The 57509-nt window shown below is 57.4% G+C and carries 55 protein-coding genes and 1 tRNA gene (2 of these 56 cut by a window edge); 27 read left to right on the top strand and 29 right to left on the bottom strand.

Features of this window, described 5'->3' with window-relative positions:
- Positions 1-277, top strand: the end of a protein-coding gene (locus AAGD24_RS08320) for a 3-hydroxyacyl-CoA dehydrogenase NAD-binding domain-containing protein (RefSeq protein WP_036206475.1). Its footprint begins 1874 nt before the window's first position; 277 of the gene's 2151 nt are visible here — the last part of the coding sequence; its start codon lies beyond the left edge, outside the window; it ends in the stop codon at positions 275-277.
- Positions 278-570: 293 nt separating this feature from the next.
- Positions 571-2763 carry a carboxy terminal-processing peptidase gene (locus AAGD24_RS08315; protein WP_379867077.1) on the top strand — a complete coding sequence of 731 codons (2193 nt, stop codon included), beginning with the start codon at positions 571-573 and terminating at the stop codon, positions 2761-2763.
- Positions 2764-2769: 6 nt separating this feature from the next.
- On the opposite strand, the gene mtnA is transcribed toward AAGD24_RS08315, so the two are convergent.
- Complete coding sequence (gene mtnA, locus AAGD24_RS08310; RefSeq protein ID WP_075194582.1) at positions 2770-3834, bottom strand: S-methyl-5-thioribose-1-phosphate isomerase; 1065 nt, start codon at positions 3832-3834, stop codon at positions 2770-2772.
- Positions 3835-3993: 159 nt separating this feature from the next.
- On the opposite strand from mtnA, the gene AAGD24_RS08305 reads away from it, so the two are divergent.
- From AAGD24_RS08305 to rdgC, 8 genes are all read left to right on the top strand, one after another.
- Positions 3994-5334: a TRZ/ATZ family hydrolase gene (locus AAGD24_RS08305; protein ID WP_379867075.1), complete on the top strand. Its 1341-nt coding sequence runs from the start codon at positions 3994-3996 to the stop codon at positions 5332-5334.
- 34 nt (positions 5335-5368) lie between these two features.
- Positions 5369-6097 carry a bifunctional 2-polyprenyl-6-hydroxyphenol methylase/3-demethylubiquinol 3-O-methyltransferase UbiG gene (gene ubiG, locus AAGD24_RS08300; RefSeq protein WP_036206458.1) on the top strand — a complete coding sequence of 243 codons (729 nt, stop codon included), beginning with the start codon at positions 5369-5371 and terminating at the stop codon, positions 6095-6097.
- Positions 6098-6120: 23 nt separating this feature from the next.
- Positions 6121-6780, top strand: a complete 660-nt coding sequence (locus AAGD24_RS08295; protein ID WP_036206455.1) for an HAD-IA family hydrolase — start codon at positions 6121-6123, stop codon at positions 6778-6780.
- Positions 6781-6827: 47 nt separating this feature from the next.
- Positions 6828-7577, top strand: coding sequence for a YciK family oxidoreductase (locus AAGD24_RS08290; protein WP_036206452.1), 750 nt, complete (start codon positions 6828-6830; stop codon positions 7575-7577).
- Positions 7577-7810 (top strand): glutaredoxin family protein, encoded by a 234-nt coding sequence (locus tag AAGD24_RS08285; protein ID WP_007151668.1) that lies wholly within the window; start codon positions 7577-7579, stop codon positions 7808-7810. The genes AAGD24_RS08290 and AAGD24_RS08285 overlap by 1 nt, the downstream gene beginning before the upstream one ends.
- A 12-nt stretch (positions 7811-7822) precedes the next feature.
- Positions 7823-8593: a peroxide stress protein YaaA gene (gene yaaA / locus AAGD24_RS08280; RefSeq protein WP_379867072.1), complete on the top strand. Its 771-nt coding sequence runs from the start codon at positions 7823-7825 to the stop codon at positions 8591-8593.
- A gap of 26 nt (positions 8594-8619) precedes the next feature.
- Positions 8620-8820, top strand: a complete 201-nt coding sequence (locus AAGD24_RS08275; protein ID WP_199480788.1) for a DUF2788 domain-containing protein — start codon at positions 8620-8622, stop codon at positions 8818-8820.
- A gap of 115 nt (positions 8821-8935) precedes the next feature.
- Entirely contained in the window at positions 8936-9865 is a 930-nt protein-coding gene (rdgC, locus tag AAGD24_RS08270) for a recombination-associated protein RdgC (protein WP_379867070.1), read from the top strand.
- Between the two features lie 10 nt (positions 9866-9875).
- On the opposite strand, the gene AAGD24_RS08265 is transcribed toward rdgC, so the two are convergent.
- Positions 9876-12620: a GNAT family N-acetyltransferase gene (locus tag AAGD24_RS08265; protein WP_379867068.1), complete on the bottom strand. Its 2745-nt coding sequence runs from the start codon at positions 12618-12620 to the stop codon at positions 9876-9878.
- A gap of 172 nt (positions 12621-12792) precedes the next feature.
- Between AAGD24_RS08265 and AAGD24_RS08260 the strand changes: the two genes are divergently transcribed.
- A complete protein-coding gene (locus tag AAGD24_RS08260; protein WP_036206435.1) occupies positions 12793-13719 on the top strand; it encodes a histone deacetylase family protein in 927 nt (308 codons plus the stop codon).
- 17 nt (positions 13720-13736) lie between these two features.
- Here AAGD24_RS08260 and AAGD24_RS08255 read toward each other — a convergent pair whose 3' ends face one another.
- Positions 13737-14660 (bottom strand): OmpA family protein, encoded by a 924-nt coding sequence (locus AAGD24_RS08255; protein ID WP_036206432.1) that lies wholly within the window; start codon positions 14658-14660, stop codon positions 13737-13739.
- Between the two features lie 166 nt (positions 14661-14826).
- On the opposite strand from AAGD24_RS08255, the gene pyrC reads away from it, so the two are divergent.
- Both pyrC and rnt read left to right on the top strand, forming a co-directional pair.
- Positions 14827-15858: a dihydroorotase gene (pyrC, locus tag AAGD24_RS08250; protein ID WP_379867066.1), complete on the top strand. Its 1032-nt coding sequence runs from the start codon at positions 14827-14829 to the stop codon at positions 15856-15858.
- A gap of 123 nt (positions 15859-15981) precedes the next feature.
- Complete coding sequence (rnt, locus tag AAGD24_RS08245; RefSeq protein WP_036206941.1) at positions 15982-16617, top strand: ribonuclease T; 636 nt, start codon at positions 15982-15984, stop codon at positions 16615-16617.
- Between the two features lie 58 nt (positions 16618-16675).
- On the opposite strand, the gene AAGD24_RS08240 is transcribed toward rnt, so the two are convergent.
- Positions 16676-18661, bottom strand: coding sequence for an SDR family oxidoreductase (locus AAGD24_RS08240; RefSeq protein WP_036206426.1), 1986 nt, complete (start codon positions 18659-18661; stop codon positions 16676-16678).
- Between the two features lie 401 nt (positions 18662-19062).
- Between AAGD24_RS08240 and AAGD24_RS08235 the strand changes: the two genes are divergently transcribed.
- A complete protein-coding gene (locus AAGD24_RS08235; RefSeq protein WP_007151678.1) occupies positions 19063-19362 on the top strand; it encodes a hypothetical protein in 300 nt (99 codons plus the stop codon).
- A gap of 24 nt (positions 19363-19386) precedes the next feature.
- Complete coding sequence (locus AAGD24_RS08230) at positions 19387-22239, top strand: insulinase family protein (protein WP_379867064.1); 2853 nt, start codon at positions 19387-19389, stop codon at positions 22237-22239.
- 7 nt (positions 22240-22246) lie between these two features.
- On the opposite strand, the gene AAGD24_RS08225 is transcribed toward AAGD24_RS08230, so the two are convergent.
- From AAGD24_RS08225 to AAGD24_RS08215, 3 genes are read right to left on the bottom strand one after another with little or no spacing between them, the layout of a single operon-like run.
- Positions 22247-22885, bottom strand: a complete 639-nt coding sequence (locus AAGD24_RS08225; protein WP_379867063.1) for a TIGR04282 family arsenosugar biosynthesis glycosyltransferase — start codon at positions 22883-22885, stop codon at positions 22247-22249.
- A complete protein-coding gene (locus tag AAGD24_RS08220; RefSeq protein WP_379867062.1) occupies positions 22869-23612 on the bottom strand; it encodes a TIGR04283 family arsenosugar biosynthesis glycosyltransferase in 744 nt (247 codons plus the stop codon). The genes AAGD24_RS08225 and AAGD24_RS08220 overlap by 17 nt, the downstream gene beginning before the upstream one ends.
- Positions 23613-23637: 25 nt before the next feature.
- Entirely contained in the window at positions 23638-24006 is a 369-nt protein-coding gene (locus AAGD24_RS08215; RefSeq protein ID WP_379867060.1) for a DUF488 domain-containing protein, read from the bottom strand.
- 87 nt (positions 24007-24093) lie between these two features.
- Here AAGD24_RS08215 and AAGD24_RS08210 point away from each other — a divergent pair.
- A tRNA-Arg gene (locus AAGD24_RS08210) sits at positions 24094-24170 on the top strand.
- Positions 24171-24192: 22 nt separating this feature from the next.
- Here the strand turns inward: AAGD24_RS08210 and merR are convergent.
- The 4 genes from merR to merT form a co-directional block, all read right to left on the bottom strand.
- Complete coding sequence (gene merR / locus AAGD24_RS08205) at positions 24193-24627, bottom strand: Hg(II)-responsive transcriptional regulator (protein ID WP_036206363.1); 435 nt, start codon at positions 24625-24627, stop codon at positions 24193-24195.
- A 97-nt stretch (positions 24628-24724) separates the two neighbouring features.
- Positions 24725-26128, bottom strand: a complete 1404-nt coding sequence (gene merA / locus AAGD24_RS08200; protein ID WP_075194571.1) for a mercury(II) reductase — start codon at positions 26126-26128, stop codon at positions 24725-24727.
- A 5-nt stretch (positions 26129-26133) separates the two neighbouring features.
- Entirely contained in the window at positions 26134-26430 is a 297-nt protein-coding gene (gene merP, locus AAGD24_RS08195; RefSeq protein ID WP_075194570.1) for a mercury resistance system periplasmic binding protein MerP, read from the bottom strand.
- Between the two features lie 13 nt (positions 26431-26443).
- Positions 26444-26806: a mercuric ion transporter MerT gene (merT, locus tag AAGD24_RS08190; RefSeq protein ID WP_273622945.1), complete on the bottom strand. Its 363-nt coding sequence runs from the start codon at positions 26804-26806 to the stop codon at positions 26444-26446.
- A gap of 389 nt (positions 26807-27195) precedes the next feature.
- Between merT and AAGD24_RS08185 the strand changes: the two genes are divergently transcribed.
- The 3 genes from AAGD24_RS08185 to AAGD24_RS08175 are packed head-to-tail and all read left to right on the top strand — an operon-like array spanning position 27196 to position 29442.
- Entirely contained in the window at positions 27196-27549 is a 354-nt protein-coding gene (locus tag AAGD24_RS08185; RefSeq protein ID WP_273622947.1) for a heavy-metal-associated domain-containing protein, read from the top strand.
- A complete protein-coding gene (locus tag AAGD24_RS08180) occupies positions 27539-28456 on the top strand; it encodes a transporter (RefSeq protein ID WP_379867058.1) in 918 nt (305 codons plus the stop codon). Before AAGD24_RS08185 ends, AAGD24_RS08180 begins: the two co-directional genes overlap by 11 nt.
- A gap of 14 nt (positions 28457-28470) precedes the next feature.
- Positions 28471-29442, top strand: coding sequence for an NHL repeat-containing protein (locus tag AAGD24_RS08175; protein WP_075194567.1), 972 nt, complete (start codon positions 28471-28473; stop codon positions 29440-29442).
- On the opposite strand, the gene AAGD24_RS08170 is transcribed toward AAGD24_RS08175, so the two are convergent.
- From AAGD24_RS08170 to AAGD24_RS08120, 11 genes are all read right to left on the bottom strand, one after another.
- Positions 29439-30278 carry an ABC transporter ATP-binding protein gene (locus tag AAGD24_RS08170; RefSeq protein ID WP_379867056.1) on the bottom strand — a complete coding sequence of 280 codons (840 nt, stop codon included), beginning with the start codon at positions 30276-30278 and terminating at the stop codon, positions 29439-29441. The two genes, AAGD24_RS08175 and AAGD24_RS08170, sit on opposite strands and share 4 nt — an antisense overlap.
- A 14-nt stretch (positions 30279-30292) precedes the next feature.
- Entirely contained in the window at positions 30293-31369 is a 1077-nt protein-coding gene (locus AAGD24_RS08165; RefSeq protein ID WP_036206344.1) for an iron ABC transporter permease, read from the bottom strand.
- 1 nt (position 31370) lies between these two features.
- On the bottom strand, positions 31371-32375 hold the full coding sequence (locus AAGD24_RS08160) for an iron ABC transporter permease (RefSeq protein ID WP_075194565.1): 1005 nt from the start codon (positions 32373-32375) through the stop codon (positions 31371-31373).
- A complete protein-coding gene (locus AAGD24_RS08155) occupies positions 32372-33295 on the bottom strand; it encodes an ABC transporter substrate-binding protein (RefSeq protein ID WP_379867054.1) in 924 nt (307 codons plus the stop codon). Before AAGD24_RS08155 ends, AAGD24_RS08160 begins: the two co-directional genes overlap by 4 nt.
- Complete coding sequence (locus AAGD24_RS08150) at positions 33295-35403, bottom strand: TonB-dependent receptor family protein (RefSeq protein ID WP_379867052.1); 2109 nt, start codon at positions 35401-35403, stop codon at positions 33295-33297. Before AAGD24_RS08150 ends, AAGD24_RS08155 begins: the two co-directional genes overlap by 1 nt.
- A 266-nt stretch (positions 35404-35669) precedes the next feature.
- Complete coding sequence (locus AAGD24_RS08145) at positions 35670-35879, bottom strand: hypothetical protein (RefSeq protein WP_085681276.1); 210 nt, start codon at positions 35877-35879, stop codon at positions 35670-35672.
- Positions 35880-35892: 13 nt separating this feature from the next.
- Entirely contained in the window at positions 35893-37125 is a 1233-nt protein-coding gene (locus AAGD24_RS08140) for a TolC family protein (RefSeq protein ID WP_379867050.1), read from the bottom strand.
- Positions 37122-40268: an efflux RND transporter permease subunit gene (locus AAGD24_RS08135; RefSeq protein WP_126810348.1), complete on the bottom strand. Its 3147-nt coding sequence runs from the start codon at positions 40266-40268 to the stop codon at positions 37122-37124. The genes AAGD24_RS08140 and AAGD24_RS08135 overlap by 4 nt, the downstream gene beginning before the upstream one ends.
- Positions 40261-41787: an efflux RND transporter periplasmic adaptor subunit gene (locus tag AAGD24_RS08130; RefSeq protein WP_126810349.1), complete on the bottom strand. Its 1527-nt coding sequence runs from the start codon at positions 41785-41787 to the stop codon at positions 40261-40263. The genes AAGD24_RS08135 and AAGD24_RS08130 overlap by 8 nt, the downstream gene beginning before the upstream one ends.
- An 80-nt stretch (positions 41788-41867) precedes the next feature.
- A complete protein-coding gene (locus AAGD24_RS08125; protein ID WP_126810350.1) occupies positions 41868-42263 on the bottom strand; it encodes a hypothetical protein in 396 nt (131 codons plus the stop codon).
- A gap of 221 nt (positions 42264-42484) precedes the next feature.
- Positions 42485-42886 carry a MerR family transcriptional regulator gene (locus AAGD24_RS08120; protein ID WP_085681284.1) on the bottom strand — a complete coding sequence of 134 codons (402 nt, stop codon included), beginning with the start codon at positions 42884-42886 and terminating at the stop codon, positions 42485-42487.
- 848 nt (positions 42887-43734) lie between these two features.
- Here AAGD24_RS08120 and AAGD24_RS08115 point away from each other — a divergent pair.
- Both AAGD24_RS08115 and AAGD24_RS08110 read left to right on the top strand, forming a co-directional pair.
- Positions 43735-44028 carry a hypothetical protein gene (locus AAGD24_RS08115; protein WP_126810353.1) on the top strand — a complete coding sequence of 98 codons (294 nt, stop codon included), beginning with the start codon at positions 43735-43737 and terminating at the stop codon, positions 44026-44028.
- Between the two features lie 82 nt (positions 44029-44110).
- Positions 44111-44623, top strand: coding sequence for a DUF411 domain-containing protein (locus AAGD24_RS08110; RefSeq protein WP_126810354.1), 513 nt, complete (start codon positions 44111-44113; stop codon positions 44621-44623).
- 77 nt (positions 44624-44700) lie between these two features.
- Here the strand turns inward: AAGD24_RS08110 and AAGD24_RS08105 are convergent, their stop codons facing one another.
- Together AAGD24_RS08105 and AAGD24_RS08100 are read right to left on the bottom strand one after the other, a co-directional pair.
- Complete coding sequence (locus AAGD24_RS08105) at positions 44701-46413, bottom strand: sulfate permease (RefSeq protein ID WP_227517761.1); 1713 nt, start codon at positions 46411-46413, stop codon at positions 44701-44703.
- 75 nt (positions 46414-46488) lie between these two features.
- The gene (locus AAGD24_RS08100) at positions 46489-47355 is read right to left on the bottom strand and encodes an MBL fold metallo-hydrolase (protein ID WP_126810355.1); all 867 of its coding nucleotides are present in this window, start codon (positions 47353-47355) and stop codon (positions 46489-46491) included.
- A gap of 258 nt (positions 47356-47613) precedes the next feature.
- Here AAGD24_RS08100 and AAGD24_RS08095 point away from each other — a divergent pair, with 258 nt between their 5' ends.
- From AAGD24_RS08095 to AAGD24_RS08080, 4 genes are all read left to right on the top strand, one after another.
- Positions 47614-48006, top strand: coding sequence for a YeeE/YedE family protein (locus tag AAGD24_RS08095; RefSeq protein ID WP_227544241.1), 393 nt, complete (start codon positions 47614-47616; stop codon positions 48004-48006).
- On the top strand, positions 48003-48404 hold the full coding sequence (locus AAGD24_RS08090; protein WP_036206247.1) for a DUF6691 family protein: 402 nt from the start codon (positions 48003-48005) through the stop codon (positions 48402-48404). The genes AAGD24_RS08095 and AAGD24_RS08090 overlap by 4 nt, the downstream gene beginning before the upstream one ends.
- A 134-nt stretch (positions 48405-48538) precedes the next feature.
- Positions 48539-48826: a hypothetical protein gene (locus tag AAGD24_RS08085; protein WP_085681298.1), complete on the top strand. Its 288-nt coding sequence runs from the start codon at positions 48539-48541 to the stop codon at positions 48824-48826.
- 104 nt (positions 48827-48930) lie between these two features.
- Positions 48931-49164, top strand: a complete 234-nt coding sequence (locus AAGD24_RS08080) for a hypothetical protein (protein ID WP_228210876.1) — start codon at positions 48931-48933, stop codon at positions 49162-49164.
- 90 nt (positions 49165-49254) lie between these two features.
- Here the strand turns inward: AAGD24_RS08080 and AAGD24_RS08075 are convergent, their stop codons facing one another.
- The 5 genes from AAGD24_RS08075 to AAGD24_RS08055 form a co-directional block, all read right to left on the bottom strand.
- The gene (locus AAGD24_RS08075; protein ID WP_273622963.1) at positions 49255-51567 is read right to left on the bottom strand and encodes a heavy metal translocating P-type ATPase; all 2313 of its coding nucleotides are present in this window, start codon (positions 51565-51567) and stop codon (positions 49255-49257) included.
- A 30-nt stretch (positions 51568-51597) separates the two neighbouring features.
- The gene (locus AAGD24_RS08070) at positions 51598-52950 is read right to left on the bottom strand and encodes an APC family permease (RefSeq protein WP_126810357.1); all 1353 of its coding nucleotides are present in this window, start codon (positions 52948-52950) and stop codon (positions 51598-51600) included.
- A 129-nt stretch (positions 52951-53079) separates the two neighbouring features.
- Entirely contained in the window at positions 53080-53829 is a 750-nt protein-coding gene (locus tag AAGD24_RS08065; RefSeq protein ID WP_273622964.1) for a copper resistance protein B, read from the bottom strand.
- Complete coding sequence (locus AAGD24_RS08060) at positions 53826-55610, bottom strand: copper resistance system multicopper oxidase (protein ID WP_273622965.1); 1785 nt, start codon at positions 55608-55610, stop codon at positions 53826-53828. The genes AAGD24_RS08065 and AAGD24_RS08060 overlap by 4 nt, the downstream gene beginning before the upstream one ends.
- 88 nt (positions 55611-55698) lie before the next feature.
- On the bottom strand, positions 55699-56226 hold the full coding sequence (locus tag AAGD24_RS08055; RefSeq protein ID WP_151981723.1) for a cupredoxin domain-containing protein: 528 nt from the start codon (positions 56224-56226) through the stop codon (positions 55699-55701).
- A gap of 213 nt (positions 56227-56439) precedes the next feature.
- On the opposite strand from AAGD24_RS08055, the gene AAGD24_RS08050 reads away from it, so the two are divergent.
- Together AAGD24_RS08050 and AAGD24_RS08045 are read left to right on the top strand one after the other, a co-directional pair.
- A complete protein-coding gene (locus AAGD24_RS08050; protein ID WP_151981725.1) occupies positions 56440-57105 on the top strand; it encodes a response regulator transcription factor in 666 nt (221 codons plus the stop codon).
- Positions 57092-57509, top strand: partial view of a sensor histidine kinase gene (locus AAGD24_RS08045; RefSeq protein WP_151981727.1) — the 5' portion only. It continues 938 nt past the right edge of the window; the window shows 418 of its 1356 coding nt (coding positions 1-418); its start codon is at positions 57092-57094; its stop codon lies off the right edge, out of view. The genes AAGD24_RS08050 and AAGD24_RS08045 overlap by 14 nt, the downstream gene beginning before the upstream one ends.

Below are 57509 nucleotides of genomic sequence, written 5' to 3'. Positions count from 1 at the left end.
CCAGGAGCTGAAAGACCGCATCCTGTTCATCCAGGCCATCGAAACCGTACGCTGCCTGGAAGAAGGCGTACTCCGGACCGTTGAAGACGCCAACATCGGCAGTATATTCGGTATTGGTTTTGCCCCCTGGACCGGCGGTGCCATCCAGTTCATCAACCAATACGGTGTCAGAGCCTTTGCAGAGCGGGCAAAAGTCCTGGCCGAGCGCTTTGGTGAGCGATTCAACCCACCCCGTCTGTTGCTGGACAAGGCAGAACGCAACGCGGTCTTCGAGTAATCAACCCCATCCCTTGCCGGAGCTGCACCTGCGCGCTCCGTCAAGGGGGTCACCAAAGGTTTCTCGCTGGCTTTCCGCCGGCCCCCGCGTTCACAAATCTGACGACTTCATGGACAGATTGTCACGTATCGAAACTTCCCCACTATGGCAACCGGTTCTGTGCTTGCCTACAATAAAACCATGAGCCAATCCAGCGATACCCAAAAAGCGCTTAATCAACTGCCAGCGGCCGCTCATCATGGGTCCCTCTCCGCAGCGCAGGGTATCGTCCACACCGTCAGGTAACAAAGCTTATGAGCATCGCGGAACGATTTGTCACCCGTTACAGCACGACCATGGGTGGAGTCATGCCCGGCAAAAAAACCTTTGCCCTGGCTCTCACGCTCGCACTCGCTGTGCCTGTATCGGCCAAGCTGGATACCGACAAGGTCTACCAGCCGGTGTCTCCAACGGTGGAGCAGGCCCGCGCCAACATATTGATTGCCCGCCAATTGCAGTTCACCCACTTCCGCGATTTGAGCATTAACGACTCGCTGTCTGGGGATGTGTTTGACGCTTATCTTGACTACCTGGATGGCCAGCGCGTCTACCTGACACAGAAAGACATCGACAAGCTCAGTGCGATTCGGCTTGGGCTCGGATCGGCGCTCAAAACCGGTCAACTGCAACCGGGTTTTGATATCTACAACCTGGTTCAGCAACGCATCATTGAACGCCTCGAGTTCGCTCTCGACCTGATCGACAACGGCATCGACAAGCTCGACTTCAGTGCCGACGAACGCATCCTGCTGGACCGCTCCGACGCCGATTGGGCCGCCGACAGGGAAGCACTGGACGACCTGTGGTTAAAAAGGATCAAGAACGCCGTTCTGGCACAACGCCTCAACGATTCCGATGACGAATCCATCAAGGAGGCTCTGCAGCGGCGCTATGAAGGCCAGTTGAAGCGCGCCTACCAGGCACGTAGCGAGGACGCGTTCCAGGCTTACATGAACGCCTTCGCGGGCATGTGGGACCCGCATACCTCCTACTTTTCACCGCGCACGTCCGAGAATTTCAATATCAACATGAGCCTGTCCCTCGAGGGCATCGGCGCAGTGCTGCAATCAGACAACGAATACACCAAGGTGGTTCGCCTGGTACCGGGTGGGCCTGCCTCAAAGCAAGGCCAGCTTGAGCCGGCAGACCGTATCGTGTCGGTCAAACAGGACGACGAGGAAAAGCCCGTCAACGTCATCGGCTGGCGCCTCGACGAGGTAGTGGATCTGATTCGCGGCCCCCGCGAATCCACGGTGACCCTGGAAGTCATTCCCGCCGATGCCCCGGATGAAACCGTCACTGAAACCATCGCCATTGAGCGGGACAAAGTGAAGCTGGAGGAACAAAGCGCCAGCAAGGAAGTCATCGAGTTCGAACGCGGCAATACCACTTACAGCATCGGCGTCATTAACATTCCCACCTTCTACGCCGACTTCAAGGCGATGCAGGATGGCGATCCCAACTACAAAAGCACCACCCGGGATGTTCGCAAACTGATCGACGAGTTGAAGGCAGATGGCGTCGATGGTGTGGTGATGGACCTCCGCAATAACGGCGGCGGCGCACTTCATGAAGCCAACGACCTGGTCGGCCTGTTCATCGAGGAAGGCCCCACGGTACAGATTCGCAACTCCAACAACGACGTACAGGTACTCAACGACGAGGACCCATCCGTTGCCTATGACGGGCCGCTGGTGGTGCTGGTCAACCGAATGAGTGCCTCCGCCTCGGAGATTTTTGCCGGTGCCATCCAGGATTATGGCCGGGGCCTTGTGGTTGGCTCCCAAACCTTCGGAAAAGGCACGGTACAGGCTGTTCGGCCGCTGAATCACGGCCAGCTGAAAATCACCCAGAGCAAGTTCTACCGGGTGTCCGGCGGCTCGACCCAGCACAAAGGCGTGATTCCGGACATTGAAATTCCGTCGCGCGTGGACAAGACCCGTATCGGCGAGGATGCGCTGGACCACGCCCTGCCCTGGGACCAGATTGAAGCCGTGCCACATGCGCGCTACTTCGACTTCAGCGGTGTTATCGATGAACTCCGGAAGCGCCACGACACCCGGTTTGAGGAAAACCCCGAGTTCAGCTTGCTGCAGAAGGAAATTGAATTCCTGAAGCAACAACGCGAACAGGAATACGTGAGCCTGAACCTTGAAAAGCGCAAGGAATATCAGTCACAGATTGAGAGCACCCGGTTGACCATCGCCAACGCACGCCGCGCCATACACGGTGAAGAAGCCTTCGAAAGCCTGGATGCGCTCGACGACTGGCAGGACGAGCAGGCGGCGGAACCAGACAGCGCAGACGACGAACTGGATTTCATTATCCGCGAAGGCGGTAACATCATGGCGGATATGCTTGAGCTGGATCAGCGCATGGCGTCCATCCTGGCCCCCAAGCAGATCACCGCCCAGGCGGATACGCTGAGCGGCAAGTCGGGCCAGTAAAGGGTTTCAGCTAAACAATCCCGCCATACCGGTCAGGTTCGGGGTGCTGACCACACCCTTCTCAGTGACGATGACGTCGATCAGACTGGCCGGCGTCACATCGAACACCGGGTTAAACGCCTTCACGCCAGCGGGGGCGATCTGAACGCCCCGAACCTGCCTGAGCTCCTCCCCCTCGCGTTCTTCAATCGGGATGTCCTTGCCCGACGCGAGGGCCATGTCCACCGTACTGGACGGTGCCACCACCATAAAACCGACTTTATGATGCCGGGCCAGGACCGCCAGGCTATAGGTGCCAATCTTGTTGGCCACATCACCGTTGGCCGTAATTCGGTCCGCGCCGACAATCACCCAACGCACATGACCCGCCGCAAGTATCGACGCCGCCGCCCCATCTGCGTTGAGCGTCACCGGAATCCCATCCCTTGCCAGTTCCCAGGCGGTCAATCGGCTACCCTGAAGCCACGGCCGGGTCTCATCGGCAAACACATCCTTCAACAGCTTTTTCTCATGCAGCCGCCGGATCACTCCCAGCGCTGTGCCGTAGCCGCCGGTGGCAAGCGCCCCGGTATTGCAGTGGGTCAGAACCGAAAACGGTTTGCTGGCATCCATATGGGCCAGTGCATAGTCCGCCATTGCCAGATTGGCGGACAGGTCGTCCTTATGGATTTGAACCGCCGTTTCGGAGAGGCGCTTTACCGCCTCCTCCAGGGAGTGACATTCTGAGAACACCTGCTCCATTTTCTGCAGCGCCCAGAACAGGTTCACCGCCGTTGGCCGGGAGGCCGCCAGTTCGCGAATGGCCTGCTTGATCTCCGCTTTCCAGTCACCGCCACCAGCGTGCCGGGCTGCAAGGGCAACACCGTACGCGGCGCTGATTCCGATCGCCGGCGCCCCACGCACCACCATATTGCGGATACTCTGAGCCACCCCGGCGGAGCCCTCCAGCGTGATCCAGTGTTCCTGGTCCGGCAGCAGCCGCTGATCCAACAATTCAAGACTTCCGCCATGCCAGCGAATGGCTACGGTGCCGATAGCACGGTCACCAGATGAAACAGGGGCGCGACTCATTCATTAACTCCTGAGGGTTACAAAACGGCAGTATACCTGTGTTAATACGGTAAACTCAGCCCCCAGGGTAGTTCTCAACCGGGCCGGTCGCTATACTTTCGGGCTACATTTCAAGACAGCGTGGCTCCGTTCCAGGCTGCACGTACAAAGGTAGGGTTAATGACGGCAGACACCATTACCGCAGCGGACATTCGCATCAACGCACGCTGGCTGATTCCCATCGAGCCCGCCGATGTGGTTCTGGAACATCAGGCGGTTCTCGTCCAGGGTGACAGGATTGCCGCCATCGTATCGCAGGACGAAGCGGATGCCCGCTTCCGTGCCAAGGAAGTGATCGACCTTCCCAGCCATGTGGTGCTGCCCGGCCTCATCAATATGCACGGCCACGCCGCCATGTCACTGTTCCGTGGCTTGGCCGATGACCTGCCCCTGATGACCTGGCTTAACGACCATATCTGGCCTGCCGAAGGCGCGTTTGTCAGCGAAGCATTCATTGCCGATGGCACCCAGCTTGCCATGGCGGAAATGCTGCGCACCGGTACCACCACGTTTTCCGATATGTACTTCTTCCCGGAAATCGTTGCCCAGCTTGCGCACGACGCCGGCATGCGCGCACAGATCTGCTTTCCGCTGCTGGACTTCCCCACACCCTGGGGGAGCGGGCCGGATGAATACCTGTCCAAAGGCGAAGCATTCATAAAACAGTGGCAGGACAACGCCTTCATCATGCCGGCCATTGGCCCCCATGCGCCCTACACCGTATCCGACGAGCCACTGAGAAAAGCCGTAGCGCTATCGGAGGCGACGGGTGCCCCGATCCAGATTCACCTGCATGAAACCGCCTTCGAAGTTGCGGACGCCATGGAAAAGTCCGGCAAGCGCCCTACTGCCCGCCTGGCGGAGCTGAAAGTACTCGGGACCAACACCCAGTGCGTGCACATGACGCAGATTGATGAGTCAGACATAGCGCTGCTCCAGGCGACCGGTGCCCACGTTATCCACTGCCCGGAATCCAACCTGAAACTGGCCAGCGGCCTGAGCCCGGTGCAAACATTCCGCAAGGCCGGCGTCAATGTCGCCATTGGCACGGATGGCGCGGCCAGTAACAATGACCTGGACCTGTTCGGCGAGCTTAACACCGCCGCCATGCTGGCCAAGGTGGTCGCAGACGACGCCTCGGCACTGTCCGCCCACGAGGCACTGGCTATGGCGACCATCCAGGGCGCCAGAGCTCTTGGGCGCGATCATGAGTTGGGATCGTTGGCCGCTGGCAAACTGGCGGACATTATCGCCGTGAATCTCGGCGACCCGTTCCTGCAGCCAGTGTATGATCCTGCCTCCCATCTGGTTTACAGCAACCATGGCCGCCAGGTAAGCCATAGCTGGATCAACGGCGTACCCCAGGTGCAGGAAGGCAAACTCACCCGCATTGACGTCCCGGACCTGATGCTACGCGTCCAGGGCTGGGCCGACCGTATTCGCGAACAGCAAACCAGTTGACGCTCACACTCTCAGCGACCAGGCAGAACGGCACATGAGTAACCACAACGTAGACCAGAACGAAATCGCCAAGTTCGAGGCACTGGCCAGCCGCTGGTGGGACCCCACTAGCGAATTCCGGCCTCTGCACGACATCAATCCCTTGCGACTCAACTACATCGATGAACGCGCGCCCCTGGCCGGTAAGCGGGCGCTGGATGTCGGTTGCGGCGGTGGCCTGCTCTCCGAGGGCATGGCACTGCGCGGTGCCCATGTCACCGGCATTGATATGGGAGAAGCACCGCTATCCGTCGCCAGACTCCATGGTATGGAAAGCGGCATTGAGGTGGACTACCGTCAGATCACTGTGGAAGAGCTGGCGCAAGACCCGGAACATGCGGGCCAATACGACCTGGTGACTTGCCTGGAGATGCTTGAGCATGTGCCCGACCCGGCGTCGGTGATCAGTGCCTGCGCCACCATGCTCAAACCGGGCGGGCATCTGTTCGTGTCTACCATCAACCGCAATCCAAAATCCTTCCTGTTCGCCATCGTCGGCGCGGAATATATGCTCCGCCTGCTGCCCAAGGGCACCCATGAGTGGCGCAAGTTTATCCGGCCGTCCGAGATGTCCGACCATCTCCGCCACGCTGGCCTGGACATCCGCGACCTGACCGGCATGACCTATAATCCGATTACCAAAGCCTACCGCTTGGGGCGGGATGTGGACGTGAACTACATGATGCACGCCATGGACACACGAGAGGACAGTACGCCGTCGTGAACGCCACACCCCCAGAGTCAGCCATGCCAGCAACCCCGTCGACCGTCCTGTTTGACCTGGACGGTACCTTGATCGATACCGCACCGGACTTTATTCGTTGCCTGAATGAGCTGCGACTCTCTCACGGTTTACCAGGCCTGCCCGCACCGCATATACGGCGCTCTGTCTCCAACGGGGCCCGGGCCATGATCAAGATTGGCTTCGGGCTCGACCCGGACCATCCCGACTACCTGGAAAAACACACCGCGTTTCTCGACCTTTACGAGGCCGGCGTCGCCGTGGAAACCACTCTGTTCGAGGGCATGGACAACCTGCTGAAAAGCCTCGAAGCACGGGGTATCCCCTGGGGTATTGTCACCAACAAGCCGGTTCGCTTCGCCGTTCCGCTGGTGGAAGCCCTGGGACTTGCAAACCGCTGTGCAGCGGTGGTCTGCCCCGACCATGTCACCCACCGCAAGCCGCATCCAGAAGCTCTGTTTCTTGCCTGCAAGGAAGTGGGCGTCGAACCGACAACGGGCGTATACGTGGGCGACCATGAGCGCGATATCGAGGCCGGGCGCAACGCCGGGATGACAACCATTGCGGTTCGGTACGGTTATATCGAGCAGCCGGAAACCGTTGACCTGTGGCAAGCCGACCTTATTGCGGACACCGTCAGCGACCTGGCAAAACTGTTACAATAGGCGCCGATGGCAGCACTATTTCAGCATTTCCCAAATGGAGACTCAGAATGCAGGACTATCAAGCACCGGCCGACCTACTGAAAGAACGCATCATCATGGTGACCGGTGCCGGCAGCGGGATAGGAAGGGCTGCAGCAAAGGCCTATGCGGCTCACGGCGCTACCGTCATTCTCGTCGGCCGCACCGTCTCCAAACTGGAATCCGTCTACGATGAGATCGAAGCGGCCGGTCATCCCAAACCAGCCATCGTACCGCTGAATTTTGAAGGCGCCGCGGTGAAGGAGTATGAAGAGCTGGCCATGACCATTGAAGACAACTTCGACCGGATCGACGGGCTTCTCCACAACGCAGCCATTCTGGGCACTCGCAGCCCGATCGAACTGTACGATCCGGAAATCTGGAACAAGGTCATGCATGTCAATGCCACCGCGCCTTTCCTGCTGAGCCGGGCGATGATTCCGTTACTGCGCAAATCCGACGATGCGTCGGTGATTTTCACCGCCTCCGGCGTCGGACGCCGGGCCAAACCCTACTGGGGCGCCTACGCCGTTTCCAAATTCGCCATCGAAGGCCTGAGCCAGATGCTGGCAGAGGAGCTGGATGACGACCGCCACAACGTCCGCGTGAACAGTCTTAACCCCGGCGCCACCCGTACCAATATGAGAGCCACCGCGTACCCGGCTGAGAACCCGGACCAGAATCCAGCACCGGAGGAATTGATGCCGGTGTATCTGTACCTGATGGGTAAGGACAGCCACGACGTGAATGGCCAACAAATAGACGCACAGCCGAAATAATGGAACTGATTTTCTACACCACGTCCCAATGCCACTTGTGCGAACTGGCGGAAGCCCTATTGGTCAGAACGCCCATGCCGGAGCCGGTGCCCGTGGACGCCGTGGACATTGCCCAGTCCGAAAAACTGGTTGAACGCTATGGCACCCGGATTCCGGTGTTGCGCCGTAACGATACCGGTGAAGAACTGGACTGGCCGTTCACCAGTGACCAGTTAATGAATTTTCTTCGATGAGGACAGCCCGACATGTTGATGGTGATATCCCCCGCCAAGACACTGGACTACGAGAGCCCGCTGGCGACCCAAAAGACAACCCAGCTGGACTTTCTCGACGATGCCTGTGAACTGATAGACCAGCTTAAAGACCTGGAACCCCATGACATCAGCAACCTGATGGGGATCAGCGACAAGCTCGGTCAGCTCAATGCTGAACGCTTTCGCACCTGGCACACCCCCTTCACACCAGATAACGCCCGCCAGGCGGTGCTTGCCTTCAAGGGCGATGTTTACACCGGCCTGGATGCGGAAAGCTTCAGTGAGAAAGAATTCGAGATTGCCCAGAAGCGGCTGAGAATTCTGTCCGGCCTCTACGGTGTGCTCAAGCCGCTGGACCTGATGCAACCCTATCGTCTGGAGATGGGTACCAAGTTCGAGAACCGCCGGGGCAAAGATCTGTACGCTTTCTGGGGCAGCAAGGTCACCGATGAGCTTAACCGCTTGTTGAAGGCTGATGATGGCGTGCTGGTAAACCTGGCCTCTAACGAATACTTCAAGAGCGTTCGCAAAAAGGACCTTGAAGGTCGCCTGGTTACACCGCAGTTCAAGGACTGGAAAAACGGCCAGTACAAGATGATCAGTTTTTACGCCAAAAAGGCCCGGGGCCTGATGTGTCGCTACGCCATCCAGAACAACATCACCCAGGCCAGTGACCTGAAAGGCTTTGACCTGGAAGGTTACCGGTTCAGCGAAGAGCAGTCCGATGCGGACAGCTGGGTATTCCTACGGGATAAGCCGTAAACCGTTCACTGAATCCGGAGACATTAATGAGTGAAGCCGTTTTTTCCCAGCTCGCCATGCTGGTCTTTCTCACAGGCCTGATCGTCTGGATGGGATTCATCGTGTGGGATCTGGCCAAAAAGTCCCAGGCCGGGCGGTTTGGCACCATCATTTTGTTCACCATACTCGGTGCTGGCGTGGTGGGGTTCATCATCAAGACCGTGATGGTGGAGATTATGAAGCTCTAGCGACCCAAGATGAGGTTTTCAGCATTGTCACTTTACGGCCACGGACCCGTGGCCGTATCATCCCCACCCTTTTCAGACTCTCACCATCATCGAATAACCAACAAGGATCCGGACCATGTGGTTTCGTAATGCCCGCGTATTCCGTTTTACCAAGCCATTCGAGATAACCGCTGAAGCCCTGGAAGAAAAGCTCCAGGCAGACGCCTTCAAGCCCTGTGGTCCCCAGGAAACCTCACGCCAGGGCTGGGTATCGCCTATGGGCAAGCACAGTGACCTGCTGGTCCACAGTGCCGGCGGTTGCCATCTGATCGCCCTGCGCAAGGAAGAGAAGCTGCTGCCCGCCTCCGTTATCAAGGAACTGGTGGACGAGAAGGCTGAAATGATTGAAGCGGAACAACACCGAAAGGTGCGGCGCAAGGAAAAGGACGAACTGAAAGAAGAAGTGACGCTGGAAATGCTGCCCCGGGCATTTTCCAAGAACCGTCGCTGCTACGCCTATCTGGCACCGGCAGACGGCGTACTGGTTGTTGACGCGGGCTCCTCCAAACAGGCGGAAGATCTCGCCTCAACGCTTCGCAAAAGCCTGGGTTCCCTGCCCGTTCGCCCGCCAGCCGTGGAGCAGGCACCCGCCTTCACCTTCACCGGCTGGTTGAACGAGTCCATCGATCTACCCGCGAGCATCGAGCTGGGCACGGAGTGCGAACTGAAAGACACATCCGAAGACGGTGGCGTGGTGCGCTGCAAAGGCCTGGATCTTCAGGGTGATGAAATCCGCAGTCATCTGGACGCCGGCATGCAGGTGACCAAGCTGTCTGTCACCTGGGACGACAACCTGTCGTTCGTGCTGGACGAGGAACTGGGCATCCGTCGCCTGAAATTCGGCGACACCCTGCAGGAAAAGCTGGACGATGTGGATGCGGATGACGCCGCAGCACGCTTCGACGCCGCATTTTCACTGATGACCCTGGAACTGGCCAGGCTGATTCCTGGCCTGCTGGAAGCCCTGGGCGGCGAAGACCGTTCCGCGATTGTGGAAGAAAGCTGAACCTGGATATTCAGTGGGACGTCTGTTCCAGGCGCTCCCGCTGCCAGTCCTTCTCCGGCTCGTTCAGTACCAGCGTCAGGTCCATCACTTCCTCTTCCGTGTTGTAGTGGATCTCGAAGCCCAGATGCTCAGCCAGTTGCAGCATCGGACGATTGTCCGGTAACACATCACCCACCATCTCCACCGTGCCCTTGGCACGGCAATAGTCGATCATCTTCTGCATCAGGGCCACACCCAGTCCCTCGCCTTTCATCCTGTCGTGCACCATCACCGCGAACTCACAGCGCAGGTTGTCGGCATCGGTCCAGGTTCGCACCGTTCCCAGGGTCTCCTCCCCCTCGCCGTCCTCCCTTGGCGCGTTGGCAATAAAGACCATTTCCCGGTCGTAGTCGATCTGCACCATCTGGGCCACGTCTTCACGGGAGAAGTGCTTGCGGTACTGGAAAAAACGGTAACGGATGGACTCCGGGGACTGGAGTTCATGAAACGCACGGTGTGCCGGTTCGTCTTCCGCCAGCACCGGGCGAATGATCACACGGCGCCCGGACTTTGGCAGCACGATCCACTCCTCCAGCTCCCTGGGGTACGGCTGGATAATCGGCCGCCCCGGCTTGTCCGCCAGGTCGATCGCCACGTTCACCGCAACCGTGCCCTGGTCGTTGAACAACAGCGGTGAGATCTCCAGCCCGCGAATCTCCGGAATATCGATCACAATCTGGGACAGAGTCACCAGGGTTTCCGAGACCGCGCGAATGTCCTCCTCGGGCTTCAGGCTGTATTCTTTCAGCAACTTATACATGTAAGTACGCCGCAATAGCTCCCTGGCCAGCACCATATTCAACGGCGGCAACGCAATCTGTCGATCCGTCATTACGTTGATATGCGCCCCCGAGGCGCCGCAGACTACCAGCGGCCCAAACAACTTGTCCCGGGTGATCCCCACACTGAACTCGATGCCACCGACGTGCTGGTAGGAACGTTGCACCGCAAAACCCAGAAAACCGCTGTCAGGGTAATGTTTCTGGTATTCGTCCATCAGGAAGCGACAGGAATCCATAATCGCCCCCTCACTGTTCAGTTTCTGAACCGTGCCCTTGTAACGGCGCTGTCCGGGGCTGAGCTCCACAAGCGGATGACAGGCCTGTTCATGGATCAGCGTGATGTCCACCGGACGACGCTCCACGGCGAAGACCTCCAGCACTTCCTCCATATCGTCGCAATACATGGTCTCGACGGCATTAATGCCGTAATTCCGGATCACGTCGCGGGCTTCCTGGTTGGACAGATGCGCCCGACCGGAGCGAATGGCATTCACGACGATACGCCGTGTTTGGGTATGGTCGGCCAGGTGGTCGGTAAAGGACTCCGGCGTTTCGGTCAGCAACCGTTGCACGCGTTGGTGTCGCACGTGCTGCATGAACGCCATAACGGCCTTCTCAGGGTTGAAGAACGACGGTAAGCCCGCCCGATAAAACTCATCGCGGGCATCCAGCACCGTACTTTGCCCCAACCAGCAGGTGAAGACGTTCAAGCGCGTGCCCTTGGTAGCCTGAACCACCGCATCGGCAATCCGCAGGCTGTCCTCGGTCAGGCTGGGCGCGTACATCACGAGAACGTTGGCCACTTCCGGGTCTTTGGCAAGAATCTTGATTGCTTTGGCGTAGAGCTCCGGTGAGGCGGCGTAACCGAGGTCGATAGGATTCTTTCGGGTCCAGTACGGTGGCAGCAGTTCCGCCAGTGAATCGATCGACTTGCCCGACAGCTTTGCCAGTTCACCACCCAGATACGCCAACCGGTCTACCGCCAGTACCCCAGGGCCAACGCCGTTGGCCATAATGGCCAGTGTTTCCCGCCGCAGGGGACGCATTCGTGTCAGCGTTTCCAGCGCATCAAACATCTGCCCCAACCCATCCACTCGCAGCACACCAGCACGCTGCAACATGGCATCGTATATGGGGTCACTCTGGGTCAGCCCTGCGGGCAGCTCGTGGGGGAACCATTCCGATTCCGGCACACGGCCGCTTTTCACGGCAATCACCGGCTTGGTGCGGGAAGCCACACGTACGGCGGACATGAAGCGGCGTGGATTGGGAATATTCTCAATGTGCAGCAATATTGCTCGGGTCTGGCTGTCCTGGGCCAGATAATCAATCAGGTCGTCGTGATCGATATCCATCCCATCGCCCAGTGTCAGGAAGTAAGAGAAACCCACACCCCGGGCGAACGCCCAGTCGATTACCGAACTGGCGATGGTGCCGGACTGGCCCACGAACGCCACCTTACCGGGAATGGCGCCCATGTGGGCGTAGGTGGCGTTCAGGCTGCGGGCTGGCACCATCAGCCCAATAGTATTGGGGCCAAGCACGCGTATGCCGGTCTCCCGCGCAGCATCGCGAACCGAATACATTAATGGCTGACCGGTTTTACTGTGGCTCCTGGACATGCCACCTGTCATCACAATAGCCGTGCGGACGCCTGCCTCGCCCAGTCGCTTGATCATCTTCGGCACGGTATCCGGAGGGGTACAGATAATCGCCAGATCGGGGCTAAACCCCATGCGGGATACTTTCTTGACGCAGGGTACGCCGTGGACGTTGTCGTAATCGTTCTGGTTGACCACCATCAACTGGCCGGGATAACCACCACCGAGTAGGTTCCGCAGAACCATGCCACCGAGGTTGTCTGCCCGTTCCGAGGCGCCGATCACCACAATAGAAGACGGGTTGAAAAGGCTTTCCAGATAACGGGTGCTCAAGTTTCACTCCTTGATTCGAGTCGACCGGGCGTGTGTACACCTTATCTTAGGCGCTTGCCTGACGATGTAAAACGGCTATCTCCGCCATAAGACCAAAGAAACGCAGAAAGCCCGGTCTATCCCTGATAATATTGGACAAAATACAAGCACAACCAGAGTGTTCGGGACCAGTATGACAACGGGATTCTTCTCTCACGACGACTGCATGAAACACAATATGGGGGCGGAGCACCCTGAGTGCCCCGAGCGACTGGCAGCCATCACCAGTTACCTGGCCGACACCGGCCTGGGGCAAGATCTCGACTGGGTGCGACCTGACGAAGCCACCCGGGACCAGTTGCAGACCGTGCACCCCGAACGCTATCTGAACCAACTTGATCTGATGCAGCCCACCAGGGGACGGGTGTATACCGACCCCGATACCGCCATGATGCCGGACACCCTGAGAGCCGCCCGACTTGCCGCTGGCGCCAGCATTGAAGCAGTCGATATGGTGCTCAGCAGCCAGCTTACCAACGCGTTTGTGTGCGCCAGGCCACCCGGGCACCATGCCGAACGCAGTAAATCAATGGGTTTCTGTTTCTACAACAACATCGCGCTGGCCGCCATGCGGGCGTTGAACTTTCACCAGTTAGAGCGGGTAGCGATTATTGATTTCGACGTACACCAGGGCAACGGCACGGTGGATATCGTGGGCGGTGATGAACGCATCCTGATGTGTTCCAGTTTCCAGCATCCGTTCTACCCGCATTCCCACGTGCATCGCCAGGCAGAAAACATCATCAATACGCCCATCCAGGCAGGCACTCCGGCAGACGAGTACCGGAAGATCGTGGAAGCAGCGTGGCTGAAACGGCTGCAGGACTTCCGCCCGCAACTGGTGCTAGTCTCCGCCGGCTTTGACGGCCACCGACTGGACCCAATGGCGGAGCTGAACCTGGAAGTAGAGGATTACCGCTGGTTGACGGAAATGATCACCAGCGTGGCCAGCGACCATGCCAACGACCGTATTATCTCGACCCTGGAGGGTGGCTATCATTTGAGGGCGCTGGCCGAGAGTGTCAACGCTCACCTTGAGGTACTCAACGCCATCCACTGAGATTGCCGCACGCAATGTCAGGTATTTGGCGTTGCAGCCTCGTAGCCATTGGCTTGCTGCAGGTCCGGCCGTTCGCCTTCCCGCTGAAGGCGAATTGTGGTGCGCCTGTTGTCTGCCGCGCGGCGTGATACCGGGTACTGGTCCGCATGGGCCCTGGTGGTCACGAGATCAGCATCAATGCCCTGCCCGATCAGGTAATCCGCCACCGCATTGGCCCGCTCTTCGGACAACGCGCGATTGTCGATACGGCTACCGCTGCTGTCGGTATGCCCATCCACGAACACCCTTTCCACCGTGGAATCTGCCTGGATGTAAATCACAATGTTGTCGAGAAACCGACGGTCAGCTTCAGACAGGCTGGTGCTGCCTGACGCAAAGGAAATGCGGGACCGCTTGATCTGATCGTAGTTGACCGGCAACAGGCCAGCGGTGCAGCTTCGATAACCGGAGAACTGGCCCGCAAAGTTAATGTTGGACACTTTCACCCGAACCGGGCTGCCGTCGTACCAGGACTCACGCGTAACCGTTGGGTCCATCCCCTCCAGCAGGCTCTGGACAAGCACCATGGCCAGACGTGACTCAAGCATCAGCGGCCGACGACTGTCGTCTACGTTAACCCGACCAAGGGGACGGGGGGCGGTTCCCGGGCGCCAGGACGGCGCTTCCATCACCAACTGAGCCTGACCAGGACGCATAAGCGGCGTTTCCGACTCCAGAAAGAAGGACAGCGACTCACCCGCCTTGTGGCGGAATACGGCACGGCCGTAGCCCGGAACCTGATGCACTAAAGTACACTCGAATACGGACTCCGACAGGTACCACTGGCTGTTCTCGATACCCGCGCCAAAGGTGGCGGCCTGCACCGAAACAGAGCCTGCCGTCAGTGCACCAATCGCACTGGAAACCACTGCACCACGCAGGAAGGCGGAAATTCGTGCCATACCATCCATCCGTCAGAAAAGATTCACTACCCTCGTAACGGCCGAAGTCAGTCTTTCTTTAGGACGCCCGCCAAAACAATCGCTGTCGGCTTCTGATATAATTTCGCCAGATTTTTTCTTTCAGGGGTTCACGTTTGACGGGCCCCAGCAGATCCCGGAACCGTAAATGACCGAACAACTGATCATCACCCGTCCTGACGACTGGCACCTCCACGTGCGGGACGGCGACATTCTCAAAGACGTCGTACCCGCCACCGCCCGTTGCTTTGGCCGCGCCATCATCATGCCAAACCTGGCGCCACCGGTGACGGAGGCAGAACAGGCCATGGCTTACCGTAGCAGGATACTGGCCGCAGCCGGCGACACCGGGTTCGACCCGCTGATGACGCTGTACCTCACAGAAACCACTACGCCTGCACAAATCAGGGATGCCAAGGCTGCGGGCGTGGTTGCCGCCAAACTGTATCCGGCTGGCGCCACCACCAACTCCGCATCCGGTGTGACCGACATCCGCAACATCTATCCGGTACTGGAGGCCATGAGTGACTGCGGCATGCTGTTGCTGGTCCACGGCGAAGTCACCGATGCAGAGATCGACATCTTCGACCGGGAGAAAATCTTCCTCAAGCGCGTACTGGCGCCGACCATGGAGGCGTTTCCGAATTTACGGGTGGTTCTGGAGCACATCACCACCGCCGATTCGGCTGAATTCGTATGTGACCATGACGGTGACAATCTGGGCGCCACCATCACGCCGCAACATCTGATGTACAACCGCAACCACATGCTGGTCGGCGGCATTCGCCCTCACCTGTATTGTCTGCCCATCCTCAAACGCAACCGGCACCAACAGGCGTTAAGGGATGCAGTGGTCAGCGGAGACCGCCGCTTCTTCCTGGGAACGGATTCTGCGCCGCACTCGAAAGACAAGAAAGAAACCGCCTGTGGCTGCGCCGGCTGCTATTCAGCGTTCAGCGCCATGCCCCTGTATGCGGAGATTTTCGAAGACCTGGGCGTGCTGGACAAATTGGAAGCCTTTGCCAGCTTTAATGGCGCCGATTTCTATGGCCTACCCAGAAACAGCGATACCATCACGCTGGTGAAAGAATCCTGGGAGATGCCCGACGAACTGCCCCTGGCTGACGGTACCATCGTGCCTTTGAAGGCCGGCGAAAGCCTGAGATGGCGGCTTGTCTGAACATCAGCCGACCAACCGTTCCCTGTTAATCGTTCCTTATCAATCATTTGTTTACCAGGCCGGCAACCCTGGCCAGAGACTCCAGGAGTTTAAGTGACTGAAGAACATAAAGAACCGCATCCCATGTCCCGCCGCTTCCGTGGTTTCCTGCCGGTTGTGGTGGATGTGGAAACCGGCGGCTTCAATCCTGAGAAGGACGCCCTGCTGGAGATCGCTGCGGTCATACTGACAATGGATGAGGACGGCTGGTTGAAGCGGGCTGAAACCCACGTTCAGCAGATCGACCCATTCGAGGGCGCCAACCTGGAGCAGTCTGCGCTGGATTTCACCGGTATCGACCCGTGGAACCCGGAGCGGGAAGCCGTTCCGGAACGAGAAGGCATGAGCGAAATTTTCGGACCCATCCGCAAGGCGGTCAAAGCCCACGATTGCAAACGAGCCGTGCTCGTTGGCCACAACGCAACCTTCGACCACAACTTTGTGTTCGCCGCTGCCCTGCGTTCAGACATCCGCCGCAACCCGTTTCATCCGTTTTCCACCTTCGACACGGCAACGCTAGCTGGCCTGGCCTACGGCCATACCGTACTGGCGCAAGCCTGCAAGCTGGCGGGCATTCCGTTCAGCAACAAGGAAGCGCACTCGGCCGCCTATGACGCAGAGAAAACCGCAGATCTGTTCTGTGGCATCGTCAATCGCTGGCGCGAAATCGGTGGTTTCCCACCGCCGCCCATACCGGACGACACAGAAGAGGCGCCTTGATAGACAGCCACAAAAAACCCCGCGCGAAGCGGGGTTTTTTTGATCTCCAAGGGCAATACTACCAGTAAATACCCCGCATGATCGCCGCAAAGGCCACCTGCTCGGAGGACACCTTCGGCTTCTCGCCGGAACGGCTGCCGGCAGCGGCCGGAGAGTCCGGGAACATGCGGTAACCCGTGTTCATCACGATCTCGCCCATCTTCGGCGCCAGCGCCTGCATGACCTGGGCAAAAATGCCCAGACGCGTGGCGATGCGCTTGGGACGGTACACGATGGCGTCTGCCACCATTTCCGCCGCTTCGTCCGGTGTCAGCGTGGGCACCGAGTCGTAGATTTTGGTGGGCGCGATCATCGGCGTTTTCACCAACGGCATGTTGATGGTGGTGAAGGTCACGTTGCGATCCGACCACTCCGCCGCCGCACAACGGCTGAAGGTATCCAGCGCTGACTTAGACGCGACGTAGGCTGAGAAACGGGGCGCGTTGGTCAACACACCGATGGATGAGATATTGACCACGTGGCCGCGACGACGCTCCAACATAGCCGGAGCAAAACCCATGATCAGGCGAACGGAGCCGAAGTAGTTCAGCTGCATGGTACGCTCGAAATCGTGGAAACGGTCGAACGAGAGCGCCAGTGAGCGACGGATGGAACGGCCTGCGTTATTGACCAATACGTCCACATGGCCGTGATTGTCCAGCACCGTTTTCACGAACCGGTCGCAGTCATCCATGTCGGCAAAGTCACATTGGTAGGCATGAACGTTGCCGCCACGGGCTTCCAGTTCAGCAGCCACTTCCATCAGGCGCTCTTTCTTGCGCGCGCCAATCACCAGGATAGCGCCGGCATCCGCCAGCTTTTCGGCTGTCGCCAGACCGATACCGGAGGTACCACCGGTGATCACACAGACCTTTCCTTCCACGGTGCCACGCAGGGTGCGGTCCTTGAACAGGTCGGGGTCCAGGTTACGCTCCCAGAAGTCCCACAGAACCGCTGCATAGCTTTCCAGGCGCGGCACGACGATACCCGTGTCCTTGAGGACTCTTTCTGTCTCACGGGCGTCAAACCGTGTGGGATAATTGATAAACGACAACACCGAAGGCGGAATGCCCATGTCGTCCAGCAATGCGGTAGTCAGACGCTTAACGGGCGGCAGATTCTTCAGGCTCTGGCGGATAAACGGCGGCACAAACCCGAACATGCGCGAGTCGATCCGCATCGCCATACGGGGAGCATGACCGGCTTCGGAGAAAATATTGAGAATCTCGCCCACTTTGTACGGATCAGAATCCACCAGGTGGAAGCAGTTACCGTCCTCGCCTTTCAGGTGCGCGATGTGGTCCATGGCGTTCACCACGAAATCCACCGGCACGATGTTCAGGCGCCCGCCCTCGATGCCGATCGTCGGCACCCACTGGGGCAGTGCGTGGCGGATCTTCTGGATCATCTTGAAGAAGTAATAGGGCCCGTCGACCTTGTCCATCTCACCGGTCTTTGAGTGGCCAACCACCATACCAGGGCGGTAAATCCGGAACGGAACGGTGCAACTCTCGCGAACCACCTTTTCAGATTCGTGCTTGGTCAGCAGGTAGGGATGGTCGAGCTTTTCCGCCTCCTCGAACATGTCCTCGCGGAAGGTGCCCTTGAACAGGCCAGCCGCCGCGATGGAGGAAACATGGTGGAAGCAACCGGCTTCCATAGCGGCTGCCGCATTGACGGCACTGTGGGTGCCCTCGATGTTCGTGGCCTGCTGGGACTTTTCGTCCGCCCCCATGTCATACACTGCAGCAAGGTGGAAGAAATGATCAATGTTACCCTTGAGCGATTTCATCGTCTTGGCATCGATGCCCAGGTTCGGGCTGGTAAGGTCGCCGATCACTGCTTTCACCCTGGACTCATCCGCGCCCCAGCGCTCCCTCAACGTGTCCAGTTTTTCCTGTGATTGCTCGCGCACCAGTACATGCACTGTGCCACCGCGAGCCAGCAGTTTTTCAACGAGAAAACGGCCGATAAATCCGGTGCCACCCGTCAGAAAGTAATTCATTGATAGTCCACCCTGCTTGTTGCTCAGTTGTTGTCTTTTTCCTTTGTTGTCATCGACAGTATTAGACCAAAGTCTTATACCGCCGAAGCACGCCGGCATTGTACTTAATTGCAACACTCATGTATCGAACTTTTTTAGAGTATTTACTCTGTAAGTTCTTGTTTTAATTAGAGCGTTTACTCTAGTTCATGCATGCAATACACGCCGGAACCTTTTCGGTTTACCGGTACGCTGAAATTGAGACTAGCACAAGGTGGGCAGGCTGCCCGCAAATCCTTACCATTACCGGAAGGAAATGAAACCTGACGGTTGCGGTGACATAATCGGAACCTTCAACGGCAGTTTCTGTCTCTATACTCTCTACACACTCTCTACATTTCCCGCACTTCGGAACCCGGAACATGCACAAAGACGATCCCAACGCTGAACGCTACATTGCCATTGCACGTGCCTGCCTGAAGGCCATCAACGACACAGCCGCCGACGCCGGCACACGGGAACAGAAAATCCAGGCGGTGTATCAGGCCATTGACCACGCCTTCCAGGCCGAATTCGCGGATTATCGCCAGTCCGTTGCGGTGATGGGGACAGTTCTTGAGCGCATCGCCTCTGGCCAACTCGATGCCGATGCAGCCGCCAGCCTGGCGAAGAAAACCCTGGATCAACAACCGGAAAGTACCCGTAACGCCCTGATTCATTAACGTTTCAACGCAAAGAGAGACTGTATGCACCCTGGCATCCATGGATTTGCCCAAGGTTTCCTTGGCCTGAAGCAAGGATTTCTCCTGGCGCTGGTATTGGCCTTCAGTTCGGTTGCCCTGGCGAGCCAGTCGCCCACAAAAAGCCCGAATGACGCCAACCTGTACCGTTATGTGCAGTTGGACAACCAACTTCGGGTGCTTCTGATTTCCGCGCCGGGCTCCGACAAAGCCGCAGCATCCATGAACGTTGCCGTCGGCAGTGGCGATGACCCCGCCAACCGCGAAGGCCTCTCTCATTTCCTTGAACACATGCTGTTCCTGGGCACGGAAAAATACCCTGACCCTGGCGAGTACCAGCAGTTCATCAAAAGCCATGGTGGCAGTCACAACGCATTCACCGCATTCCAGGACACCAACTACTTCTTCGACGTACAGGCCGAGCATCTGAAGGAAGCCCTGGATCGCTTCGCCGAGCAATTTTCAGCACCGCTGTTCACGCCAGAACTGGTGGATCGCGAACGCCGCGCCGTGCACTCGGAGTACAGCTCGAAACAGAAAGACGACAGCCGTCGCTTCTACTCCGTAAAAAAGGCCGTCAGCAATCCCGACCACGCGTTCCACCAGTTTGCCGTCGGTAACCTGACCACCCTGGAAAACACCGAAGAGCGCCCCTTGCGCCCGGACCTGATCGACTTCTGGAAAGCCCATTACTCGTCCAACCTGATGACGCTTGCCGTCTACGGCCCACAATCGCTGGATCAGCTCGAGGCCATGGTACGAGGCCGCTTCGACCGCATCGAAAACCGCAACCTGAACGCGAAGGTCCACGACGAGCAACTGTTCAGCCCAGGCACCCTGCCCGCCCGCGTGCATGCGGATGCGCTGAAGGATATCCGCAACCTGACGCTCACCTTCCCCATCCTGTCTCAGGAAGACCACTACCGCGACAAGCCGGCCAACTACGTTGCCAGCCTGCTTGGCCACGAAGGCCCGGGCAGCCTGTTTGACGTTCTTAAGAAGGCTGGCCTGGTGGAAAGCCTGTCCGCAGGTAGCGGCATGGATACCGGCCAGGAAGCCACCCTGGAACTGAACATGGCGCTGACCCCGGAGGGCCTTGAAAATCAGGAAACCATTCTGGAACTGACCTTTGCCTACATCGACAAGGTGCGCGAGGAAGGCATTTCCCGCACTCGTTTCGAAGAAATGAAACAACTGGCACAGATCGATTTCCGTTTCCGTGAGAAGAGCCAACCGGTACAAGAAGTGATGCATCTGTCGCGACAGATGCGGCATGTGGCGCCAGAGGACGTACTCCAGGCGCCATGGATGATGGAAAGCTATGCACCCGATAAATACCGGAACATTCTGAACCGGCTTACTCCGGATAACGTGCTGGTGTCCGTCCTGGAAACAGAACCGAACCTTGAAGACCCCAACCTGACCCAGTGGTACGACGCCGCCTGGAAACTGAAGCCCCTCGCCATCCGGGACATTCGGCAACGGGACGACAACCCCATGGTGTCCATGCTGGCCCTGCCGCTCGAAAACCCTTTTATTCCCGAAGAACTCGACATGATCGACGGCGCAACCATGGAGCAGCCCGTTTCCATGGGGACCGTCAGTGGCATGGAGGTTTGGTACGCCCGGGACACCCGGTTTGAGACGCCCAAGGCCAATGTGTACCTAAGCCTGCGAACCCCGGCGACACGGGCATCCGCTCGCAGCAATGTGCTGTCGTCGCTGTTGGTGGATGCCATCAACACCAACGTTAACGCATGGGCCTATCCCGCCCAGCTGGCGGGACTCGACTACAGCATCTACCCCCACCTTCGGGGCATAACCGTCCGCGTCGGCGGTTACAGTGACAAACTCCACACCCTGATGGCCCGCATCCTGACCCAGGTAGCGGACCCCACACTCACCGAGCAACGCTTCCGCATTGCCCGGCAAAACATGATCGATGGACTGCTAAACAAGGCCAAAGAACGGCCTGTGCAGCAGACCTCTGAACGCATTCAAAGCCTGCTTATCGAGGGCGCCTGGAGTACAGAGGAGAAGCTCAAGGCCGCCCGGGAAGTCACGCTGGATGAACTCAAATCCTTCGCCGAGGCGTTCCTGGCCCAGGTTGATCCGGTAATGCTGGCACACGGCAACATGACGCAAGCGTCCGCCCTTAACCTCACCAATCGTATCCATGCCATGGTACTGGACGACAGTGAGCTGACAACGGTCGAGCGCAGCCGAGTTCGCGCCTTACCGGAAGGTGAAACCATGTTACCGCTGGAGGTAGACCATCCGGACACCGGCTACAGCCTCTATGTGCAGGGCGATAACACCAGCTTTGAAGAACGCGCCGTGTTCCGCCTGCTGGGGCAGATTATCAGCAGCCCGTTCTATGAAGAGCTCCGCACCAATCGCCAGCTTGGCTATATCGTTTACGCTACCCCCTTCGAAATGCTGGAGACCCCGGCACTGGGCTTCGTGGTGCAATCCCCGGAAGCCAGTGGCGACCAGATCGACCAAGCGGTGCGGGAATTTTCCAAGGCTTTCAAGGACACGTTATCCAACCTCTCGGAGCAGGATCTGGCGCGAGAGAAACAGGCTGTCATCAGCCAGTTGATGGAACAGGATCGGCAACTTGGTGAGATTTCGGAGCGTTACTGGCGTGAAATCGACCGCGGCGCGACCGACTTCAAATCAAGGGAGAAACTGGCCAAGGCGATACAACGCGTGAGCCGGGAAGCCCTGGTTAATACTTTGCAAAAGCAGGTCATTGACCGTAAACAGGCACTGCAGGTGTTCACTACAGCCGAGGCAAAAAACAACGCCAGCGCGGTTGAGCTGTTGCTGCAACGCAGTGCTGTTCCCGACGCCTGATCAGCTCTCAACCTGAGGACTGGCCCGTGAACCGGTGCCAGTCTTCGGGTTCATCTACGTCCCATCGTTGCGGAAGTAACCTGAACGACATACCCGCTTGCGTAAGGCGGTCACAGGTTTGCGACAACGCCTTTTCCGTTCCCCAGGCCACGTCGGCCAGCATGCCCGGGATGACCCGGCGAACACCGATGAGAACATAGCCGCCGTCCTCCGACGGCCCCAGTACCACGTCCACCTCGTCCAGCGCAGCCACGGCCGTTCGCACGTAGTCCGCATCCACGGAGGGGCAATCACTGCCCACAATCATCGCCTTGCCAAAGCCACGCAACCCCGAGCCCAGTGCCTGTGACATGCGTTCCCCAAGGATGTCGCCCTCCTGTACAGCCTGAGCAACCCCGTGAACGTCAAGCCGTTCCAGTACAGGAGCAGCACCCGTGGGCACATTCTCCAGCGCCCGGTCCCACAGGAACTGGACGGTATAACCACTGGCCACCAGATTATCGAGTACGGCCAGACTGAGCCTGACGTGTGCCGCCATTGCCCCCTCGGCGCCCAGTGCCGGCATCAGACGGGTTTTCACCCTGCCCGCCTCCGGCCACTTGGAAAACTGCATAACCAGCACTGAAGCATCAGGATTGACGGGCATTACGAACATCCGATCGGTAGAGGGTAACAAGGGTTTCCGGCGAGTCGCCGCGCCAATAGCGCCAGCGTAATCGCCACATCAGCAGGATGGTACGCCAGGCACCTTGCTGTTCCCAGCGCCGGCTATCCGTGACCACGGGATCGGTAATACGGAAAGGTCGTGACACCAGCCTCAGGCGAGACGATAGTTCCACATCCTCCATCAACGGCATCTCTTCAAAGCCACGCAAGGCCTCGAACACCGGCCGACGCACGAACAGAGCCTGGTCGCCAGTGGCGATACCCGTCAGCCAGGAGCGTTGATTCATGAACCAGGCGATCACCCGGCACAGCACTCTCTTGCCGCTGAGACGCACATCAAACCGCCCCCATGCCTTACGGCTGGCATTAAATTGCTCCAGTGCCGCCAGCGTAGAATCCGGTAAACGGGTATCAGCGTGCAGGAACAGAAGGACATCGCCATGGGCTGCTTGTGCGCCGGCATTCATTTGCGGCGCCCTTCCACGGCCACACTGGATGACACGGTCACAATGACCCTGCGCCAGCCTGGCTGTTCCATCATCACTGCCACCGTCCACCACAATGACTTCATGGCCCGCCGCTCTGAGCGGCTGCAGATGATCCAGGGTGTCGCGAATGGTGGCGGCTTCCTGCCAAACAGGCACAATAACGCTTAAACGCAACGGCTGGGGCGGAGTCTTGGAAGTGTGCTGTGTTGCTGTCTTCAATGCGCCTGGTATCCCCTGTGCCCGATCAAGCCGGTAGCTCGCTCGCCTCAATAAACTGTTTCAACGCTACCGCATTATTATGATCTGTATCTTTGGCTGCAAATACCAGCGTGATTCGTTCGTGCTTATCAACGTAGGATGCCAGAGTGCTCAGGTCCGCACGATCGGACGATGCCAGTTCCTGCAGGTACTTTTCACGAAACCCGTCCCATCGGGCCGGGTCATGGCCAAACCACTTACGCAATTCAGTGGATGGGGCTAAATCCTTCAACCACTCGGCCAGACTGGCCTTTTCCTTGGCAACGCCTCTCGGCCACACCCGGTCAACCAACAGCCTCGGACCATCAGAACGGGCCGGTTCATCATAGGCACGCTTCAACCGAATTTCTGTCATAGCGATCTCCTTCTATTCCGGAAGTATTCCCGCAAGCCCTTGAGACACATCACTCAGCCCGCTATCATACCCGCCTTCTGACGATCAGCCCCCGTAGCTCATCTGGATAGAGCGTCCCCCTCCTAAGGGGAAGGTAGCAGGTTCGAGTCCTGCCGGGGGTACCATGCCAGCAATAAAATCATATGGTTAGAGATCTGCCTCTGGGACTTTGCTGATTCCGGTGTGCAATGACGCAATGAGAGGGCACGCGATGTCCCCTTTTTGCTCATGACATCGAGCGACCATATCGCTCAGAACACTCTCAATCCTCACCAGCTTTTTGATCTTTCCACGCACAGACTGCAGTTTGTGCTCGGCCAGGACACTGGCTTCCTGGCAGTGGGCACCATCTTCCAGCCGAAGCAGGTCGATAATCTCATCGAGACTGAAGCCCAGGTTCTGCGCCGATTTCACGAACGTCAATCGATCGATATCGGCAGAACCATAGCGTCTGATCCCACCGGGAGGACGCTGGGGTTCCGACAACAGGCCCCGCCGCTGGTAATAGCGAATGGTCTCGACATGGACACCGGCCGCCTTGGCCAGCCCACCGATGGTCAGTGGATTTACTTTATTCACCATGCGGGCTTACTCCGTAGTTGACTACGGCATCAGTTTACGTCATCAAACAAGGTCACTAATAGAGCATTTGCCCATGCTATCCAAGGGTTGCCTTGCCTTATCCCGCGCAGCAGGATAGTTGCTTGACATCCTTGGTAAACGTTTGAGCGCACAGCTTCAAACCTTCTACCATCGTCAGGTACGGGAACAGCTCATCGGCAATCTCGTTGACAGTCATGCGCGCACGAAGCGCCATCACCGCGGTCTGGATCAGTTCGCCGGCCTCACCCGCCACGGACTGCACACCCAGTAACCGCCCGCTTTCACGTTCCGCGACCATTTTAATGAAGCCTCCGGTATCAAAGTTGACCAGGGCCCGTGGCACGTTGTCGAGGGTCAGGGTACGGCTGTCGGTGACGTAGCCACTTGCCTCGGCGTCGGCCTCGGATAAACCGACGGTCGCAATCTGTGGCTCGGTAAAGACCACCTCCGGCATGGCACTGAGATCGAGCCGTGCATCACCACCGGTCATATTGACTGCTGCTCGACTGCCACCCGCGGCGGCGACATAGACAAACTGCGGCTGGTCGGTGCAGTCCCCAGCAGCATAGATGTCGGGCACGGTGGTACGCAGACCGTCATCAACTAAAATCGCCCCGCGGGCAGTCTCGACGCCGATAGCCTCCAGGTTCAGTCTGTCTGTGTTCGGTGTGCGTCCCACGGCCACCAGCAGCCGATCGGCGCGCAGCTCTCCCACGTTTGTGGCGAGCACGAACTCCTCATTGGTATAGCGGATCTGGCTCGCCTGCGTGTCATTCAGAACCTTGATACCCTCGGCCTGGAACGCGGTTTCAATGGCCTCGCCAACAGCCGGGTCCTCACGGGAAAACAGCCGGCTACGCGCCAGGATGGTCACCTCGCTGCCCAGCCGGGCAAACGCCTGTGCCAGCTCCACTGCCACGACGGACGCCCCGATGACAACCAGCCGTTCCGGAATGGTGTCGCTGGCCAGTGCCGTGGTGGACGTCCAGTACGGCGTATCGGACAGGCCCGGAACCGGGGGAATGGTAGGCCCCGCACCGGTACCAATGAACGCTCTGTCAAAGCGTACCTCGCGTTCCGTGCCGTCGGTTCCAGTCACTGTCAGCGTATTGGCGTCGGTAAAACGGGCCTCACCCTGCAGGACAGTGATCGCCGGATTGTCTTCGAGAATCCCCTCATATTTCGCGTGACGAAGCTCATCGACCCGGGCCTGTTGCTGGGCCAGTAACCGGGGCCGGTGAATAGAAGGCTCGACCGCGGCAATGCCCTCGTCGAACGGACTGGCGCGACGCATGTGGGCCACGTGAGCGGCGCGGATCATGATCTTCGAGGGCACGCAGCCGACATTGACGCAAGTGCCACCGATGGTGCCGCGTTCGATCAGCGTCACCCGGGCTCCGCGTTCCGCCGACTTCAAAGCGGCGGCCATGGCACTACCGCCACTGCCAATCACGGCAATGTGCAGATCGTTATCACTCATAAACACTACTCCTGCTTCGCCCCGGACTGCATCAGTGTGGACGGGTAGCCCGCGTTGGTCGTGGCCTCAGTTATTGCTTCAACGGAGGTTTTTTCATCGTCGAAAGTAACCGTCGCATCACGCTCCTCATAACGGACCTGCACAGAACTCACCCCATCGACCCTCTTGAGAGCGGCTTTGACGGTGATCGGGCAAGCCGAACAAGTCATTCCGGGAACCGACAAGGTCACCGTCTTTTGCGACGCCAAGGCAGGCATGCTGAACAGCGTAAACAGTACGGCAGTGATCAGGGACTTTTTCATGATGTATGGCCTCTCAGTAAAATAGCGGTAAGACGAAAGGGAATGCCAACGCGATCAGTACGAGCAACGCGACGATCCAGAAAGTGATCTTGTAAGCGGTGCGCACTTGCGGTACTGCGCAGACCTCGCCCGGCTGGCAATCCTGTGCAGGCCGGTATATCCGACGCCAGGCAAAGACCATCGCCACCAGAGCAGCACCAATGAACCACGGCCGGTAAGGCTCCAGAGCAGCCAGGTTGCCGATCCAGGCACCGGAAACACCAAGGGCGATCAGGACCAGGGGGCCAAGACAGCAGGCCGATGCGAGCACTGCTGCGATCCCGCCTGCGACTAAAGACCCGCGACCGGATTTGGACTCTGATTTCAACTCTGACATTACGACGGTTCCTTTCATGACTTTGCTGGCTATCTTCAAAATACTTCCGTAGTCGGCTACGGAGTCAAGCCCTGCACTCCTATGGAATGTTCAGCACTCTTGACCCCGTACCGTGGTACGGGCACTACTCTTATTATTCGAATCTACTGGGTGGGGGTTCTGCCATGACAGACATGACCATTGGCAAAGTGGCTGACGCGGTGGGTGATTGACCAGTTACGACAAATCCGCCAGAGACTTGCGGCACTTGTGGACCGTTGTCCCGGTCAAGGTCCGTTGCAGTGCTGTTCCATATTTGATGCGCTGGAGCAAACTGAGGGCTATTCCACAAGCATCATGAACAAGACAGAGTAATTCCTTAACGCCGTATCTTGGTACGGAGTCTACCCTTGAAACACAGCTTCATCTCACCAGAGGGACGCGTCATGTTAAAGAAATATTTCTTGGTTTTAGCGGCCTTGATCTTCAGCGTTGCCGCGCTGGCCGCCGACAAAAGCTACGTATTGGGCGTGGACGGCCTGGCCTGTCCCTTCTGTGCCTATGGCATCGAGAAACGTCTGAATAAAGTGGATGGCGTCACCGGCGTGGAGGTGGACGTTGGGAAAAGTACTGTGAATGTCACCCTTGAGGAGGGCAAGACGCTCTCGGAGGAGCGGGCACGTCAGGCTGTTGAAGAGGCCGGCTTCACGCTGCGCTCCTACTCAGAGGCCGACGGCGAAACAGGAGGCAGCGATGCGAAATAACAACCAGTCAATCGGCTTGTCCCTGCTGGTCGGAGCCCTGGTACTGACCGGTGTGCCTTCGGCACAAGCCGCACCCAACACCTTTAACACGGCTCTGCCCGTGCCGCAGGGTGAAACCATCTGGCGGGAGCAACTGGTCTTACGAGAGCGTTCCGATGATGGGCCTATGGATCGCGAGGTTTCGGTCCAGGCTCTGGGCAGTGTCCTGGGTTATGGCATTACCCCGAAGCTGGCGGTGTTCGGCGTTGTCCCTTACTTTTTCAACAAGGCACTGGACGTCACCACGCCCATGGGCCGGATTGAGCGCGATACCGGTGGCATCGGCGACGTCTCGCTGTTCGGGCGCTACACGGCTTACCAGGACGACTTCACCGGCGGCACCTTCCGGATCGCGCCGATTTTCGGGCTCACTGCACCAACCGGGGACAGTGACGACCGCGATCGTTTCGGCGAACTGCCACGTCCATTGCAGGTTGGTGACGGAGCCTGGGATGGGTTTGGCGGCGTGGTGGCCACCTATCAGACGCTGCAGTACCAAATGGACGCGCAGTTACTATATCGCGAAAACGGGCGCCACGACGGTTTCGCCCACGGCGACGAGACCCGTCTCGACGCCTCAATGCAATACCGGATCTGGCCGCCTAGCCTTGAAGGCATTTCCGGCACACCAGGCTTTACCTATGCACTACTCGAATCCAGTTTCGTTCACCGCGAACGCAACGAGATTGGCAGTGGTACCGATGCCAATTCCGGCGGTACCCAATGGCTGCTGGCGCCGGGCGTGCAATACATCACCCGGCGTTGGGTCGTCGAGGGCACGGTACAACTGCCGGTGGCCGAAGATCCCAATGGTGATGCCATTCAGGACGATTACATCGTGCGGGTTGGCTTTCGCCGCAATTTCTAGGGGTTGATGGCAGCATGAAAAAAATCGCCAAGTGGTCAGGCTTCAGTATGTTGGGCCTTCTGATTGCGATCACGTTAATCGGATGCGCAGGCGGCGCCATCAACTGGAATCAGGAACCACCGTATTCACTGGTACAGACCTGGGGTGAAAAAGGCAGTGGCGCGGGGCAATTCAACGACCCCACCGGGGTTGCGGTAACAGACACCGAAGTGTTCGTGTCCGATGCCCGCAACGGGCGTATCCAGGTTTTCGATCACCAGGGGCGCTTCAAACGGGCGTTCGGCACCCCCGGTGATGAACTCGGGGAACTTGGGCGGCCGATGAACCTGACCATACACAACGACAAACTCTACGTGCCAGAGTATATGAACGACCGGATTCAGGTGTTCAGCTTGGCTGGCGAGCCGCTGAGGATCATTGGCAGCCCCGGCAAGGGGCCTGGCCAGTTTAACGCGCCCGGAGGTGTTGCAGTGGCCAATGGCGGTGATCTGTTTGTGGCGGACTTTTACAATCACCGTGTGCAACATTTGAACACGGATGGCTCATTCGTCAAACAGTGGGGAACAACCGGGAAGACTGGCAGGAGTGCCGGCGAGTTTACCTATCCAACCGACGTGGCTCTGGGAAAGGATGGGGCTCTCTACGTGGCCGATGGCTACGGAAATCGTGTCCAGGTTTTTGACGCTGGCGGCGATTTCCTGCACAAGTGGGGAGGGCCGTTTGCCCTGGGCCTTTACGGGCCTTTCAAGGGCTGGTTCACCACCACGACGTCCATCGCGATTGGCCCCGAAGGCAATGTCTTTGTGGCGGATTTCTATAATGATCGTATACAGAAGTTCGCGGCGGATGGGGGTTACCTCACCGCATTTGGCAGCGAGCCGGAGAACCCCGGCCACATGGCGATGGCGGTTGCCGCTGGCCATGATGGAGCGGTGTGGAGCGTGAATTTTGCCGACAACCGGGTCGGGAGGTGGGAGCCGGATTAAGTGGTCTGATGCTCAGCCATCCCGTGGATCAGACCGTGATGGTTCGGTGTCGGGCTGTCCCGGAAAGACTCGGCAAATCCGGAACAGAATGGTCGGCCGTCCCGTCCCGTTGTCACGCGGGTATGCACCCGAAAGACCCGGTTGATCAGGGGCTCGGTAATAACCTCTCCGGGGCTGCCGATGGTTTCGAGCCGGCCGTCCGCCAGAACCGCAATCCGGTCGGCAAATTGTGCGGCCTGGTTCAGGTCATGCAATGACATCACCACCGTCAGCCCGTGTTCCCGATTCAGCTTGGACAGCAATTCCAGTACTTCCAGCTGGTAGCCCCAGTCCAGAAACGTGGTGGGTTCGTCCAGCAGCAGAATGTCGGTTTCCTGGGCCAGGGCCATGGCGATCCATACCCGCTGCTGTTGCCCGCCGGACAGCGCTTCTACCGGTCGCTCCGCCAGATCCGAGACCCCCGTCATTGCCATGGCATCGAGGGTTGCGTTGTCGTCGGTGGTGAGGTTGCGCTGCCACCATTTGCGGTGTGGGAAACGACCCAGCGCCACCAGATCCTGAACCCGAATGCCATCGGGAACGATCGGTTTCTGGGGCAGCATGGCGAGCCTGAGGGCCAGTTTGCCCCGGTGCCATTGGTCAACCGGCTGGTCGTCCAGGTAGACCTGACCGGAGCGGGCCGGCAGCAGGCCCGCAAAGCTTTTCAGCAAGGTACTTTTACCAGAACCGTTGGGGCCCAGCAGACAGGTAATCCCACCCTCGGGAATGGCCAGCGAGACGTTGTCCACGACCGGCTTGGAGCCATAGGCAAGAGAGAGCTGCTCGGTTCGTAACATGGAGAATCCCGGCCTCAGGGTTGTCGCGATAACAGATAAAGAAAGAACGGTACACCAAGAACGGCGGAAACCACACCCACGGGCACTTCGTAGGGTGTAAACAGCGTCCGGCCGAGTAAATCCGCCAATACCGCCAGCACCGCTCCCAATAGTACACACAACACCAGTTGGACCGGAAGGTTGGCCCCAGCCAGCCGTCGGCTGATGTGGGGAATCAGCAAACCAATGAAGCCAACCGGCCCCACCACGCCCACGGCACTGGCCGCCAGCAGGGTGGCAATCAGCAGGGCAAAGGCGCGCCAGCGGTTCAGGCCCAGGCCCAGAGTGCGAACGTGTTGATCGTCAAGCTGCATGACTTCCAGGGGACGCACTAGCAGACCGACACCGATCAGACCAATAACCGTCCATGGCAGCAACGTGCGGAGGTGCTGCCATTCAGCGCCGTACAGTGAGCCGGCCAGCCACTGGGCAACCAGTTCAGTATGGGCGTGGCCCCAGAACGCCAGTGCACCGGTGGTCAGTGCATGCAACATACCGGCAATGACCGCACCGGTCAGCGTCATTTTGACCGGCGACAGCTGGCCATGCCGCATGCCCAGGAAGTACACCGCAAGCGCCGTTACCAGCCCGCCTGCCATGGCAAACAGGGGCAAATATTGAAGGGCAAATGACGTATTGTTGTAGGGATCGGCACTGGATACCAACCAGTCTCCGATAATAAAAGCGACGACCGCCACCAGGCTGGCGCCGGCGGAGATGCCGAGAATGCCGGCTTCTGCCAACGGATTGCGGCTAAGCAACTGTAACAGCCACCCTGACAGGGCAAAGTGAATACCAATCAGGGCGCCGGTCAGGGTGCGGGGCAACCGTAATTCGAAGACCACTCGCTGCACGTGTTGAGTGCTGTCACCGGTCAGCCCGGCCCACACCTGGGACCACGTCAGGTCCACCGCCCCCAGCTGGACGCCCGCGACGATGACAACAACCAGACTGAGCCCGCCAGCCAGAAGCAGCCGGGCAACCGGGCCGGCGCCTGGAATCTGCATTCCACGGCGGTCTGCCCGAGGCGTGGTCGTAGCCGGATGGGTCACGTTATGCGCTCCGGGGTGAGGTTCGCGAGTTAAGCAGATAGATCAGCCAGGGGGCCCCAATAAGGGCCGTCAGCATACCGACGGGTAGCTCCTGGGGAAAGGCCAGTTGCCGAGCCAGGATATCCGCCGCCAGCAACAACAACCCTCCAAACAGAGCACTCAGGGGCAGCCAGTGCTGGATCTGGTTGCCGGCCAGCCGCCTGGCAATGTGCGGCGCCACCAGTCCAATAAACACGATCGGGCCGGTGAAGGCGACCAGCGCGGCGGCCAGCAATAAGGCCAGCAGCAAAAATATCAGTCGCCAGCGGCCGACCGACAACCCCATGGCCAGCGCCAGATCATCATCAAGTTGCAGTAAGCGGAAGGGTCTCTGCATCACAATCAGGGCACCGAGCGGAAGCAGCAGCCAAGGCAGCACCATTTGAAGCTGAAGCCAGCCCCGCCCCATCAGGCTACCCGCCAGCCAGTAATACAATTCCGCCGCCTCCGCCCCGGACACCAGTAGAAGGCCCGTGGTGAGAGCAGTAGCCAGTGACGTGACGGCGATGCCGGCGAGTACCACACGCTCGGGCTGAAGCTGACGGCGGCCAGCGATAGCAAACGTCAGAGCACCACCGAGCAGCCCCCCGGCAAGAGCCATCAGCGGCAGCCACAGTGCGCCCGGCGAACTCAGGGTTCGAAGCGACACCACCGCCAGGGCAGCAGAAGCAATCACGCCGGTGAGGCCGGGGGATGCCAGCGAATTCCGGGTAACGCCCTGCATGACAGCACCCGCAACCCCGAGGGCCGCCCCACCAAGGATACCGAGCAGGTTGCGCGGCAGCCGCAGTTCCAGCACGGTGATGCGCGTCAGCAAGTCGCTGCTGCCGTCGATGGCTGACAGCAACGAGGTCGGTGACACCCATCGGGAGCCCGCCATCAGGCCAACGAAGAACAACAGCACGAGGAGAAATACCGTTGCTCCATAGAGGCCCATCGGGCGTATGGCTGAATCGTCACCCGTCATTTGTCGGGTTCCGACGTCAGCAGCAGTCGCTGTATGTCGTCCAGGATACGCTCCCGGGCAATCGGACCGGCACCTTCTTTCCAGTAATGCGGCACTTCGTAAACCTGGTCAGTACGCACGGCTTTGAGATAGGGCCAGATGGGGTTCATCGTGAACGCGCGCTGTCGGCTGGTGGGCAACAGCAGAATGGTGTCCGGATTCAGCTCCAGCAAGGCTTCGAGACTGATCCGGTAGCCTAGTGGGATGCCACTGTCCGGATTCGGCGTCTGGCCACCGACATTGTCGAAGCCCAGACGTTCCAGCAACGCCGTTGGCAGAAAATGGTCGTAATAAACGAAGGGGGTTTCACTACCGCTGGTCAGCAGCGCCACCGTCTCGGCAGGCTCTGGTTTGTTGCGGTCCGCGAGTAATTGAACGCGATCACGAAAGCGGGTGTTGAGTGCGCTGGCTTTCGCCGGTGCACCCAGTGCCTGCCCCGCCAACTCTAAGCCCCGCAAGCTGTCCTGGACCGTGATCAGGTCCAGGGCCAGCATCGGGGCGATGGCTTCAATCTGGTCACCGTCTTTCTCGGTATAACGGCGAATGGCGATGACAAGATCCGGCCGGACCGACGACAGTACCTCCAGGTTGGGCTGATGTCGGGGGCCGAGCCCCGTCACCCCATCTAACCGTGACGCCAGGTAGTCGGGCACGCCCTGAAGTCCGTAGTCGGTGACCGCAACCGGCGGTGTATCCAGCGCCAGTGCGACATCCGCCCCAAAGGTCGAAATCGCAGCGGGCCGGACCGCCGGTGCGGACAACCGCAGGGTTTCCCCGCGGTCATCCGTCAACCGGATATTCTCGTCTTGCGCCCATCCTGACGCAGGCGATAGCAACACAACGAGCAGGATCTTTGCGATCCGGTTCCGTAAGCAGGCCATCAGAAGTCGAGCTGTGCCTCAAGAATAAAGCTTCGGCCCGGCTGGGGCACACGGCCGACCGGGCTGACGTCCACGCCCCGGAAGTAGTAATCCTCATCCAGCAGGTTGTTGACGGCCAGGCCCAGGTTCAGCACACGATCACCGCCAACCGCAAAATCGCGACCGACTCTGGTTGTGACCAGATGGTAGTCCGGCAACTCACCGGCACTGCCATTGCTGGTTTCTTCTTCGGTGTTGTCCGCATCGCTGTAGCTTTCGCTAACGTAAACCCAGTTCAGGCTGGCGTCCCAGGCCTGGTAACTGTACAGCGCCTCCGCACTGACTTTATGGGTCGGTGCGTTGGGAAGTTCGTTGCCCTCGTTGTCACCGGTCAACTGCTCGGTGTCGAGGAAGGTATAGCCAAGGCCCAGTTCCCACTGACTGTTGAGGGCCCAGCGGTTCGACAATTCGACCCCCTGGTGGCGGGTTTCTCCCAGGTTCTCGAAACGACTGGTCGAGCTGTTAAATTGGATCTGATCCTCATAATCAATGCGGAACAAGGTCGCTGAAGACAGCAGCTCGGGGGTGACCTGCAGGCGCGCGCCCAGCTCGTGGTTCCACGCTGTTTCATTGGCAACTGCACCGTCACGGGTGGTCTGGGCAATCTGTACCGGCACCAGAGAGCGCTGGCTGTTGGCAAAGACAAACAGGTCATCAGACGCCTGATAGCCTACGGTCAGGCCCGGCAACAGCTCATCCGCGTTGTTTTCCTCGGTGTTGCCAGTCAGGTTGTCACGGAAGTCCATGTCGACATCTTCATAGCGCAGGCCCGGTGTCACCGTCAGGCGGTCATCCAGGAACGACACAGTATCACTGATGTAAAATGCCATAGCCCGGGTGTCCAGGTGCCAGTCGCGCGCCACGGAACGGTTACCGGAGGAAAATTCCAGGCGATTAACGTCGAACTCCACATCCTCGCTGACAAATCGTGCACCCACGGTAATGTCGTGGCGGCCGTGGCGAATAGCAAGCCGTGGCTCCGTGCCCAATACGGTGAACAATCGTGGTGAATCCGCGACATGGGTGGAATCCAGCCCCGGGTCCGCCCAGTGGCCGGTGCCGCTGAGGTTTTGGCCGAAGTAGAAGGTGCGGTCGGCATCGTGCACAAAGTTGCGCCATTGGAATTCCACGTTATCGGCCGGCGTGTATGTCCAGGTGAAGGTCGCGCGGCTCATGTCCGCTTCATATCCGTCATGTGGGCGCTGGCTCTGGGTGCGATCCTCTTCATAGGCTTGCGGTGTCAGGGCACCGGGCAGTTCGGCCTCGACGCGATAGTATTGCAGCTGGGTGGCCAGTTCATGCTGGTCGTTCAGGTAATAGCGGGCGTCCAGGATCAGGTTATCCACTTCGGTATCGGAGTGATCGCGAAATCCGTCGCCGCGCTGGACGTTGGCCTGGAACTGCAGGTCGAGCTTGTCGGTCGCCCGGCCGCCAACACGGTAATAGGTATCGGTAAAGACATTGCCGGTTTCTTCCGCAATGGTCGCCCGCTCACGAAGGGTCTGGGAGGTTTCCGCCGGAATCGGTTTGGTGACGAAATTCACCACGCCGCCCACGTTGTTGGGGCCGTAGTGAACGGAGGCGCCACCCCGGACAATATCAACGACTTCCAGGCTCGGAAGTGTAACCGGGAAAAGCGACACGCCCACGTTGCTGTAGGGGCCGATGGCAATCGGGTAACCGTCCAGCAGAATCTGAAGCCGTTCACTGCGCAGCGGGTTCAGACCACGCACACCGATGTTGGGAAGGATGCCCGTGCCAGTTTCATCAAGCACCGTGAGCCCCGGAACCGGGCGCAGGGCGTCGTTCAGATTCAGCGCTCCGGTCGCCTGGAGCTGATCTTCCTCCACCACCGTGCGGGCCCCTGTATAGGTCTTCTCGGACTCTTCGGTCGGTGGACCAAGCCAGTCAGCAGTAACATTGAGGCCGGGTAGCTGGGTGGGCGCATCAGCCTGCTCCTGTCCCAAAGCGGACGCCGAGCCAATAGCCAGAAACGACACGGGGAGCATGGCTATAGCAACAGACAGTCGATGGCGGCGCAGTGGCGTTGAAACTTCGGACTTTGACATTGGATTCTCCAGCACGTGTTATTAAATTTGATTGCGCATTTTACTGATAATAATTCGCATTACAATTAAAACAGATTGTTCCTGCCTGAAGTCCCGCTTCCCGGACTATTCGATGAAATATTCGTTTGGGTGGGGATGCATCAGAAACGCCTGATGGGAAATATTCCAGGCGTAGGCACTGCGTTTCGCCGTCCGTAGGCGGAGTGGCCATGTCGGGGACATGGCCACTTACCTGATCTCCTTCTTCAAAGTGAATCGTTTCGTCGCTACCGGTTTCGCAAGTATTTGATCAGTGCCAGGATGCCCAACACCAGTAGCGTGATCAGCAGTAGCGGCATAATCATCATGGGCAGCATCATCCAGCCCATACCGGACATCATGGAGTTGCAGGCTTCCCAGAACCCACTCTCGGGGGCCGCTAGCGCAACTCCGGGTAACAGGATCAGTGTGAATAGCATTGCCAGTAATCGTTTCATGGTGAATCCCCTTCTATTTTGACACGCTGATGGCTTGCGTTGGTTGCAGGGCTTCGTATCTTGCCCAGGCATTAAATAGGTCGCGAATGACCGCTTCCCGAGTGAGCTTTACGCCAGTGAGCTGTCTTGCGCTGTTGATGGCGTTTTCCAGTCTGCCAGTGCCGCTGGCCAGCTCGTTCAGGCTGGCATCCCAATGGGCACGCTGGTTGGGAAGATGTCGCTGGTCAAGAATTTCAAGGCGGCCGTAGCCAGCCTGAACGGACGCCTTCACATCACCAATTGACGCCAGCAAATCGCGGTGGGCTTGAGTGGTTTGCCACTGTCGCTGAGAGACTTCAGCCGCCGCTCTCCGAACGGCACTGTTCTGTCGTTGCCCGCTGAACGGAATCTGAACGCCCACGCCCACCGTCCAGCGCTTGCTTTCGTCAGCCCACAGGCTGTTGTAGCCTGCACTGGCTGAAAATGTGGGTCTGCGGTCGGCTTCCGCTGCATACAGCCGGGCCCGTGCTTTTGCGGTTCGTGCCTCCGCGGCCCGGACCAGCGGATGATCAGTTGCTAAAGGGATTTCCGCCACCATTGGCAAGCGGGAAGGCACGGGCAGCACCAGGTCGGATGGTTTCGGGCGACGCCCCAACAAAGGAATCAGGCTGGCGGAGAGGCGACCCTGTTCAGCCTGAAGCTCAACCAGTTGCGCATCCAGAGTGTCCAGTTCCGTTTCTATCCTGAGCAACTCGCTCTGGGTGCCTTCGCCGTATTCCAGTCTTTGCCGGGTTATGTCCGCTAATTGCTCCACTAGGGCGCGGGTTTCGTGATGCAACTCAATGGCCCGGTCCGAATACCACAAGCGGGCATAGGCCTCCTTAACGGAAGCAGTCAGTTTCCGTGTCTGCCACAGGGTGTCCTGTCTTGCCGCACGCACGCCCGCCTCCGATGCGCCACGGGACGCCGATAGCTGATCCGGCCACGGCAGTTTTTGACTGACTTCAAATCGGTGCCCGACCATATTGGGACCTTCAAGCGTTTCGGGTGCAATGCCGTACTTGACGACAGGGTCAGCCCAGGTATCTGAACCTTCCACGTCCGCCTCCGCTGCCTCGATTGCGGCCTGCTGCGCACTCAGGGAGGCGTTGTTGGCCAGCGCCTCCGCAATCCATTGCTCCAACGTTTCACGGGTTTCTGCCACAGCCGGCATCGAAAGTGCGATGAATGCCGCCAGAGTTGCCTGAGTTCCAAGGCGTCGAATCATTGGATCGCTCCTTTTTGGGCAAGCTTTTTCAAACGGGCGCGCTGCCAGAGATAGAAAATCACCGGAATCAGCAGCAGGGTCAGGATCAACGTGGTCACCATGCCACCGATCATCGGACCGGCGATGCGTTGCATCACTTCCGAGCCGGTGCCACTGCCCAGCATGATCGGCACCAGGCCAGCTACAATGGCCGCGAAGGTCATCATGATCGGACGCACCCGTTGCGCAGCCCCGTGGCTGATGGCCTGGCGCAGGGCATCCGCCGACAGTTTCCCGGGCTGATGTTCAACGGTCTCCAAAGCGTTGTGCAGGGACTGGTTCAGGTACACCAGCATCAGTACACCGATTTCTACCGCGACTCCGGCCAGGGCAATAAAACCGACGGCCACAGCCACGGACAGGTTGTAACCCAGCAGATACATCAGCCAGATGCCGCCGATCATGCCGAATGGCAGGGTGCCGAGGATAATGCCCACCTCGGTCAGGTTGCGGAAGTTCAGGTACAACAGAATGATGATGATCGCCAGGGTCAGCGGAACCACCAGCGTCAGGCGTTCCTTGGCACGCTGCATATACTCATATTGGCCGGACCAGGCCAGGGAGTAGCCGGCGGGCAGATCGATCTGTTTCTGCACCACGGACTGCGCTTCCCTTACCCAACTGCCCAGATCCCGGCCCTCGATATCCACCAGAGTCCAGCCATTGATACGGGCGTTTTCCGACTTGATCATGGGCGGCCCCTTGTCGATCCGGATATCCGCCACATCCGCCAGCGCGATACGCTGGCCGTTGGGTGTCACCATCGGCAGCAGGCGCATCTGCTCCACCGAATCCCGGTAACCCTGGGGATAACGCAGGTTGATGGGATAGCGCTCCAGACCCTCCACCGTACTGGCCACGTTCATGCCGCCAATCGCGGTACGTACGACCGATTGAATGTCTGCGATATTCAGCCCGAAACGGGCGGCAGCCTCGCGCTGTATATCCACCTTGATGTAGCGTCCGCCGGCCACCCGCTCGGAAAACGCAGAGGCTGTGCCGGGTATGTCAGTCAACACCCTTTCGAGCTCTTCCCCTATACCCTGGATTACCGCCAGGTCAGGGCCGGCCACCTTGATGCCCACCGGGGTCTTGATGCCCGTGGATAGCATGTCGATACGGGTTTTAATGGGCATGACCCAGGCGTTGGTAAGGCCCGGAAGTCTGACGGTTTTGTCCAGTTCGCGGCGCAGGGACTCCGGGGTCACGCCGGGTCGCCACTGGTCCCGTGGTTTGAACTGGATAAAGGTCTCAATCATGGTCAGCGGGGCCGGATCGGTGGCCGTCTCGGCGCGGCCGATTTTGCCGAATACCGTTTCCACTTCCGGAATACTGGCGATCAGCTTGTCGGTCTGTTGCAGAATCTGCCGGGCCTTGCCAATGGAGATACCGGGATAGGTGGTGGGCATATACATCAGATCCCCCTCGTCCAGGGGTGGCATAAATTCACTGCCCAGCTTGTTGGCCGGCCAGAAGCCGATGATCAACACCACCAGGCCTCCGGCAAGCATCAATGCCGGCCGTCGCAAAGCCCAGCCGATAATCGGCCGGTACAGGGCGATCAGCATCCGGTTGATGGGATTTCGATGCTCTGGCAATACCCTGCCACGGATGAAATAGCCCATCAGCACTGGAACGAGAGTGATGGCCAGCCCCGCTGCTGCCGCCATGGCGTATGTTTTGGTGAACGCCAGGGGCGCGAAGAGCTTGCCCTCCTGAGCCTCCAGGGTGAAGACCGGCAGAAAGCTCACGGTGATGATCATCAGTGAGAAAAACAGCGCCGGCCCCACCTCACCCGCGGCCCGCGACATCACGGCCCATCGGTTTTGCGGTGTCAGCGGGGTTCGCTCCATGTGTTTATGGACGTTCTCCACCATCACGATGGCCCCGTCCACCATGGCACCGATGGCAATGGCAATACCCCCGAGGGACATGATATTGGCGTTGATGCCCTGGGCATGCATCACCACGAATGCCGCAAGGATACCCACGGGCAGGCTGACGATGACCACCAGCGAGGAGCGAAGGTGAAACAGAAACACCGCGCAGATCAGGATGACCACCAGGAATTCCTGCAGCAGCTTTCCATACAGGTTGTCCACGGCGTTGTTGATCAGGGTCGAGCGATCGTAGGTGGGCACGACCTCTACCCCATCCGGGAGGCTGGCCTTAATCTCCTCAAGACGTTGTTTGACCCCCTGAATGGTTTCCAGTGCGTTTTCGCCGAAGCGCATCACCACGATGCCACCAGCCACCTCGCCTTCTCCATTCAGTTCGGCGATACCCCGACGTATCTGGGGTCCTAACTGGATATCTGCCACATCCTTCAGCAACAGGGGCTTGCCATTGTCATTAACACCCAGCGGTACCTGGCGCAGATCATCCTCGTTCTGCAGATAGCCGGTAACCCTGACCATGTATTCCGCCTCGGCCATCTCCACCACGGAGGCGCCGGTTTCCTGGTTGGCGCTGTTGATGGCGGCATGAATACGCTGCAACGTGATGTTGTGGGCGCGCAGTCGGTCTGGGTTCACCACGACCTGATACTGTTTCACCATGCCGCCAACGCTGGCCACCTCGGACACACCGGGCACGGTTTGCAGTTCAAATTTCAGGAACCAGTCCTGAATAGCCCGCAGTTCCGACAAGTCATGCTGGCCCGTGCGGTCTACCAGGGCGTAGGAGTATACCCAGCCAACGCCCGTCGCATCCGGCCCCAGCTCTGGTTTGGCGGCATCGGGCAATTCTCCGGCCACCTGGCTCAGGTACTCCAGTACCCGGGAGCGGGCCCAGTACAGGTCGGTGTCGTCATCAAAAATCACGTAAACGAAGGAATCGCCGAAGAAGGAATACCCCCGAACCGTCTTGGCGCCCGGTACCGACAGCATGGCGGTGGTCAGGGGATAGGTCACCTGGTCTTCCACCACCTGGGGTGCCTGGCCCGGATAGGGAGTTTTGACGATCACCTGCACATCCGACAGGTCCGGGATGGCGTCAATGGGCGTTTCCTTGACGGAATACAATCCCCACCCCGTCAGGATGAGGGTGGCGAGCAGCACAAAAAAACGGTTATGGAGTGACCACTGGATAATACGGTTAATCATGAGCTGAGTCCGGTCTGGTGATCGAAGTCACCTGCTGGCCCTTGCCAGCGGGCGTCAGGGTGAAGACCACCGTGTCATCCTTGCTCAGGCCATCCAGCGTTACTTCGGGCGCAACTGAAAATCCCATGGTCATGCTCGGCCAGTTCAGCGCCGGAATGGGCTCGTGATTCAGCGTTACCTTGCGTTTTTCAGTGTTGATCTCGGTAATCACACCCCGGCTCTGGATCGGGCCCGCGGCCTCGTTGGTGTCCATACCGGACATCGAATTCATACCGTTATCGGCCATGCTGGCGTTGTTTTGCTCCTCCGGTTCCAGGCGCAACATAGCGGCCTCAAGGCTAGTTTCTGAATCAATCAGGAACTGGGCGGACACCACCACCTGCTGCCCTTCCGTCAGCCCCTCGCGAATAACCACCCTGTCGCCTGCTTCCTGGCCGGTCTTGACGGGCACCGGACGAAAATAGCCGTCGTCTTCGGCCAGTAGCACGTGCTGACTGTCACTTCGCTGGATAAGCGCCGGGCGCGGGATGGTGAGCAAGTCCCCACCGATGGGAGCGTCCATGGTGAGAGTCACGAACATATTGGGGCGCAGCTGGCCATCTGGATTGGGGACGCGCACCCGAGCCCGCAGAGTCCGCGTCTTCGCATCCAGCTCTGGATAGACGTAATCGATGGTGGCTTCCCAACGGGTGCCCGGCATGGATGGCGTGGCGAATTCAACGGCCTGGCCGGTCATCACCAGCCCGGACTGACGTTCGAAAAACTCGGCGATCACCCACACCGTATCGCGGCTGCCGATGGCCATGATTTCGGTATCCGGGCGCACGTACATACCGGCACGGGCGGGCAAGGCGGCCACATAGCCAGAGCCGGGGGCAAACACGGTGATGCGCTCGCGGATCTTTCCGGTTTTTTTCAGGTTGGCGATCTGGGCGTCGGTCATGCCAAGCGCACGCAGTTTGCCGCCAGCTGCCCCCGACTGCGAACCCCGGCTCATGCGCTCAGACATCAGAAATTCCTGCTGGGCGTTTACCAGCTCCGGTGAATAGATCTCGTACAGCGGCTCACCACGGTTGACCGTTTCCCCCAGTGAGCGTACGTGCAGTACCTCAACCCAGCCGGCAATGCGGCTGTGAACGTGGATCAGTTGGTCTTCATCATCGGTGACGTAGCCCACGGTTCGAACCGGAACAGAAACCGCACCCCGGGACACCGCCTGGGTTCTAACGCCCAGATTGGCCCGGACGGCTGCGCTTATCGTCACCCCGCCGTCGTCCCGTCCGCTGTTTTCCTCGGCGTATACCGGCACCAGGTCCATACCCATGGGAGACTGGCCGGGCTTGTCACGGCGATAGTTGGCGTCCATGGGTGCCACCCAGTACAAGGGCTTACTATCAGATGATTCCTCAGCAGGGTTACCAGAACCGGCTGACTCAGACATCGGCATGGTTTGTTGACTGGTCAGCCAGCCAAGACCAAAGCCGATAGCGATTACTATCGCCACCAAGGCAATGCGCATTGATGTTTCCTCGTTTAAAGCTTATGAGCGCACGTTCGCCGCCCACAGGGCCGACTGAACGTGCAAATTAAAGACTCAGTTCAGGCTTTTGAGGAATTGGGGGGTGGTGTGAGGGTATCGAGGATGATGCTGAGATAGCCTTCATGGGGACGACGATGGGCGGGGTCTGACAGAGATTGCACCGGCGCGACTGCTTTTTCAGAAACCAGTGCACATAACATCGTACCGCAGTTGCCCTGATTGGCAGCGATAGCACAATCCACCGATGTCATATCGCCACAAGCCATATTCTGTTCTGAACGCCCGTTATTTGAGGCTAAACCAGCGTTGCAACAATCCATCGTCGCCAATTGGCTGAAACGGGCAGGATGTTCCGTTGCGTCTGCCGTAAATTGCCCAAATGCCAGCACCGGCTGTATTACCATGATCAGCAACAGCAGGTTAACAATGGCTTTAGGCGTTATTGAGCGTGGCAAGTGGAGTGACCTATATTGATGATTCTAAAAATGCTTTGACAAAAATGTGCGCATATCAAGACTTGGTGCGTATCACTAACCCGCCCCGACGGTTGATCACCATTACATGGGTTCGCGGCGGCTTACGCTGTGTTACTTCCATTCGCCAAGACGGTATCCTTAGAGTTGGCTTTAAGGTCAAGTCTTTTGTTGCCTGGATTTTAGTGGAGTGGGCCATGACATTACCCTCTCTGGGCAATAGCTTCGACAATCGGACAGTCGTCCATCGGCCCCTCGCCGGAACATGCCTCCAGAGAATCCGACAGGACCGCCTCAATGCGGGATAGACTCTGGATCTGATGTCGAATCTTCTCCAGTTGCTTTCTGGCGATGCGTTTGGCATCGGCTCGATCACCATTGGCATCCTGAAGCATCAGCAGTTCGCGAATCTCATCCAGGGTGAAGCCCCATTGCTTGGCGTGAATAATGAATTGCAACCGGGCAATCGCATCCTCCGGGTAACGGCGATAGTTGGACGAAGTGCGCGCAGGCTCGGGCATGAGATTCTCCCGCTCGTAGAAGCGGATTGCATGGCTGGCAACACCACTTTTTTCGGAGAGCTCACCGATATTGAACGTTTTCATCCACGCACCTCAGGCGTAATCTTGGAAGCACAGGGCTAACAATAACCTTGAAGTACACTTTAAGGTCAAGAGCTTTTCTGAAGGCCTAGCGCTTCTGGCTGCCGGACATGTTTGGCCTGGACCTGGAAAACTACGATGTGGAACTGAGCCTGCGCGCCACTCCCGACTCTGTTGGCATACTCCCCGGCCAACCCACTGAAGTATGGCGCTACAAGGCGGAATTGGAAAAGGGTCCGGACGATACGATCACAGAATGTAGCGGTGTCGTTGAAATAAAAACTGCTAGCATCCGGTGAACTAAACGATTTACTGGGTGTCACAGCCACTAATGTTCACAGTGTGGTGCTAGAAATCAGGATGACCGCAACAAACCGCCGAATTATGTCTCTGTTGCTATCACTGATTATGGTGATAAGCGGGCCGGCGTTGGCGATTTCCGAAATGGCCGGCGATCAGGCGGATGCGCCCATGATGATGGATTGCAGTTCCATGATGTCCGATGCAACCGGAACCAGCGACTCTGCCTCTGATGGCAGAGTCAGTTGTTTCACAGGTTCAGACATGGCCTGTCAGGCCGCCAACGGGCTGAACAGCTGTGGTGTCAGTATCGGTCTTTTGCCAACAGGCCCCAGCGGCTTGATTGATGCCGGTTCCCAGCCGGTTTTAAGCGCCCTTGAGAACGACTACCAAGATCCTTTCCTGGTTTCTATCACACCCCCTCCACAATTTCGCTCCTGAGTCTTAACCCGGACTTTTGCCCATTGCGGCAATGTCATTAACGTTAATTCTTACAAGAAAGCCTCGTGTTCACACCTATTCGTCACGAGTCTTTAACTGGAGCAAACCAAATGCGCAATTCAAATATCAAGCTTTCAATCACCGCTGCCATTTTCGCGGGTAGTGTTGCTTTCTTCTCTGTCTTCGCCCATGCCGAAGGCAACGGCATGATGGACCCTGACTCCGAGGAGAATGGAATGATGTCCTCCAAAGGCATGCACGGAATGGGTGGCATGATGGGCAGGATGTCCGACATGTCTTCGGAAGATCGCAAAGCGATGACGGAAGCCTGCATGAAAATGATGCAGAGCCATGGCGGCGATGAAATGAACATGAACGGCGGCGAGAAGGACCAGGACGCCTAAACCAAAACCCATTGCCCGGGGAAGCCAATGTGCCCGCCCCGGGCCTTGCATCGCCGATGACCGAATCACATCGAGGATTACCATGAAAACCAAGAAACTTGCCCTGTTTACAGGTGTAGCCGCTGTCGTTCTCGTTGCAGGCGCTAACACACTGGCAATCCAGGCTGGTGAGTCTGCCGAGCCATCAGCCGCAGTCGCATCCACTGCAGAGGCTGGCACAGCCATCACCATCTACAAGAACCCCAATTGCGGTTGCTGTCAGTCCTGGGCTGAGCATCTTGCGGCCAATGGCTTTGAGACCGACATTGTTGAAACCGACAACCTCAATCAAATCAAGCAGACTCATGGCGTGCCCCGCGAAATGGCGTCGTGCCACACCGCATTGATTGGCGATCTGGTGATTGAGGGCCATGTGCCGGCAGATGATATCGTCGCTTACCTCGAAAACCCGCAGTTCAACACCCTCGGTCTCTCTGTGCCCGGCATGGTCCAGGGCAGCCCCGGCATGGAAACCGGCCGGAAAGAGGATTATCAGGTCATCGCTTTCAGCGCCAATGGTCAGCAGCGCGTTTTCCGCGAACACAAGGATTACTGAGGAGAGCCAATAGCAAGAAAACTGGCCCCCATGAGTTAATAAGAGGCTCCTTCGTTCTGCACCATTTTGAACTTGCTTCAGGATAGACAGAGTGTTTTCCAGGCGTCATACGTGCTGAGGAAAACCTGCCCCGTGAGTTCCTCACAGAAATGAGTGCGGCGTAGACCGTCCATCACAGGGCCTTTCACCTCACACATATGCAGGCGTATATCCATAGCCTTGAGCCGGCCATTTATTGCCTCCAGGCTCTCAAGTGCTGAAGCGTCAATGGTATTTACCGCCTGACAAGCCAGAACCAGATTTTTCATCTTCGGTTGTTGAGACGTCAGCGCCATGACGGTCTCTTCCAGATAGCGTGCGTTGGCGAAATAAAGACTTTCATCAACTCGCAGGACGACGGATTTCTCGTCCGTTTCAACCGTGTGGCGCTCTACGTTTCTGAAATGCTCGGTACCCGGCACCCGGCCAACAATTGCACTGTGCGGACGACTGGTGCGATACAGATAAATCCCTATCGATAGACCCACACCGACCAGGATTCCGGCTTCAACGCCCTGAATCAGCGTAAGCACAATGGTTGCCAGCATCGCGGCGAAGTCCGCTTTTGAGTAATGAAAGGTGCGTCCAATGGCTTTTACGTCAATCAGGGTGCTCACTGCAATCATGATTGTGGCGGCAAGTGTCGCCTTTGGAAGGAAAGCGAGTATGCCGGTGAGTGTTAGTGTGGCAAGTGCAATCCCGACTGCGGTAAACATACCCGCAAGTGGCGTCCGGGCTCCGGCTTCATAATTCACAACCGAGCGTGAAAAACCACCTGAGACTGGAGAGCCCCCGCTTACGCCGGAACCTATGTTCGCCAACCCCATAGCAATCAGCTCAGAATTGGGATCGATCCTCTGGCGCCTTTTGGCTGCAAGGGTCTGGGCAATGGACACTGATTCTACAAATCCAACCAAGCTGATCAGAACGGCTGCGGGGACCAGAGCCGCCCATATGCTGGGGTCCATGGAAGGTAAACGGATCTCCGGTAGTCCGCTTGGAACTTGCCCCACCAGATTGACTCCGGCACTCCCCAAGTTAAAGTGCCAGGCCGCTGCTGTTGTCACAATAACCGCTGACACGGGGGCGGCTTTCGCAACGATATCTGCCCCCCGGGGCGCCAGACCGAGCCCGACCAGTGCATTTTTCAGATATTGGCGACACAGAAACAGGTACAGGAGAGTGCCGGCTCCAATAGCAAACGTGATCAGGTTGAAGGAGCCAAACTGGCTGATCAGGTTTGCACCCATTTCGATCAGATTGTGACCACCACCCTGTATACCGAGAACATGGCCAAGCTGACTGCCCGCAATAAGAATTCCGGAAGCGGTGACAAACCCTGAGATCACGGGGTGGCTCAGAAAATTTGCGATAAAACCAAGTCGCAAGACGCCCATGGCGAACAGAATCAGCCCCGACAGCGTAGCCAGTACAAGAGCGGCACCAACGTATTCGGGCGATCCTGTAACAGCAACGCCTCCTAACGCAGAGGCTGTCATCAGTGACGCCACTGCGACAGGACCAACTGCCAGCGTCGCACTGGTGCCGAATAAAGCGTAGACCACCAGCGGGATCATACTTGCATACAACCCAACTTCAGGCGGAAGCCCTGCCAACAGGGCATAGGCCAGGGCCTGAGGAACAAGCATGAGTGTGACGATAACCGCCGCAAGGCCATCGCTTAGCAATGTATCTCCACGATAACCTTTCAGCCAATCAACAATTGGCAAATACGCCGCAATTCGCTTCACCGTCAACCTTCCACGGCCGTCAGAGTTTTCGCTTTAGTGGTCTCGCCAACCATTTGCGCCCATCCAGACCTTTGTTTAAAACCGGTTGATCGGAATTTTCAGGTACACCTGTCCGTTATCCTCGGAGGGGGGCATTTTCCCCGCCCTCATGTTGACCTGAACGGCCGGTAGTATCAGTCGGGGCATTCCGAGCTTGGCGTCACGCTCTGAGCGAAAAACAACAAACTCGTCTTCACTAATATCGTTGCCCACATGGATGTTGCTGGAACGCTGCTCGGCGACGGTCGTCTCATGAATAAACTCATCGCGCCCCGCTGCTTTGTAGTCATGGCAAAGGAAAACGCGGGTTTCTCCGGGAAGCGCCAGAACTTTCTGAATGGAGTGGTAAAGGGTATGGGCGTCGCCCCCTGGAAAATCGCAACGGGCGGTCCCGGCATCCGGCGCAAAGAGTGTGTCGCCGACGAAGGCAGCATCTCCGATGACGTACGTCAGGCAAGCCGGAGTATGTCCCGGCGTGTGAAGTACACGTACTTTAAGCTTCCCAACCTGAAACACATCGCCTTCCCTGAACAGTCGATCGAATTGGCTACCATCCCGCGCAAAATCTGTTCCGGCATTGAAAGCTTTGCCAAACACCTCCTGAACGACAGCGATCTTTTCACCAATGCCTGTTTTTCCGCCGAGACGTTCATGGAGGTAGGGTGCAGCAGACAGGTGATCAGCGTGCACGTGGGTTTCTAAAACCCATTCCACACTCAGGTCATTGCTTTGAACGTACTCAATAATTTTGTCAGCGGAGCGGACATCGGTCCGGCCCGCGGCATAGTCGAAATCCAGCACAGAATCGATGATCGCGCAGGCGAAGCTATCAGGATCCTGAACGATGTAGCTGAATGTGTTTGTAGGCTCGTCAAAGAAATGCGTGACCAACGGATGTTGCATGGCGTCACCCTCGTTGCAAAGAGAATAGATAGGATTTCAACGTATCAGGCTTTATGTTATAACGATAGACCTAACGGTTATATTAAATAATTGAGATTATAGGTTGCAACAATCTCGTGGTATGCCTCCGTTACGTGGAGACGACACACTGTCCGCTGGGCAAATTGTGGCATTTGAAGAGGTATAGAAATGGACTGGAGCTCTTTTATTCAAGGTGCCTTCGGAGGTCTTTTAATAGGCTTGTCCGCAGTGATGCTTATGGTCACATTGGGACGTATTGCAGGCATCAGTGGGATGGTATCTGGTCTGATCTTTGATCGGTTTACTGCGGAGTCTGCCTGGCGACTGGCATTTGTGCTGGGCCTTATCAGCGGGCCTCTGTTGTTGGTTGTCCTGAACGGCTCGCTTGGAAATGTGGCGGGCAATCCGGAAGCCGTGGTCGGCGCGCCCATCGGTGGCGTGCCGCTGATGGTCGTGGCTGGTTTGCTGGTGGGCTTGGGGTCTGGTATCGGCAACGGTTGCACCAGTGGGCATGGTGTTTGTGGTATCGCCAGGCTATCCCCCAGATCCATGCTGGCAACGCTGGTTTTCCTCCTGACGGGTGTTGTAACCGTCTACGTCGTCAGACTCATGACAGGACACTCTTTATGAAACTGATTTTTGGTTACCTGGCTGGTTTGTTGTTTGGCCTGGGTCTGGCTATCGGCGGTATGACTGACCCCCATCGTGTTCAGGGGTTTCTCGACGTCTTTGGTAACTGGGACCCAACGCTCATATTTGTTATGGGCGGAGCGGTGATAACAACGTTTATCGGCTACCGATTGGTGTTCCGTCGTCAGGGCCCTCTTTTCGCAGAAACGTTTATCGTGCCCACACGTCGTGATATTGATACCCGTTTATTGATTGGTGCCGCTGTGTTTGGGATAGGCTGGGGTCTATCAGGTTATTGTCCGGGCCCAGCCTTTGCGTCAATAAGCGGTATAACCTGGCCTCTCGTGGCGTTATTGCTGTCGATGGTCGTCGGTTGGTGGTTGGCTCGCCGAGTCTGAGGTAGCGCAGCATAATTCACGAACGTTATAAATCCTCCTCATATATTTAAATCAACTTTAATTTGATCGTTTTCAGGACCATTTCAGAAACTAGTGATTAAATATAATCGACAACCAAATAGGAGGTGTCGATTATGAAGAACATACTTTTATTTACCGCAACAATCGCTCTCTCAACATATACATTTGCTGGCAACATGTCATCAGATGAAGATATGAAAGCCACACACGATCAGTCTAAAGATAAGCGCTCCTTCGAAAACATTCTCAACAATGACGAAATGAAACGCTTACACAAACAGATGACTCGCTATGGCATGTCCGAACCTGGATTCGAGGCACGCCTGGAGATGACTACCACTGACAAAGGCCGGGCGTACCATAGAGCACTGGAAGAAGCAGAGAAAAATACCGCAGGGTGAACCCTGCGGCCAAGTTAACTCATGGAGACATGAGAAATTTAACCATACGAACCTGAAATCAGGCTGAAATACTAAACTGGTTTTATGGTCAAAAGGGGAATGTCATGAAAAAACTAATGGTGATCGCAGCAATCGCAGCTTTGTTTTCAACTATGACCTCAGCCAATTCAGGTTTAGCGGACCGTATTAACGAGGCTCGCACTTATCCTAATAAAATGGTTGAGGATAAAAAGGTTGAAACTTGCATGGAGCATATTAAGAAAAACGAAAAAATAAGCCAGGTTAGATCGCAGAGCACTGAAAAGCATGCAAGCGACATGAGCCATAAATACTCATAAACTGAAGCGGATAATTTAGTTGCAATAAATAACCGACCCCCGTTCAAATGGCGGTGGTCGGTTATCGCTCGTTACCCGAACATTGAAGTGTCACCGTTTTGGCGCCAACCGTACTACCCTCAACCGCAATGCGTTCACGATCACGCTAACCGACGACAGCGACATGGCAGCCGCCGCGAAAATTGGAGAAAGCAGCAAGCCAAAAAACGGATAAAGAACACCCGCTGCTATCGGAACGCCAGCGGAGTTGTACACGAAAGCAAAAAAGAGATTCTGCCGTATATTGCGCATGGTCGCCAGGGACAACCGGCGCGCTTCGACGATACCCATAAGGTCGCCACGCAGCAGGGTAATTCCCGCGCTTTCGATGGCCACATCGGTGCCCGTACCCATAGCCACCCCGACATCCGCAGTTGCCAATGCGGGCGCGTCGTTTACACCGTCTCCCGCCATCACCACAACGCGGCCTTCGTCTTTCAGGCGCTGGACAATCTTGCCCTTGTCTTCCGGCAGCACTTCCGCTTCCACTTCATCAATATGCAATTTGCGGGCAACCGCCTCGGCTGAGGTGCGGTTATCGCCAGTCAGCATGACCACTCGAATGCCATCTTCTTGCAGGGCCAAAATGGCGGCCTCGGTGGTTTCCTTAACCGGATCGGCAATGGCCAACAACCCAGCAATTTTTCCATCGACGGCGGCAAATATCACGGTGGCACCATCTTTGCGGAGCTGATCGGCTTCGCCGTCAAATCTCGTGGTGTCGACATTGTCCGATTCCATCAAAAGGCGATTGCCAAGCAGCACCCGCTTGCCGTCGATTTTTCCGGTTACCCCTTTACCGTTGGGAGAGTCGAAGTCTTCCGCATCCGGCAGCTTCAGCTCCATGCCCTTGGCTTTGTCCAGAATGGCGTGGGCCAGTGGATGCTCACTGCCTTTCTCGAGTCCGCCCGCAAAACGCATCAAAGCATCGTCATCGTACCCATTCGCTGTAACAATTCGGGTGATTTGTGGCTGCCCCTCCGTCAACGTGCCGGTCTTATCCACTACCACCGTATCTACCTTTTCCATGCGTTCAAGGGCTTCCGCATCGCGGATCAGCACACCACTTTGGGCGCCGCGGCCAACACCTACCATGATCGACATGGGCGTTGCCAGACCCAGTGCGCAAGGGCAGGCAATGATCAGAACACTGACCGCCGCAATCAGCCCGAACGCCATGGGCGGTGTCGGCCCAAGGAATGACCAGGCTATAAAGGCAACAATGGCAATTAGGATCACGGTGGGCACAAACCAGCTCGCCACCTTATCGGCAAGCCCCTGGATCGGTGCGCGGCTGCGTTGGGCGCTGGCCACCATCTGCACGATTTGGGAAAGCATGGTGTCCCGGCCAACCTTGTCGGCCCGCATGATAAAGCTGCCCTGTTGGTTTATACTGCCGCCAATCACTTGGTCGCCAGACTTTTTGCTGACTGCAAGAGGCTCACCGGTCACCATGGACTCATCCACGTTGGAGCTGCCTTCAAGTAACTCACCGTCCAGCGGCACCTTGTCCCCCGGGCGCACTCGCAGGCGATCACCCACCTTGACCTGATCCAGCGACACATCGGACTCGTCGCCCTGGTCATCCAGCTTTCGGGCCGTCGCCGGTGCCAGATCCAGCAGCGCCTTGATCGCGCCCGAGGTTTTCTCCCGGGCCCGCAGTTCAAGCACCTGGCCTAACAGAACCAGCACCACGATGACCGCAGCCGCCTCGAAGTAGACGGCGACAGAACCGTCTTCCTGCCGAAAGGCGTCGGGGAAAATCTGGGGCGCCAGTGTCGCCACCAGGCTGTAGATCAGCGCCACGCCAGTACCAATGGCAATGAGCGTGAACATGTTCAGATTGCGGCTGACGACGGACTTCCAGCCTCTGACAAAGAAAGGCCAGCCACACCAGGCCACTACTGGCGTCGCCAACACCAGTTGAATCCAGTTGGACATTTGTGGGGCAACGATCTGGTCAAGGCCGGTGAGATGTCCGCCCATTTCCAGCACCAATACCGGCAGGGCCAGCACCAGGCCAATCCAAAATCGACGGGTCATGTCTTTGAGCTCTGCCGAGGGCCCGTCATCCAGACTTACCTGCTCGGGCTCCAGGGCCATACCACAGATAGGGCAATCTCCGGGGCCCTGCTGGCGAATTTCCGGATGCATCGGGCAGGTGTACATGGTGCCCGGAGCCACGGGTTCGTCCTGTTTCTGTTCTCCACTGAGGTAGTGTCCCGGGTCGCCGTCAAACTTCGATTTGCACCCCGAAGAACAGAAATACCAGGTTTTCCCGCCATGCTCGCTGCGATGTTCCGCCGAGTGTGGATTCACCGACATGCCGCAAACAGGATCTTTGACCGTGTGCTCAGCCGTCATGGCCGATCCCTCCCTATCGAGTTCTGGTGATTAGTGATGATGAGCATGAGATTCTTTGTGTCCCGCTTCTTCGGCTTCTGTGGCCTTTTTCAGGAACAGTTGCTCGGCCACTGCGATAACAATCATGGTGACAACCGCCACGCCAATAACAAACGGGTCAGTATTCAGTTTGACCCAAACGAAGCCACCAAGAGCGAGCAAATCCAGAACAATTGCCACCGTGGGCACCCACACATTGGCCTTCACATCCTCCCGTAAATAGCGCAGAACGCCCCAATGGATAGCAATGTCCATGATCAGGTAAAAAATGATGCCCAGCGCTGCAATTCGGGACAGGTCGAAGAACGCCGTGAGGATAAGCCCAAGCACCACGGTATAAACCAGCGTGTGCTTCTGGATGCTACCGGGCATGCCGAAATGACTGTGGGGGACCAGCTTCATTTCAGTCAGCATGGCCAACATGCGTGAGACGGCGAAAATACTGGCCAGAATGCCACCGGCGGTGGCCATCATGGCAATGGCGACGGTAAACCAGACGCCGTAGTCGCCCAATGCGGGACGCGCAGCGGCCGCCAGAGAGTAGTCCTGCGTCTTGATGATTTCCGCCAGGGACAGGTTACTGGCAACGGCGAAACCGACCAGGGTGTAGATCACCACGCAGGCTGCGATGGAAATAATAATCGCTCGCCCCACGTTTCTCTTGGGGTCTATGACTTCCGAGCCGCTGTTGGTGATGGTGGTAAAACCTTTGAAGGCCAGAATGCCAAGGGCCGTTGCCCCCAGGAAATTGCCAAAGGTTCCAGCCTCACCGGGGCTAGAGAAATCAACAGAAACACTGTCGGCAATCCAGATACCCACCAGCCCGAAAACCAGAATGCCTCCGATCTTCAGGATACCTATAAAGGAAGCCACGCCCTGAATCATTCGGTTGCCCAACAGATTGATCAGAAACGCGGCCAGAATTAGTGAGACGCCAAGAATGGGCACCATGCGGCCACTTTCATCGCCACCGAACAGTTGCATGGTGTAAGAACCGAAGGTTCGCGCAAGAAAGCTCTGGGCAATCACCATCGAGAAATACATCAGCAAAGCATTGAAAGCCGTCGGTAACCGATTGCCATAGGCTTTGTGCAGGTACATGCCGATGCCCCCGGCTGACGGGTAGGCATTGGAAATTTTGATGTAGGAATAGGCACTGAAGCTTACGATTACCGCCGCGGCCAGAAACGCCAACGGGAAAAGAACGCCGGTCATCTGCGCCATCTGCCCGGTAAGGGCAAAGATACCGGCGCCAATCATGACACCGGTGCCCAGCATAACAGTTCCCGGAAGTGTAAGACTGCCTTCCTGATAGCGCGTGGTTCTGTCGTGCGTGCTGCTCATACAACCTCCTGTTGTTTTGAACGGCGTTTGATACTCAATAAATAGCCAATGCTGGCTTGGGTAGATCTCACTTGCATCAATGTCGAGAAAAACGGGCCAAAGAAATATCTTTAGCCCCTAAGTACCTGATCAGAATGCGATGCGCGCGCCAATCACAGCAAACCAATCTGCTGTACTGCCGCCGTCCGCTTCGGCAAAGTCGGCACTATCGCCGTATTTGCGCTCATGCACCACGCCCACATAAGGCGAGAACGCACGGTCGATCAGATCATAGCTCAACCTGAGTCCGGTTTCGGTAGAAACCAGTCCTTTACCAACGCCAATTTCCCGGTCCTCGCTAAACGCAACCGTGGCATCCAGCGTTGCCGCCAGAATCCAGTAGTTGGTGAGAAGCAGCTCGTACTCGGCATCCAGTTCGGCTGACGTATCGCCATCCTTACTGACATACAGGTTTGCATCGATCTCAAACCATTGGGGCGCCAGCCCGGCTACACCGAGAACGGCATATGTACGGTCCGGCCCCTCGGGCGTATCGAAACGCACGCCCGCTTTGGCGTCGAAGAACTTGGAGATGGGGATCTGGCCGACCAGCTGGTTTTCCAGTATTTCGTAGGCCTGCTCCTCTATCTCGTATTCCCCGGTTGTGAGCAGCCGGACTTTGAACTCGTCGGTGCCATAGAAGGCGTCCGCGTTCCAGACTCCAAGTTCCTCGTTATCGTCGCTGTAGCGGTATTCAAACTCCTCGAATTGAACACCCCAGGTTGTGAGCGGCTGTTTACGAGCGGTGGTGTCGGAGATCATTTCCTGAGCTGTCACCGCCGTTGAGAATCCGATAGAGGCAAAGAAACTGACCGCAACAAGTGATCGAATACAACTCATGCCTCACCTCCTTCTTCAGCAGCCGCGCCTGTTTTTGCCTGCGTCGACTCTGGCCCACCTTCAACAATCACCTTACGGAACATACCAGCGGCCGCGTGGTAAGAGAGGTGGCAGTGGAACGCCCATTGGCCTGGCTCATCAACCTCGGTTTCCATGTACACCGTAGTGCCTGGGTTCACGCTAATCGTGTGCTTGATCGGGTTCCACTGGCCTGCGCCAACATCAAGGATGGACCACATGCCGTGCAGGTGCATGGGGTGAGTCATCATGGTTTCGTTGACAAACTTGAAGCGGACCCGCTCACCGTATTTCAGGCGGATCGGATCGGCATCTTCGTACTTAACGCCATTGATACTCCAGGTGTACCGCTCCATATTGCCGGTCAAACGAAGCTCTATTTCTCGAGTCGGTTCGCGGTCTTCATACAGTGGATCTTGGGCCTTGAGGTCAGCGTAGGACAGGAACTTGCCGCCATTGGCTGCTGTAGGTACGAGGCCACTACCCTTGGCGTAGAAGGGATCACTTGGACCTTCTTTTTTACCCATCGCCATGGAACCGTGATCCATGCCGGACATGCCAGAGTGATCCATGCCTTCCATGTTGGAATGATCCATTCCTTTCATATTCGAGTGGTCCATTCCCTCCATCGAAGAATGATCCATTCCAGACATCCCTTCTGAGCTATTCATATCCATGTCGCCATGATCCATGCCAGCCATGCTGCCGTGGTCCATGCCGGCCATACCGCTCATGTCTGCCATAGTCAGGCGCGCCGGTTCGCGCAGTTGCGGCACGGCCGCTTCCATACCCTCTTCTGGGGCCAGTGTCGCTCTGGCATAGCCCGAACGCCCCATGGATTCTGCGAAGATGGTGTAGGCCTGCTCATCTTTCGGACGGACGATCACATCGTAGGTTTCCGCCACACCGATCCGGAACTCGTCCACACTAACCGGCTGAACGTTGTTGCCATCAGCCTGCACAACCGTCATGTCCAGACCGGGGATCCGGATATCAAAGTAAGTCATCGCCGAAGAGTTGATAAAACGCAGCCGAATGCGTTCGCCCGGCTCGAAGATCCCTGTCCAGTTTTGGCTTGGTCCTTTGCCGTTGATCAAGCCCGTAAAGCCTTGGAGATCCTCAACGTCCGCTTTCATCATCCGCATGCCACCCCAGGCCATACGGTCACTGACGGTGTTCATCAGGCCATTTTTTGACACGTCCGAGAAAAACTCGCCAACGGTTTGCTGCTCGCGATTGTAGTAATCCGGCATCATTTTCAGGTTGCGCATGATGCGGTCACCGGAATGGGGGTGCTTGTCAGTCAACTGCACCACGTATTCACGATCGTAGCGGAACGGTTCACGTCCCTCGGGTTCGATAACGATGGAACCGTAGGCGCCATCCGGCTCCTGAAAACCGGAGTGGCTGTGAAACCAGTAGGTGCCTGCCTGCTGAATAGGAAATTCGTAGGTGAAGGTTTCACCCGGCTTGATGCCTGGAAAGCTGATACCAGGCACACCGTCCTGATCAAAAGGAAGGATCAGGCCGTGCCAGTGAATGGACGTCATCTCGTCCAGGTTATTGGTCACGTTGATCTTTACGTTTTCGCCTTCTTTGAAGCGCATCACCGGTCCCGGAGATGCGCCATTGTATCCAATGCCTTCTTTCACGAAATCGCCAGTATCAATTTTTACCCGGTCGACCGTCAGGTCGTACTCACCGGCCATAACCATGGCTGGCATCAGCAGGCTTAAAAGTCCTGTCAGTAGGCGTGTTTTCATCTTTTTCTTACTCCAAACTGCACTTCGTTGAAGCAGGGCTGGGACACAGTCCCAACCCGTGCATTCGCGGGGTTGTCAGTACGCCGGTTTACTCAAAGTTAACGTCACCGTACATGCCGGCCTGGTAGTGGCCTGGCACGTTGCAGGCAAACTCAATGTCGCTTTCTTCGGTAAACTTCCAGACAACCTCCTTGCTCTGCCCTGGTTCCAGCAACACGCTGTTCGGGTCGTCATGCTTCATGGTTTTACCGTTGCCCATGTCCATATTCATCATATCCTGATTGAGCTTGCCGCCCTGGATCACGCCGTGTTCTACCATCATCATCATTTCTTTCTGATGGCCTTCATGCATGGAAGGGGTACCAATGTTGAACTCGTGGACCAGGCTACCCTCGTTCTTGACCACAAAACGCACGGTTTCACCGGTCTCAACACTGATTTCTTCCGGCTCGTAGTAGTTGTCGTACATTTCCACTGTGATAGTGCGAGAGGCCTCCGAGGCTTTACCCGGTTCGCCGCTGCTGGCGCCATGGCCGCCGCCATGAGCACCGGCGGCGAGGGTCACTGCCGACATCGACATGGCAGCGGCTGCAACAATCAACTTGGATGCGTTCATATTGTTTTCTCCATTAATAAAGTGGCCGGAAATTCCGGCGTCGGTTAGCTCTGAACAAAGAGGGATGCCAAAATACGAAACACACCATCGCGCATTAACCTGAATTCTTGCTGAAAATATCGAACTAATTGGTCGTTCAGGCTGAATTCAGGTTGATCGGCGACACTCGTTTCAAATTTGGCTCACAGCCTGGTTCAAAGAAGGAACGTCGTGATGCGATTACTGCTCGTTGAAGATGACCGTTTGCTGGCTGACGGACTAAGTGGACAGCTTGAAAAGGCGGGGTTCAGCGTTGATACAACCTATACAGCCAGAGAAGCCGCGATCCTGGGCGAGCAGGAGGATTATCGGGCCGCCGTTCTTGATCTTGGCCTGCCTGACGGCAACGGATTAGACGTATTAAGGAAGTGGCGAAAACATCAGATCGCCTTTCCGGTGCTCATTCTCACAGCAAGGGGCGACTGGCATGACAAAGTTGAAGGCCTCAAAGCGGGGGCAGACGATTACTTGGCAAAACCCTTTCAGACCGAGGAGTTGATCGCCCGGCTCAACGCCATTGTGCGCCGAAGCGAAGGGCGTATTCATTCAATGGTAAAAGCCGGACGCTACGAATTGGATGAGAATCGTCAGAGCTTGAAGTCCGACGACGGCAAGGAACACAGCCTCACCGGCACCGAATTTCGCCTGCTGCGCTGTCTGATGAGCCGTCCCGGCCATGTTTTCTCGAAAGAGCAGCTAATGGAACAGCTTTACAACTTGAACGACACTCCGAATGAGAACGTGATCGAAGCTTACATTCGCCGATTGCGGAAACTGGTTGGCAACGACACCATTGCAACCCGTCGCGGCCAGGGATATCTGTTCAATGACGCTGTTTAGTAAGCCGAGATCTGTCAAAGGCACGTTGCTTTTATTGCTACTGCCTGCCGGCATTGCGTTAATGGGGCTTGCATGGCTGGTTCACGGCCTCTTACTGGACCGAATGTCCCGGGAGTTCGTCGAGACACGTCTCAAAGATGAGGTCGCCTTTCTGGAGCACCAGATTCGTGATTCTGGCGGTCAATTGGATAGCCTCCAGACCGGTGACTACTTTCAGGAAGTCTTTCACCACGCCTTCGCCATACATTCTCCGTCCAAGACTATCATTTCCCCGGATTCGTGGGCGCCGGTGTTAACGTCGTTGATTGAATCAGCGGAGGATGGAACCCTTCGTGTGCAGAACGGAGATACAGTCGAAGGACCCAAGAACATTCTTGCGTACCGAAAATCGTTCCAGATGGACG

It is taken from the genome of Marinobacter sp. M5B, from assembly GCF_042604615.1.
In the GTDB taxonomy this organism is placed as follows: domain Bacteria; phylum Pseudomonadota; class Gammaproteobacteria; order Pseudomonadales; family Oleiphilaceae; genus Marinobacter; species Marinobacter salarius.
Note: the sequence above shows the minus strand (reverse complement) of the source record. Positions and strands in the feature narration are given on the sequence as shown.

Coding starts and splice junctions, on each gene's coding strand:
- AAGD24_RS08090 (WP_036206247.1), top strand. CDS start 48,003: ATGAAACTGATTTTTGGTTACCTGGCTGGTTTGTTGTTTGGCCTGGGT.
- AAGD24_RS08225 (WP_379867063.1), bottom strand. CDS start 22,885: ATGCCCGTCAATCCTGATGCTTCAGTGCTGGTTATGCAGTTTTCCAAG.
- AAGD24_RS08065 (WP_273622964.1), bottom strand. CDS start 53,829: ATGAGTTGTATTCGATCACTTGTTGCGGTCAGTTTCTTTGCCTCTATC.
- yaaA (WP_379867072.1), top strand. CDS start 7,823: ATGTTGATGGTGATATCCCCCGCCAAGACACTGGACTACGAGAGCCCG.
- rdgC (WP_379867070.1), top strand. CDS start 8,936: ATGTGGTTTCGTAATGCCCGCGTATTCCGTTTTACCAAGCCATTCGAG.
- AAGD24_RS08145 (WP_085681276.1), bottom strand. CDS start 35,879: ATGAAACGATTACTGGCAATGCTATTCACACTGATCCTGTTACCCGGA.
- AAGD24_RS08255 (WP_036206432.1), bottom strand. CDS start 14,660: ATGGCACGAATTTCCGCCTTCCTGCGTGGTGCAGTGGTTTCCAGTGCG.
- AAGD24_RS08155 (WP_379867054.1), bottom strand. CDS start 33,295: ATGGCCTGCTTACGGAACCGGATCGCAAAGATCCTGCTCGTTGTGTTG.
- merR (WP_036206363.1), bottom strand. CDS start 24,627: ATGGTGAATAAAGTAAATCCACTGACCATCGGTGGGCTGGCCAAGGCG.
- AAGD24_RS08050 (WP_151981725.1), top strand. CDS start 56,440: ATGCGATTACTGCTCGTTGAAGATGACCGTTTGCTGGCTGACGGACTA.
- AAGD24_RS08260 (WP_036206435.1), top strand. CDS start 12,793: ATGACAACGGGATTCTTCTCTCACGACGACTGCATGAAACACAATATG.
- AAGD24_RS08275 (WP_199480788.1), top strand. CDS start 8,620: ATGAGTGAAGCCGTTTTTTCCCAGCTCGCCATGCTGGTCTTTCTCACA.
- AAGD24_RS08070 (WP_126810357.1), bottom strand. CDS start 52,950: ATGAGCAGCACGCACGACAGAACCACGCGCTATCAGGAAGGCAGTCTT.
- AAGD24_RS08290 (WP_036206452.1), top strand. CDS start 6,828: ATGCAGGACTATCAAGCACCGGCCGACCTACTGAAAGAACGCATCATC.
- AAGD24_RS08095 (WP_227544241.1), top strand. CDS start 47,614: ATGGTCACATTGGGACGTATTGCAGGCATCAGTGGGATGGTATCTGGT.
- AAGD24_RS08295 (WP_036206455.1), top strand. CDS start 6,121: ATGCCAGCAACCCCGTCGACCGTCCTGTTTGACCTGGACGGTACCTTG.
- AAGD24_RS08215 (WP_379867060.1), bottom strand. CDS start 24,006: ATGACAGAAATTCGGTTGAAGCGTGCCTATGATGAACCGGCCCGTTCT.
- AAGD24_RS08130 (WP_126810349.1), bottom strand. CDS start 41,787: ATGCGCATTGCCTTGGTGGCGATAGTAATCGCTATCGGCTTTGGTCTT.
- AAGD24_RS08285 (WP_007151668.1), top strand. CDS start 7,577: ATGGAACTGATTTTCTACACCACGTCCCAATGCCACTTGTGCGAACTG.
- pyrC (WP_379867066.1), top strand. CDS start 14,827: ATGACCGAACAACTGATCATCACCCGTCCTGACGACTGGCACCTCCAC.
- AAGD24_RS08110 (WP_126810354.1), top strand. CDS start 44,111: ATGAAAACCAAGAAACTTGCCCTGTTTACAGGTGTAGCCGCTGTCGTT.
- AAGD24_RS08115 (WP_126810353.1), top strand. CDS start 43,735: ATGCGCAATTCAAATATCAAGCTTTCAATCACCGCTGCCATTTTCGCG.
- AAGD24_RS08230 (WP_379867064.1), top strand. CDS start 19,387: ATGCACCCTGGCATCCATGGATTTGCCCAAGGTTTCCTTGGCCTGAAG.
- AAGD24_RS08180 (WP_379867058.1), top strand. CDS start 27,539: ATGCGAAATAACAACCAGTCAATCGGCTTGTCCCTGCTGGTCGGAGCC.
- AAGD24_RS08135 (WP_126810348.1), bottom strand. CDS start 40,268: ATGATTAACCGTATTATCCAGTGGTCACTCCATAACCGTTTTTTTGTG.
- AAGD24_RS08150 (WP_379867052.1), bottom strand. CDS start 35,403: ATGTCAAAGTCCGAAGTTTCAACGCCACTGCGCCGCCATCGACTGTCT.
- AAGD24_RS08175 (WP_075194567.1), top strand. CDS start 28,471: ATGAAAAAAATCGCCAAGTGGTCAGGCTTCAGTATGTTGGGCCTTCTG.
- mtnA (WP_075194582.1), bottom strand. CDS start 3,834: ATGAGTCGCGCCCCTGTTTCATCTGGTGACCGTGCTATCGGCACCGTA.
- AAGD24_RS08085 (WP_085681298.1), top strand. CDS start 48,539: ATGAAGAACATACTTTTATTTACCGCAACAATCGCTCTCTCAACATAT.
- AAGD24_RS08120 (WP_085681284.1), bottom strand. CDS start 42,886: ATGAAAACGTTCAATATCGGTGAGCTCTCCGAAAAAAGTGGTGTTGCC.
- ubiG (WP_036206458.1), top strand. CDS start 5,369: ATGAGTAACCACAACGTAGACCAGAACGAAATCGCCAAGTTCGAGGCA.
- AAGD24_RS08075 (WP_273622963.1), bottom strand. CDS start 51,567: ATGACGGCTGAGCACACGGTCAAAGATCCTGTTTGCGGCATGTCGGTG.
- AAGD24_RS08140 (WP_379867050.1), bottom strand. CDS start 37,125: ATGATTCGACGCCTTGGAACTCAGGCAACTCTGGCGGCATTCATCGCA.
- AAGD24_RS08235 (WP_007151678.1), top strand. CDS start 19,063: ATGCACAAAGACGATCCCAACGCTGAACGCTACATTGCCATTGCACGT.
- rnt (WP_036206941.1), top strand. CDS start 15,982: ATGTCCCGCCGCTTCCGTGGTTTCCTGCCGGTTGTGGTGGATGTGGAA.
- AAGD24_RS08305 (WP_379867075.1), top strand. CDS start 3,994: ATGACGGCAGACACCATTACCGCAGCGGACATTCGCATCAACGCACGC.
- AAGD24_RS08060 (WP_273622965.1), bottom strand. CDS start 55,610: ATGAAAACACGCCTACTGACAGGACTTTTAAGCCTGCTGATGCCAGCC.
- merA (WP_075194571.1), bottom strand. CDS start 26,128: ATGAGTGATAACGATCTGCACATTGCCGTGATTGGCAGTGGCGGTAGT.
- AAGD24_RS08160 (WP_075194565.1), bottom strand. CDS start 32,375: ATGACGGGTGACGATTCAGCCATACGCCCGATGGGCCTCTATGGAGCA.
- AAGD24_RS08055 (WP_151981723.1), bottom strand. CDS start 56,226: ATGAACGCATCCAAGTTGATTGTTGCAGCCGCTGCCATGTCGATGTCG.
- AAGD24_RS08240 (WP_036206426.1), bottom strand. CDS start 18,661: ATGAATTACTTTCTGACGGGTGGCACCGGATTTATCGGCCGTTTTCTC.
- AAGD24_RS08100 (WP_126810355.1), bottom strand. CDS start 47,355: ATGCAACATCCGTTGGTCACGCATTTCTTTGACGAGCCTACAAACACA.
- AAGD24_RS08315 (WP_379867077.1), top strand. CDS start 571: ATGAGCATCGCGGAACGATTTGTCACCCGTTACAGCACGACCATGGGT.
- AAGD24_RS08170 (WP_379867056.1), bottom strand. CDS start 30,278: ATGTTACGAACCGAGCAGCTCTCTCTTGCCTATGGCTCCAAGCCGGTC.
- merP (WP_075194570.1), bottom strand. CDS start 26,430: ATGAAAAAGTCCCTGATCACTGCCGTACTGTTTACGCTGTTCAGCATG.
- AAGD24_RS08080 (WP_228210876.1), top strand. CDS start 48,931: ATGAAAAAACTAATGGTGATCGCAGCAATCGCAGCTTTGTTTTCAACT.
- merT (WP_273622945.1), bottom strand. CDS start 26,806: ATGTCAGAGTTGAAATCAGAGTCCAAATCCGGTCGCGGGTCTTTAGTC.